This window comes from Amycolatopsis sp. NPDC021455, assembly GCF_040640995.1.
Taxonomy (GTDB): domain Bacteria; phylum Actinomycetota; class Actinomycetes; order Mycobacteriales; family Pseudonocardiaceae; genus Amycolatopsis.
This window is the reverse complement of the sequence record NZ_JBFACT010000054.1, coordinates 1-55758: the sequence shown is the minus strand read 5'-3', so window position 1 is coordinate 55758 and position 55758 is coordinate 1. Positions and strand designations below refer to the sequence as shown.

The window sequence follows — 55758 nt, the reverse complement described above, 5'->3', positions numbered from 1 at the left end:
GGCGGCTCCGCCGGCGGGCCGCGGCTGGTCACCGACGGCCTGCGCCGGGCCGAGCGGAACGTCGGCGGCGTGCGCGACAACCTCAGCCAGACGCTGACCGCCGGCGAGGCCTACCGCCAGCAACGGGCCGCGGGCGACCTGCTGCCGTTCCCCGGGCAGGAGCACCAGACCGTGGCCGCCTACCGGGGCATCCGCGCGGTGACGGCGTCGACGGCGGCGTCCTTCGCCGACGCTTTCGGCGGCTCCGACCCCAGCTACCAGCCGTTCGCCGCGATCGACGGCGACCCGCGCACGGCGTGGCACTCGTCGTCGTTCACCGGGCCGATCGGCCAGTGGCTCGAGGTGGAGCTGGACACGCCGCGGCTGGTGAACTCGGTGCAGCTGCAGATGGTCGACGACATCCGGGTCGGCTGGCCGCCCACCCGGATCCGGATCACCACCGACAACGGCTCGGTCGACCAGCAGGTGATCCGCGGCGCCGGCCCGCACGAGTACTCCGTCGCCGCCGGGGTCACGCGCAAGGTGCGGATCACGTTGCTGTCGCTGGTGGTCGGGCGGCAGGACGGGAACGTCGGCATCGCGGAGCTGAAGATCCCCGGCACCGAGCCGCAGCGGGCCCTGGAAGTGCCCGCGGACCTGCCCGCCGGCCCGGCACCCGGGTTCGCGTTCACCCGCGGCGCGCAACCGCGTTACGCGTGCCAGCCGACCGGCGACGCCGTGCGTTGTGACGCCGCGGCCGCCCGCGACGGCGAGGAACCCGACGGGATCCGGCGGCTGTTCAGCACGCCCGCCGACGAGACGTTCCTGGTCGGCGGCACGGTGCTGCCGGCGAACGGCGGCCGCAACCCGGTCTCGCTGCCGGGGGTCACGGTGGCGTCGACGTCGCAGCTCGGCGGCGACCCGGCGGCGGGCGGGTTCGCGGCCGTGGACGGCGACCCGGGCACGACGTGGCGTCCCGACGTCACCGACCTGCGGCCGGCGCTGACGCTGAAGTGGGCGAGCCCGCAGCGGATCGCGGGGCTGCACATCGGGGTGGCGCCGGCCAGTGGGGCGCGCGTGCCGCGGCAGGTGCAGCTGATCGGCGGGCCGGCGATGCGGACGGTGCAGCTCGACGCGAGCGGGTCCGCGTCCTTCGAGCCCCTGGACACCGACCAGCTGCAGATCGTGCTGCCGGGCGACGACGACGATCCCGCGGCCCGCGCGGTGGTGGGCATCGGCAACCTTTCGCTGTCCGGCAGCCCGGACCTGCTGCCGGGACCGGACCCGGCGTTCACGGTGCCGTGCGGGTCGGGGCCGAACGTCCACCTCGACGGCCTCGACTACCGGACGTCGGTGCAGGGCACGCTGTCCGACATCACCCACCACCGGACGCTGGCGCTGCGGATGTGCCGTGACTCCGAAGGCGGCATCGCGCTCCCGTCGGGCGGGCACGAGCTGCGGACGGACCGGTCGGAGTCGTTCGTGGTCCAGGATCTCTGGCTGCGCCCGGTCGGTCCTTCTTCGCCGCCGGTGCGCCGCGCGGTGAAGGTGGGCGAGTGGGACGCGGCGTCACGGTCGGTGACGGTGGCGGCCGGTCCGGAGGCGGTGCTGGCGGTCCCGGAGAACGCGAACGCGGGCTGGGTGGCCACTTTGGACGGTCAGCAGCTGACGCGCACCCGGGTGGACGGCTGGCAGCAGGCGTGGATCGTCCCGGCCGGCGCGGGCGGGGTGGTGTCGCTGGAGTTCGAGCCGGACGCGCACTACCGCCTGAGCCTCCTGATCGGCGCGGCGGCGGTGCTGGCGCTGCTGATCGGGGTGGCGTGGCCGGCACGCCGGCGCCGTTTCACGGTTTCGGCGGGCGGTGCCTGGGTCCCGGTGGTGCTGATCGGCCTGCTGGTGGCGCTGGGCGGGATGCTGCCGGTGGTGCTGCTGATCGCGTGCCTGCTGGCCCGCCAGTTCTCGGAGCGCGCCCCCCGGTACCTGGCGTTCGGCGGCATGGTGCTGGCGGCGGGGGTATCGGTGACGGGCCGCGTCCTGGGCCACGGCCAGGAGTGGGCCTACGGCCCGGTGACCCAGGCGGCCCTCCTGCTGGCCGCGGCGGCGATGGTGGCAACGTGCGTGGAGTGGTTCACCCGCAAGGAGAACCCCACCGAACCGTCCCCCTAGTGTCGCGCGCCCGCGCCCGGCCCAAACGCCCCAATGTGGCGTTGGGTGCGTTGGACGCACCGAACGCCACATTGGGTGCGTTGGACGCAACCAACGCCACATTGGGGCGCATTGGACGGGGGCTGCTCAGGCCGGTTTGCGGGGCCGGAGCTCCAGGATCGCGCCGGCCAGGGCCAACGCTCCCGCGGTGCAGGCGGCCGCGGTGACCACCTGGGTCGCCGAGCCGTGCAGCCACGTCGTGATCAGCAGGGTCTCGACGCCGACCGCCGTCCACATCAGGACCGTCACGCGGCGGTCGCCGTCCGCCAGGCGGGCGTACAGGAGGATCTGGACCAGCGCCAGCATCGAGCCCGCCAGCGCGAACGGCCACACCGGCATCGTGCTCCCGGCATAACGCGCGCCGCCGATCAGGGCCAGCAGCGACGGCCCCAGCGCCAGCGAGACCAGCAGTACGAAGGCGTCCAGGAACGCGCACACCGCCAAGGCGAGCGGCAGCACCCGGCGGCGGCCGGCGGAAGCGGCGAACCGGGGGAGGACCAGCACCCCGACCGCCTGCGGCAGCCAGTACGCGATCTTCGTGACGATCGCCCCCAGCGCGTACTCGCCCGCGGACCCGGCGGGCAGCGTGTGGCGCGCCAGCACCAGGTCCAGGTTCACCAGCAGCACCAGCGCCAACATCGCTTGGGCCGTATGGAGTACTTCGCCGCCGTGGCGGTCGGCCCAGCGGGGACGCGGGCGGCCGCAGATCCGCCAGCCCGCCACGACCACCGCCAGCGAACCGATCGCCGTCCCGGCCAGCGCCCCGGCCGTGGAGTGCGAGACGACCAGGCCCACCAGGGAACCGCCGACCTTGCCCGCGCCCTCCAGGGCGATCAGGCCGGCCAGCGTCGCGAACCGGTGGCTGCCCTGCAGCAGCCCGTGGAACAGCCCCAGCAGCGTCAACGGCCCGAGCGCGGCCGTCACCAGCAGGGCCGGCGTCAGCGAGCCCAGGTGCAGCAGGAGGACCAGCAACGGGCTGAGCGTCAACGCCGCCGTCGCGACGATCCCGCTCGTCATCAGGCCGAGCGCGAACAGCGAACCCCGCGAAAGCGACGGCGACCGCGCCACCCGCAGCGCCACGACCGTCTGCAGGCCCATCGCCGGGACGACGCCGATGACCAGCACCGCGAGCAGCGAGCTGAGCTCCCCGAACGCGCCGGGCGCGAGGATCCGCGCGGCCACCAGGCTCAGCACGTAACTGGCCGCGTTGTTGCCCGCGAGCGCGAGGGAGACGAGGATCGCCGCGACCCGGTTGCCTGTCCGGGCCGGGGCTTCGGTGTCTACGCTCAACGGGGAACTCCCATTACCGGCGAGTAATGACCAGCGACCTTAACCGCGCGGGCAACGGAAAGGAAGGGCCGTGGACGCACCGGGCAGGCGGTTCGCGCTCCCCGTGCTGTCCGCCGTACTGGCTTTCGCCGTCTGCGCGCCGTTGCTGGGCCGCGGGTTCGTCCTGAGCTACGACATGGTTTTCGCGCCGCGCCAGTACTTCGTGCCGGACGCCTTCGGGCTCGGCAGCGCCCTGCCGCGGTCCGTCCCCGCCGACGCCGCCGTCGCGCTCGCCACCACCGTGCTGCCCGGCGACATCGTCCAGAAAATCGTCCTGCTCCTGGCCGTCTTCTTCGCCGCACTGGGCGCCGGGCGGCTCGTCCCCACCGAGCACACCGGCACCCGGCTCGTCGCCGCGACGGCCTACGCCTGGACGCCGTACGTCGCGGAGCGGCTGTTCATCGGCCACTGGCCGTTGCTGCTGACGTACGCGTGCCTCCCGTGGATCGCCGGGGCCGGGCTCGCGGTGCGCCGGCACGAACCGAACGCCCTGCCGAAGCTGGTGATCGCGTGCGCCCCGGCGGTGCTGACCCCGCCGAGCGGGGTGCTGGCCGCCGCCGTCATGGTCGTCGCCGCCGGGTCGCGGCGGCTCTGGCAGACGCTCGCCATCGCCGTCGCCCTGAACCTGCCGTGGCTGCTGCCGACGCTGCTGGACGCCGGCGGCACGTACTCCGACCCGGCCGGCGTCGCGGCGTTCAGCGCGCGCACCGAAAGCTGGGGACCGGCGCTGCTGAGCGTGCTCGGGCTGGGTGGCATCTGGAACGCCGAAACGGTACCCGGCAGCCGGGCCATGCCGCTGATCCCGGTGCTGACGCTCGTCGTCGCCGCCATGGCGATCGCCGGGCTTTTCCCGCTCGCGAAGCGGTGGGGAAAGGCCCCCGCGTGGTCCCTGTCCGCCCTCGGCCTCGCCGGCGTCCTCCTGGCGTCGCTGGCGACCCTGCCGGGCGGGGACGCGCTGCTGACCGCGGCGACGCGGCACGTGCCCGGCGCCGGCCTGCTGCGGGACGCCCAGAAGTGGGTGGCCTGGTGGGCGTTGCCGCTCGCGCTGGGGTTCGCGCTCGCCGTCGAAGCCGCGGCGGCGAAACTGCGGACCTCCGGCGGCCGCGTCGCCCTGGTGGCCGCGGCGGCCGCGTTCCCGTTGCTCACCATGCCGGACCTGGCGTGGGCCGGCTGGGGACGGCTCGGCACCGCGCAGTACCCGGACGACTGGCGGGCGGTGTCCGAAGTGCTCGGTGCCGACGACCGGCCCGGTGACGTGCTGACGTTGCCGCTCTCGGCGTTCCGCGGGTTCGCCTGGAACGCCGACCGCACGCAGCTCGACCCGGCACCGCGCGCCCTGCCGAAACCCGTGCTGATGGACGACACCCTGATCGTCGGCACCGAGCGCGTCGCCGGGGAAGACCCGCGGATCGGGGACGTCCGCGCCGCGACGTCGGCGCGGGAGCTCACCGCCGAAGGGATCGGCTGGATCCTCGTCGAACACCGGACACCCGGCGACGTCGACTCCCGCTTGCTCGCCGACGCGACGCCGGTGTGGTCCGGTCCCTGGCTGACGCTCTACCGGACGCCCGGTGTGCCCGTGGTGAAAGGGATTTCGTGGGCGCCCGCCCTGGTGGCGAACGGAGTAGCGCTGACGTTGCTGTGCGTCGCACTGTTGTGCCGCATGTTACCGATGCGTACATTGGGCCGCGGCAGGAACTCCCCGCCGCGGAAGGAGTGACAGTGGGCACGGTCATCGGCGTCATCGCCGCCATCGTCATCGGGGGCGGCGCGGCGACCGGAGCGGGGTTCGCGCTCATCAAGAGCGCCGACCCGGACAGCTCCGCGCAGGTGCAGCAGCAGCTGAACGCGCAGGTCAAGTACAACCCCGCCGATCACCCGAACAAGTTCTACGGGAACCGCTGACGCGTGCCCCGGCTCGCCTCCGACCACGCCCACCGCGTCGTCGGGCTCTACGGCGACCCCACCGTTTCCTGGAGCATCCTCCTCGAAGCGGAACTCGCCGCGGCCCCGCCCGAACCGGAAAAGCTCCGCGCCCGGCTGGCCGCCGCGATCCAGCAGTACCCGCATCTCGGCGTGCTGCCCGAAATCGAGGTGACGGCCGACCTGCCCGCGGTCCGCGACCGCTTCGCTTCGCTGCCCTACGAACGCACCGCGCCGCTCGTCCGCGTGGCCGTCGGCGAATCCACTTTGCTCGTCGCCGCCCACCACGGCGCGCTTGACGGCCTCGGTCTCCTGTCCCTGCTGGGCATCCTCCTCGACGTCCCGGTTTCCTCGGCGGCGCGCGGGATCGGCGAACGCCCCGGTGGCAGGTCCTTTGCGGTTTCGGCCCTCCAGCGGCTCGCCGAGGCGCTTTTCCTGCCCCCGGGCCGGATCACCCCCGAACGTGGTGAAGCGGCCGCTGGAGACGTCTTCGCCGTCCGCCGCGAGCCGCGGCTGCGCTTGGGCGCGGCGGGGTTCGTGACGGCCGCCGTCCGCGCCACCGAACGCTGGAACCGCGCGCACGGCGCCCGGACCGCCCGCGTCGTGGCGGCGGTCGGTGCGTCGCGCAGGTCGGGTGCGGCACCGGAACCGGTGCACGACAGCGCTTTCTTCCGGCTGCGGCTGCACCGCGGCGCGGACGCCGCCGCGGTCCTGGCCGCGCAGGCGCCCGAGCCGGACTTCCCCGCCCGCAGCAGCAAGCTCGCCCGGCTGGGCACCCGGCTGCTGGCGAGCAGGCTGGGGTCGACGTTCCTCGTGTCGAACCTCGGCGTGGTGTCCACCGGGGACACCGTGCGGTCGCTGGCGTTCTACCCGGCGGCCAGCGGCCGGTCAGGCGTGGCGTTCGGCGCGGCGACCACCGGCGAGACCACGACCGTGACCGTTCGCGCCCGCCGCAAGGACTTCGACGCGCCCGCCGCCGCGCGGTTGCTCGGCGAGTTCCGGGACGCGGTGCGGGGTCAGGACCCGGGCCCGGGGCGCGGGCCGTCCGGAGACGTCGCGGACCAGTGACTCGAACTGCCCGGCACTCGAGTCCCAGCTGTACCGGCCGGCCCGCTCGGCACCGGCCACGCCCATCTGCGCGCGCCGTGGCCCGTCGGCGAGCAGGCCGTCGATCCGGGCGGTGAAATCCTCGAAATCGTCCGCCAGCAAGCCGGTGCGACCCTCCACGATGGACTCGGCGACACCGCCGGCCGCGCGGTAGGCGACCGACGGCACGCCGTGCGCGGCGGCCTCCATGATGACGATGCCCCAGCCCTCCTTGACCGACGGGCACAGGTGCACCCACGACCGCGCGAGGATCTCGTGCTTGGCCTGTTCGTCGACCCAGCCGTGCAGGACGACCCGGTCCGCGACACCGCGCTCGGCGGCGTGCGCGCGCAGGACTTCGTCCCACGGGCCCTGGCCGACGACCTCCAGCCGCAGCGACGGCCAGCGCCCCGCCAGCCGCGCGACGACGTCGATGGCGTGCTCGATCCGCTTGTGCGGCACCAGCCTGCTCACCGCGACCAGCGTCGGCTCGGGGTCTCTTGTGGACGTGCACGGCGGCGGCGTGTCGAGGCCGTTCGGCACCACGGTGACGCGCTCGCGGCCGATGCCGAGCCCGGCCAGCTCGGCCTTGGTGACCTCGGAAACCGTGACGTAGCGGCACTTGCGGAACAGCCGCGGCGCCAGCCACGACTCGATCCACCAGCCGACCCGGCCCAGCGTCTCGCCGAGCGCGCTGATCCACTGTTCCTTGTGGACGTGGTGCACGAGCACCAGCACCGGGCAGCCGGCGACCAGCCGGGCGAAGAACGGCATGCCGTTCTGCACGTCCACGACGAGGTCCGCGCGGGCCCGGCGGATCGCGCGCAGCGCGTGCGCGTAGACGCCGAACTTGTTGCCCCGCCGCCGGTAGCGGACGCCGTCACGCCATTCGCCCGCGGTCGCGCCGGGGTAGGCGGCGCACTGGATCTCGACCCGGTACCCCGCTCTCGCGAGCCCTTCGGCCATCCGCTCGACGTACCGCTCCGACCCGCCGCCTTCGGGGTGGCCGGTGTCGCGCCAGTTGACGAGGAGCACACGAGGACGTTCCATCGGGTTATCCAAACTCCTGCGACGATGCTAGGTTACTGGTGCGTACACCCTAGATGAACGTATTCGGGAAAGCGACGGTTCAATGGTAGGTAATCCTGTTCTCGTCGCGACGGCGCAGCCGCATCGAGCCACGCTCCGCCGTTCCGTGACGCTGTTCCGGACGTTCCTCACCGAACAGACGGATCCGGACGGCTTCTATTCCGCGCTGGCCGCCGACTCCGTCCGGCAATTGGCGTCGCACGCTCCGTTGCCGGGGCGTACAGTGCTCGACGTCGGCGGCGGTCCCGGCTATTTCTCGGACGCCTTCCGCGCGGCCGGCGCGGTCTATCTCGGCCTCGACCCGGACGTCGGCGAGCTGTCCGCGCGGGGCGAGCCCGGCGAGAACATGATCCGCGCCAGCGGCACGGAACTGCCGGTGCGCAGCGGTTCCGTGGACATCTGCTACTCGTCGAACGTGCTCGAACACGTGTCGGAGCCGTGGGTCATGCTCGACGAGATGTGCCGGGTGACCAAACCCGGCGGCACGATCTTCGCCTCCTTCACGCCGTGGTATTCGCCGTGGGGCGGCCACGAGACGGCGCCGTGGCACTTCCTCGGCGGCGACTACGCCCGGCAGCGCTATCTCCGCAAGCTCGGAAAGCAGCCGAAGAACAAATTCGGGGAAAGCCTGTTCCCGGTTTCGGTCGGCGCCGCGCTTCGCTGGGCGAAGGCGACGCCGCTCGCCGATCTGGTGGCCGGTTATCCGCGGTACCACCCGAGCTGGGCGATGTGGATCGTGCGGATTCCCGGCCTCCGGGAAATAGCGTCCTGGAATCTGGTCCTGGTTCTGCGGAAGCGCTGATTCAGGTGCGGGCGAAAACCACCTGACGGCGCTGCCGCGGTGCCGGCGGCGGGGTGGGACGGCGGCGGACGAGCAGGTAGACCGCCACCAGGATCAGCACGCCGCCGCCGATGCCGAGCCACAGCGGGCCGGTGCTCGACAGGAACTCCAGCTTGCCCTTGTTCTCGTCGACCTGGTCGACCATCTGCGAGATCGTCTTGCCGTTGTAGGCGAGCGTCCCGTCGAACACGACGGTCGTGCTCGTGCCCGCCCGCAGTTCCTGGTGCTGCTGTTGCTGCTGCTTCACCTCGATCCCGGTGACCGGCTCCACCCACATCGTGTTGACGCCGCGGTAGTAGAGGTCGGCCGTGACGGACGCCTCGGCCGAACCGATGAGCGAGCCGGGGACCTTCTTCGAGTCGAGCTTCGTGTCGGGGATGTTCTGGACGAACTTGTAGGTCTCGATCCCGTTGACCGTCTCGGTGCCGGTGTACTTGGCGGTGACGGCCGCGCCGGTGTTGTCGTCGTAGACCTTGTAGTCCTTCTGCTCGGTGCCGAACGGGAACTTGAAGTTCAAGCCGGGCTGGGCCTTGTCGGTGTTCGTCCCGTCCGGTTCGGTGACGTAGCTGCTCTTGGCGTCGCACTTCGGGTCCGTCGCGCCGTTCGGCTCGTAGCCCTCGGCGGTCCGCCGGTCGAAGCAGACCTGCCGCTTGCTCGCGGTGACCAGAGCGCCGTCGGCGTCGTCCTTGACCTGCACGGCGAGCAGCCAGACCGCGTAGTCGGTGTCCTTCTGCATCTCCGGCGCGGCGAAGTTCGCCTGCACGTGGCCGGTGGCGGTCAGTTTCGCGTTCTCGCGGATCTTCGCGACCGGGCCGGACCCGTCGTCGGTCACGACGAGGACCTTGCTCGCGGTGCCTTCGAGCACCGAGGTCGAATCCTGGTCGAGCGGCACCTTGGCGAGCTTCGGGTAGACGTAGGTCGGCAGCACCACCGCCCCGGCCACCGCGAAAACCCCCAGCGCCAGCAAGATCAGGCCGAAAGCTCGTCGCAACGGTCCTCCTGGGTCGTACTCCGGACACACGCAAATTACCCGGCGGTAATCAGTGCGCAGATAGTGGCCTGCGCCACGTCGCGCGTCAAAGTGTGACCCGCGGTCACAGACACCCGGTGCGACCGGAAGGCCGCATGGGCACGGCCGTTCGGACCAAGTGACCAAACATGTTTGTTCCCGGGCACAACGGGCACGGGCCCACCATCGGACGATCCGCACCCGCCGCGCCGGAGGAGAAAAGGAGAAACTCCCTGTTGTCGCAGGACCCTTCCCTGGTCGCCATCGCGGCGACCGCGCGCTGGCGGGCCCGGATCGTGGCGGCCGCCGCGAGCGCGGGCATCACCCTGGCCGACCCCCTCGCGGGCGTCCCGGGCATCCGGGTGCTCACCTGCGCCCGGGGTGACCTCGCAGCGATCGTCCCGCGGCTCGCCCGCGACGGCGAGCCGTCCCGCCCGGCGATCGGTGCCCACTCCGACTCCATCGCCGACCGCGAGCTGCGCGACGCCGTCGCGGACGTGGCGGCGCTGCTTTCCTTGCACGGCAACGTGGTGCTCGACCTCGACGCGGGCGGCCGCCGTCGCCCGCCGGCGCGGCCGGACGTCGTCGTCTCGGCCGGACCGAGCCGTCCTCAGTGGACGGAACCGGCGGTGACGCTCCCGGTGGGCACGGACCGGCGCGGGGGTCCGCTCACGGTGGCGCTCACCGCCGGCCCCGGCTTCGAAGGCGCCCTGCTGGAACTGGCCCGGCTCGTCGAAGCGGACGCCGCCTAGCTCGGACGCCGGCGACCTCCCGCCGGACCCGCGTTTCTGGCAAGGTCCGCCTCATGACCCGCCCCGAAACCGCCGCCGAGGTCTTCGACGCGCTCGGCACCGACTACGAACACGCTTTCCGGACCGCGACCGCGCAGCGGGCGGCGATCACCGACCTGCTGGCGGCGCTGCCCCCGGCGGCGAAGGTGCTCGACCTCGGCTCGGGCACCGGGCGGCCCACCGCGGAGCTCCTGGCCGCGGCCGGCCACGACGTCACCGGCTACGACGTCGCGCCCCGGATGGTCGAGATCGCGCGGGACCGGGTGCCCGCCGCCCGGTTCGTGCTCGGCGACATGCGCGAACTGTCCTTCGAGGACGGCAGCTGGGACGCCGTCACGACGTTCTTCTCCATGCTGCAGCTCCCGCGGGCCGAGCAGGAAACCATGATCGGCCGCCTGGCCGCCTGGCTCAAACCCGGCGGCCTGCTGCTGTTCGCCACGGTGCCCGCGGACGTCGACGGCGTCGACATCGTCTTCATGGGACACCCGGTCCGCGCCAGCAGCTTCCCCGCTGAGACACTCGTCGAACGGCTGCGGAAGGCCGGCCTGGACGTCATCCGCCAGGACCGGGCCGACTTCGTCCCCGATCACCCGGGTGCCGGGCCCGAGCCCCACGTCTACCTGACCGCCCGCAAACCGGCCTGACCGCCGCCGGATGTGAATTTTGCTCAAGTTCGTGCGTGTTCCCGGCCGGGGACCCGAGTTATTGTGAGGAATGGGCATCGAAGCTCTGGCCACGCCGGTACCTCGCGAGCACCGCGAGCTGGTGCGCGAGATGCTGGCCAGGCTGCCGGAGTTCGCCGACCGCCTCGCCCGGCTGCTCGGCGAGCAGGACGAGTTCTACCGCCAGGTGGAGCACGTCGCGCCCGGTGAGCTGCGTCAGGTCTGCCGGGCCAACCTCGAACGCGCGCTGACCGCGGTCGCCGAAGGCCACGGCCTCGCCATCGACGCCGCCCGCAAGACCGGGCTGGTCCAGGCACGCCAGGGCATCCCGCTGCCCGCCGTGCTGCGCGCGTTCCGCATCGGCGGCACCTTCGTCTACGAAGCCCTCCTCGAGCTCGCCGGCCCGGAGTTCCTCAACCCGACCCGGACGATCGAGATCAACTCCTACGTCTGGAAGGCGATCGACCTCTATTCGGACGCGCTGACCACCGCGTACGAGGAGGTCGCGGCCGAGCCGTCGCACGCGAACGCGCGGCTGCTGGACGACCTGCTGCGCGGCCGGCTCGCCGGCCAGGCGGACATGGAGACCGCCGCGCGCGAGCTGGGCCTGCCGACGGCGGGCATGTTCGTCGCCGTGGTCACCGAGCGTGTCGAGCCGGACGAGCACGACTCCGTCGAGGCGCTGCTGCGGGCGCGCCGCTGGCGGTCGGCGTGGCGGCCCGGCGGCGAGGCGGGGCTGGTCGCGATCGACCGGGTCGAGGACGTCCGGCGGTTGCGCGAAGTGCTCGGTTCCCTGCCGGTCGCGGCCGGGATGAGCAGGCCGTTCACCGGCTTCCCCGACGTCCCGGACGCCCTGCACCGCGCCCGGATCGCCCGCCGCTCGCTGCCGTCGGGGACGGCCGGTGTCGTGGTGTTCGGCGACTCGCCGGTGACGACGCTGGTCGCCGCGGCGCCGGGGATGGCCCGCGACGTCGTGCGCTCCGCGCTGGCCGGCGTGCTCGCGCTGCCGGGCGCCGAACGCAAGGTCCTGCTGGACACGCTGCTCGCGTGGTTCGCCGGCCACGGTTCGGCGAAGGAGGCGGCGGACCGCCTGTTCGTGCACCCCAACACCGTCCGCTACCGGCTGCGCCGCGTGCAGGAGCTGACCAAACGGGACCTCACCGACCCGGTCGACATCGGCGAGCTGTACGTGGCGCTCGAATCGGTTCGACTCGACCCGGAGCCATCGTAGATCGACAACTACCTATTGACTTTCGATAGATCGGCGACGATAGTCGACGCATGGTTACCGAGAAGTGGGCCGTTGCCGCGCTCAGAATCTTCCTCGTCGTGCTCTTCGGCGTTCTCCTCGTCTTCCAGACGCTGTCCCTGCCGGGCGGGATCGCCTACCACACGCAGCAGAACCCGCACGACGCGCCGCTGCGCTGGCCGTTGACCTTCATCGCGGTGTTCCTCGTGCTGTGCGTGCAGGTGGTCCTCGTCGCGACCTGGAAGCTGCTGACGCTGGTCAAGAAGGACCGGATCTTCACCCCCGCGTCCCTGAAGTGGGTCGACGCGATCGTCTGGGCGGTGGCCGCCGCGTGGCTGGTCTTCGTCGGAATGCTGATCTTCGTCGGCTTCAACGCGGACGACCCCGGGATGCCGATGGTGCTGTTCCTGGTGACCGTCGGGATTACCGTGATCGGCCTGCTGATGGTGGTCATGCGCGCCCTGCTGCGGCAGGCCACCGCGCTGCGCACCGACATGGAAACGGTCATCTGATGCCGATCGTCGTGCGCATCGACGTCGAACTGGCCAAGCGCAAGATGAGCGTCGGGGAGTTCGCCGAGAAGGTCGGGCTCACGCCCGCCAACGTCGCCGTGCTGAAGAACGGGCGCGCCAAGGCCGTGCGCTTCAGCACCCTGGAAGCCATGTGCCGGGTGCTCGGCTGCCAGCCCGGTGACCTGCTCGAATGGGTCGAGATGGAAGAAGACGAAGGTTAGGCCAGGTCGGCGGGCCGCACGCGCAGCTTGGCGGCGATGCGGGCCAGGGCCTGCTGGTCGGCCGCGGTGAGCGGGTCGAGCACGGCCAGGACGCTGCGCACGTGCGTGGGCGCGGCCTCGACGACCTTCTCGAAACCGGCGTCGGTGAGGGCGACCAGGGTGTATCGGCCGTCTTCGGGGTCGGGCGAGCGCTCCACCCAGCCGCGCTGCTCGAACCGCTTGACCACATTGGACAGCCGGGACAGGGACCCGTTGGCCAGGTAGGCCAGCTCGCTCATGCGCAGGCGGCGCTCCGGCGCTTCCGAGACGTGACTGAGGGTGAGGTACTCGAAGAGCGTCAGCCCGGCTTCGCGGTGCAGCGGCGTCTCGAGCCGGCCCGGGAGCAGCAGGATGAGCGAGACCAGGCCGGTCCAGGCGTCCTTCTCGGCCGGGCTGAGCCAGCGCGGCTCGTCCGAGGGTTCCGGGGTGGTGGCCATGGACGAACTTTACCCACGGGCAGATCACTTCACGCTTGAAGTGAAACCGTGCTACGTTGACTTCAAGCGTGAAGTCAATCGAAGGGATTCCCCATGAGCGCGCCGCAGTTCTCGGTCACCCCCGGCTACGGCCCCCGGCACCTCGCCGCCCTGCACTACACCCAGGCGGTCCGGATCGGTGACCGCGTCGAAATCTCGGGCCAGGGCGGCTGGGACGACGACACCGTCTTCCCCGAGTCGCTCGAGGACGAAATCGTCCAGGCCTTCGACAACGTCGAGCGCACGCTCGCCACCGCCGGCGCCACGTGGGCCGACGTCGTCGCGATGGACTCGTTCCACGTCCCCACCGCGGCCGACACCATCGGCGACGACCACACCCGGGTCATGGTCGAGCAGCTCCGCAAGCGGATGGGCGACCGCGCGCCCATCTGGACCCAGCTCGGCGTCGCCGCGCTGGGCGCGCCGGGGATGCGGGTCGAGATCCGCGTCACCGCCGTCACCGGGCAGGACTAAAGGGCGCGACCGGAGGCCCGGCCGCCCGCCTCAAGCGCCCCAATGTGGCGTTGGGTGCGCTGGACGCACCGAACGCCACATTGGGTGCGCTGGACGCACCCAACGCCACATTGGGGGCATCGGGTGGGGCAACCGGCTGCCGGCGAGGTTAGGGTTCCGGCGTGGCTGGTTTGCGGGGTGTCTTCGCCGGGTTCGGCAAGAGCAGGGCGTTCGCCGTGCTGGGGCGGGCGCTGGTGCCCGCCGACCGGGTGCTGCTGCGGGTCAGCGGCGGCCGGGTCGGCGTCGGCGCCGCCGTCGGGTTGCGGACGCTGCTGCTCACCACCATCGGACGGCGCAGCGGCGAACCCCGGCAGGTGCCGCTGCTGTACGTCGAACGCGGTGGCGGGTACGTCGTGATCGGCTCCAACTGGGGCGGGGAGGCGCACCCGGCCTGGTCGGCGAACCTCCTGGCCCACCCGGCGGCGACCGTCGCGATCGGCGGCCGGACCGTCGAGGTCACCGGGCGGCTGCTGACCGGGGACGAGCGGCAGGAGATGTGGGACGCCGTCGCCGCCTACTGGCCCGCTTACGACCGCTACGCCGTGCGGGCCGAGCACCGCGAAATCCGCGTCTTCCTGCTGGAGCCCGTCAGTCGATGAGGTCGGTGTGCCGGATCCGGTACACCTGCAGCCGCAGGTTGTAGTACTTGTCCGTCTCGCCGACCCAGCGCATGCCGAGCCGCTTGGCCACGGCGATCGCGCGCGTGTTGTTCGGCCGCGCCACCGCGAACAGCTCCTCGGTGTCCTGCGTGAACGCCCACTCGATCAGCGCCGTCGCCGCTTCCGACGCGTAGCCCTTGCCCCAGACGCCGGGCGCGAGCTGCCAGCTCAGCTCGAGGTCCTCCTCGAACGGCGGCAGCAGCCGGATGCCGAGGCCGCCGATCACGGCGCCGTCCTCCTTGCGCTGCACGGCCCACCGGCCGCGCGGCGGCGGCAGGTTCGGCTGCGCTTCCTGCCAGGCGTGCAGCACCGCGCGCATCGCGCCGACGTCGCCGACGCGGTCCATCGCCGGGGTCAGCCAGTGCGTGACGTCCTCCGCGCCGTAGATCGCGAACGCGGCTTCGGCGTCGGCAGGCGTCCAGTCCCGGATCACGAGCCGGTCGGTGCCCAACGGAGTCTCCATATCAGACGCTACGTCCGGGAGTCCTTGATTGTTCCCGGGACGCACCTAGAGTCGGTCCGTGGACGAGATGCGCGCGCTGCTGGCCCGCGCCGCCGAGCTGGCGGCGGATCACCGCGAGAGCCTGGCGGACCGGCCGGTCGCCCGTGCCGTCGACCCGGACGCCCTGCGCGCCGGCTTCGGCGGCCCGCTCCCGGAAACGCCGAGCCCACCGTCCGAAGTGCTCGAAGAGCTCGCCCGCGCCGCCGAGCCGGGACTGGTCGCCACGGCCGGGCCGCGGTTCTTCGGTTTCGTCGTCGGCGGCGCGTTGCCGGCGGCCACCGCGGCCGACGTGCTCGCCGCGGGCTGGGACCAGAACGGGTTCAACGCCGTCCTCTCACCCGCCGCGGCCGCCGCCGAAGACGTCGCCGGTGGCTGGCTGAAGGAGCTGCTGGGCCTGCCCGCCACGGCGTCCGCCGGGTTCGTCACCGGCGGCCAGGCGGCGAACACCACCGGGCTCGCCGCGGCCCGGCACCACGTGCTGGCCGAAGCCGGCTGGGACGTCGAACGCGACGGGCTCGTCGGCGCCCCGCGCGTCCGCGTCATCGCGAGCGAAGAACGGCACGCCACCATCGACCGCGCGTTGCGCCTGCTGGGCTTCGGCACCCGGGCCGTCGAGCCGGTCGCCGCCGGGCCGCAGGGCGCGATCGACGTCGCCGACCTCGAACGCGTGCTCGCCGCCGGAAACGGACCGGCGATCGTCTGCCTGCAGGCGGGGAACGTGAACACCGGAGCGTGCGACGACCTGCGTGCCGCCCGCGAAGCCGCGGGCGACGCCTGGATCCACGTCGACGGCGCCTTCGGGTTGTGGGCCGCGGCCAACCCGGCCACCGCGGCGCTGCTCGACGGCGCCGAGCTGGCCGACTCCTGGGCCTGCGACGGGCACAAGTGGCTGAACGTCCCGTACGACTCGGGGTTCGTCTTCTGCGCCCGCCCGGACGTCCACGCCGCGGCGATCTCCTACCGCGCGGCCTACCTGACCGGGGCCGGCGAGGTCTCCGGCATGGGTGACCTGACGCTGGAGTCGTCGCGCCGCGCCCGCGGTTTCGCGGTCTGGGCGGCGTTGCGCGAGCTGGGCCGCGACGGAGTCGCCGAGCTCGTCGACCGCTGCTGCCGGCTGGCGCGGCGCTTCGCGAAGGCCCTCGCCGACGGCGGCGCCGAGATCGGCAACGACGTCGTCCTCAACCAGGTCCTCGTCTCCTTCGGCGACGCCACCGACGCGATCATCCGGAAGGTCCAGGACGACGGCACGTGCTGGCTCGGCGGCACCACCTGGCGCGGCCGCCGCTACCTGCGGATCTCGGTGTCCGGCTGGACGACGACGGAGGCCGACGTCGACCGCTCGGCCGCGGCGATCCTCCGCCTGGCCGGTCAGTGACCTTCGCGCACCGAGAGGGAATCCGTCCGCCAGGCGATTTCCTTCTCGCCGCCGGTCGGCCAGCTCGACGACAGCCGCCGCCGGACGCTGCCCAGCGCGCCCAGCTCGGCGAGGTCGACGCGGGAACCCTGCGCGGCCAGCGACGAAACCTCGGCGGTGGTGAGCGGGACGAAGTCGAAGTACTGCGCGTCTTCGCCGCCGTTCCAGTCGACGAATTCGGTGAAGATCGCGGCGAACGACTGGCCGCATTCGGGGCACCGGCGCAGCGACACGCTGAAATGCGAACGCTCGACCAGGCGATGCGTCTTGTTCAGCCGGGTCGTGCAGAAGGCCAGTGCGGTCAGGGCGTCTTCGCCGGAGCAGCGGGCGCAGCCGAACTCGGTCATCGGCCGATCATCGCACGTCCGTGAATCCGCGTCCGGCTGGGGGCGCATCGGGAAATCCGTTGACCGTACCGATTTGACCCTGGTTCGAAATGGTCTGGACCTGTTAGTCTCGGCTGGTCCGTCCGGCTGGTGAGGAGAATCCCGTGCTCCGCATGAGAAAACGCGTCGCCGTCATCGCACTCGCGCTCGCCGGTGCCTCCGTCGCGGCGCCACCCGCGGATGCCGGGAAGGCCCAGGGCAAGGTGATGGCCTACTTCGCCGATTGGGACGTCTACGCCCGCAATTACCACGTAAAGGACATCGAGACGTCCGGTTCGGCCGCGAAACTGACGCACGTCAACTACGCGTTCGGCAACGTCACGGGCGGCGGCTGCGTGGTCGGCGACCCGTGGGCCGACCACGACATGCCCTACGACGCCGCCACGAGCGTCAGCGGTCAGGCCGACAGCGCCGAACCCGGCGCCCTGCACGGCAGTTTCAGCCAGCTGCTTGAACTGAAGAAGCTGCATCCGAAGCTGAAGGTGCTGTGGTCCTTCGGCGGCTGGACCTGGTCGGCGGGGTTCACCGAGGCGGCGAAGAACCCGGCCGCCTTCGCCGAATCCTGCTACAACCTCGTCAACGACCCGCGCTGGGCGGGCGTGTTCGACGGCATCGACATCGACTGGGAATACCCGAACGCCTGCGGCAACACCTGTGACACCAGCGGGCCGAAGGCGTTCACGGGACTGGTCAAGGCGCTGCGCGCGAAGTTCGGGCACCAGCTCGTCACCGCCGCGATCACCGCGGACGGCTCGAACGGCGGCAAGATCGACGCCGCCGACTACGCCGGGGCGAGCCGGTACCTCGACTGGTACAACGTGATGACCTATGACTACTTCATCCCCGGGGCGAGCCCGGCCGGGCCCACCGCGCCGCACTCGCCGCTGCGGGCCTACCCGGGCCTCCCGACGGCCGGCTACTACGCCGACGCGGCGATCCAGAAGCTGCGCCGCCAGGGCGTGCCGTCGGCGAAGATGTTGCTGGGCCTCGGGTTCTACGGCCGCGGCTGGGACGGCGTGACGCAGAAGCAGCCCGGCGGCACGGCGACCGGCCCGGCGCCCGGCACGTACGAAGCGGGCGTCGAGGACTACAAGGTCCTCAAGACCAAGTGCCCCGCCAACGGCCGGGTCGCGGGCACGGCGTACGCGAAGTGCGGCTCGCAGTGGTGGAGCTACGACACGCCCGAGACGGCGTCGGCCAAGGCCGGGTACGCGAAGTCGCAGGGGCTCGGCGGGGTGTTCGCCTGGGAGCTGTCCGGCGACACCGCGAACGCGGAACTGCTGAAGGCCGTCGCGGGCCGCTGCTGAAACCGAGCTGGAGGGCCCGGACGCGAGCGCGTCCGGGCCCTTCGTCCACTTAGGAGCGAGCGGGGAAGCCGGGCCGCCGCGCGCCGGGCACCGGCAGGAGGAGCACCAGCAGCGTCCGCGGGAAGGACGCCGGCCCGGCGGCGTGGACCAGCGCCGGGCTGCCCGCGAACGCCGCCGGCGGCAAACGCTTGCGGCGCCAGGTCGCGGTGGGCGGGATCGCTCATCCCGGGCAGCACGCCGGCGGGCAGGGCGAGTACCTCGACGCGGTCCGCGAGTACAACGGCGTGCGGCCGGCGGCTCGCCGAACGTCCTGAACGAGTCGTTCAGGACCTCCGGTGTCTTGAACGAGTCGTTCAAGACACCGGCAGCGTCACCTCACCAGCGCCGTGACGGGTCGATCACGTGGACCGCCGCTTCCTCCGCCGAAGCCGCGCCGCCGTCGATGCCCGAGTCGGACGCGTACAGCTCTTCGTCGGTGTCCTCGCCGTAGCCCTCGTTCGAAGCGACCAGACGGCCCGCGCGGACGTCGCCGACCTCGTCGTCGATCAGCTCGCCGTCGGAGTCTTCGCTGTCGCCGAGGCCGTCGCCGTCCTCGGCAGCCACGTCCGGGACCTCGCGGGCGAGCCGGCGCTCCCAGCTTTCGCCCTCCGCCGTCTCGCGCGCGGTGGTGCCCCAGCCCTCGGTCGCCTGGGCGCGTTCCGGCGGTGAATAACCCTCCGCCAGCTCGTCGCGGTCGTCCAAAGTGTCCTCGGGGTCGAGGATGCCGTCGTCGGCGCTGTCTTCGATGTCGTTGCCCACGACCTCCATCTTCGCGCAACTCCTTGGCCGCGCCGAGTCCGGGTGATATCACCGTGTCAGTGCCGGGTGGACCGGAGCTGGGTGGAAAGGTGATCCCTCATGCCGATGAGACGCAAGGTGCTGGCCGCGGGGCTGGCCGGGGTGTTCGGCGCCGCGCTGTCCGGGCGGACGGCCCAGGCCGCGACGGCGACCCCGCCGGTGCGGCTGGACCAGCTGAACCTGGTCAACCTCTCGCACGTCAACGACCCCGCCACGACGAACGTCTTCCCCGGGGACCCGGCCTTCGAGCTGGAAACCATCGCGACCATCCCCCAGGACGGCTACTACCTGCAGTTCGTCCGCGAAGGGGAGCACACCGGGACGCACTGGGGCGCGCCCGGGCACTTCAACACCGGCGAGCCGCTCGCCGACGACATGGACCCCGGGGACCTGTTCCGGCCCGCCGTGAAGATCGACGTGCGGGCGAAGGCCGCGGCGAACCCGGACTACGCCGTCACGGTCGACGACCTCAAGGCGTGGGAGAAGTGCTACGGCCGGATCCCGAACGAGTCCGTCGTCGTGCTGTGGACCGGCTGGGACGCCAAGTGGGGCACGCCCGCGTACCCGAACACCGACGCCGACGGCGTGCTGCACCAGCCCGGCTTCTCCATCCCCGCCGTGCAGTGGCTGATCGACACCGGACGGCTGGGGCGCCGCGGCGGCACCGGCACCGACACGTTCAGCCCCGACGTCGGCACCGACGAGACCTACACCGTGTCGAAGCTGGTCTACCGGCGGCACCGGATCAGCCTGGAGATCCTGGCGAACCTCAAGGCACTGCCGACGACCGGCGCGTGGGTGCTCGCGGGCGGCCCGATCAACCGCAGGGGCGCCGGCTCGACCGCGACGATCTTCGGCGTGCTGCCGCCGGGCGTGAACGCCGGTTAACCGCGGCGTGAACGCTCGTTAACCGGCGGAAAGCGTCGACAGGCGCAGCTGGGACAGCGGGGCCGGGTAGCCGAACCGGTAGCCCTGGGCGGTCGTGCAGCCCGCCCGGACGACCAGTTCGGCCTGCTCGGCCGTCTCGATGCCTTCGGCGACCACGGCCACGTCGAGGTCGGCGCACAGCCCGACCAGCGACCGGCACAGCGCCGCGTCGCGGTCCGGCTGGACGCCGGTGGTCAGCGCCCGGTCCAGCTTGATCAGGTCGACCGGCAGCGCGTGCAGGACGGTCAGCGAGCTGTACCCGGCGCCGAAGTCGTCGAGCGCCACCCGGACGCCGAGGGCCTGCAGGCGGCGGATCGCGGCGGCACCCGCGGCCAGGTCCGGCACCGGCACGGTCTCGGTGATCTCGACGATCAGCCGGTCCGCGGGCAGCCGGTACCGGTCGAGGCTCGCGCCGACGCTCTCCTCGAGCGACGCGGCGCCGAGCCGGCTCGCGCAGACGTTGACGTGCACGGTGAGGTCCAGCCCGGCCGCGGTGATCTCGCGGCAGGCGAGGTCCAGCACCAGCGCGTCCAGTTCGGCACCGAGGCCGGCGCCTTCGGCGGCGCGGACGAACGTCTCGGGCGACACCGCGGTGCCGTCCCGCGTGGTCCACCGGGCCAGTGCCTCCACGGCCACCGGCGTCTCGTCGGCCAGCCGGACGATCGGCTGGAACACCAGGGCGAAGCCTTCGGGGAGGCCGCCGTCCGCGCGGCGCAGCGCCGACGGGAAGTCGGGCGGCCCGTCCGGCGACGGGTGGTACACGACCGTGGTGTCCTTGCCCAGCCGCTTGCCCGCGTACATCGACGAGTCCGCACGGCCCAGCAGCACGTCCGAGGTCACCGACGGCTCGGCCGGGTCCGGCACCACCAGGCCCATGCTCGCGCGGACCGGGACCAGCGTGCCCTGCACCGCGAACGGCCGCCGCAGCGCGCTCTGGATCCGGTCGGCGACGGCCTGCGGCGCGTCGAGCTCGCCCTCGAGGAGGATCGCGAACTCGTCGCCGCCCAGCCGCGCGACGGTGTCGCCCGCGCGCACGCAGCTCAGCAGCCGCTGGGCGACCGCGTGCAGCAGGGCGTCGCCGCCCGCGTGCCCGAACCGGTCGTTGACCTCCTTGAAGTCGTCGAGGTCGACGAAGATCAGCACGAGCGGCCGGTGCCCGCCGTCCGCGGCCTGCTCGACGGCGCGATCCAGCCGGTCGGCGAACAGCGCCCGGTTGGCCAGCCCGGTCAGCGGGTCGTGGTAGGCCTGGTGGGTCAGCTGCAGCTGACCCTCGTACACCCGGCGCAGCAGCAACCTGTTGTCCAGCAAGGAAAGCAGCTGCCGCGCGAGCACCAGGAACACGATGAGCACGCCGATGGACACCTCGACGCCGTCCGGCCCGGCCCCGGCCAGCAGCTGCACGGTGATCAGCAGCGCGACCGCGGTGACCGGCACGTACGGCAGCGCGACCTGCCACCAGTCGACGCCGACCGGCTGGCCCGCTTCGTCGTGCCGCCGGGCGCGGGGCGTGAAGAGCAAGGCGAAGGCGATGAACAGCGGGCCGAGCACGAACCCCGTGTCCGCCCACGGCTTCATGCTCTCCGCGCCGATGCTGACCAGGTAGGCGAACACGCTGTCCGAGCAGGCCAGCGCGACGATCCCGACGGCGGCCAGCAGCAGGTTCGCGCGGTAGGGGCGGTCCACCCGGTCGAACACGACCAGCAGCACCGCGACGACCACGACCACCAGGTCCGACAGCGGGTAGGCGATGGCGACGGCCCAGGTCAGCGCGTCCGGGCCGGTGGCGCGGACGACCTGACCGAGCGCCGCGGTCCAGGTGAGGATGAACAGCGAGCCGGTGACCACCAGCCCGTCGAGCACCACTGCGACGCCGAACCACTGGGCCGGCTGCCAGCGTTCGCGTTCCGGCCGGGCCCGCGCGTGCGCGAGGACGAACAGGGCGGCGAGCGCGAACACCGGGAAGCTCAGGTACCCGACGTCGGCCAGCGACGGCGACGGCAGCCCCCGGCCGTCGATCAGCTGGTACCAGGACCAGACGCACTGGCCGAGCGACCAGCCCGTCATGCCGGTCGCGACCAGGATCCGCCACCAGCGCTGGTGCCCCCGGACGCGGCGGGCCACGAGGACTCCGCACACGACCCCGGTGAGCCCGGCGCTCAGCTGCATGGCGTCGTCGATCCACAGCGCGACGGTGTCGCCCCAGAACGCGAATCCGTTGACGAAGATCATCGCCGCCGTGACGAGGACGAGCACGATCGCCACTGGGTACCGCCGCAGTGTCATGGCACCTCACGCGGTCACGCATGCCGGTCGGACCGGCAAACAGTACACCGCGCGTGATCGACTACGCGCTCACCGCACCGATACCGCCTCTCGCCGGACGCGGCCCCACGGCTTGAACACCGAGAGGACGTTCGAAAGCAGCAGCAGGCTGGGGGCGACGACCACGGGAGGGAGCAGGCCGCCGGGGTCGCCCTCCGGTGTCCCGCCGGCGGCGAGCTGCCTGCCGAACTCGGCGACGTCGTCGATCCCCGGCCGCAGCGAGAAGAAGATCAGCAGCACCATCAGCACGTTGGCGGCCAGCTTCACCGCCACCCACCAGTAGCGGACCAGGCCGTACCTGCTGCCGAGACCGAGCACGACGCCGGTGGCGAGGGTGAGGACGGCGGTGGTCAGCATCGGCCAGACCACGAACAACCCGACCGCGCGCAGGCTCGTGGCGACCACGGCGGGGTCGCCGGAAAGCAGCGCGGTGCAGATCAGGATGCCGAACGCCGCGTCGATCCCGAACCACAGGCCGGCCGACACGATGTGTGCCAGCAGGTACGCCTTGCGGGCCCGGGTGCTCAGCCTGGTCATGGTGGCCGCCCTCCTCGTCGATGCCCCCATCGTCCGAGGCGGGGGTGCCGCGGTCGTCCGTCCGCGGACGGCACTTGCGGCTACGCCCCGGTGCGTACCGCGCCGGCTGGCCCGGGTTCTCGTGACAGAGCCGGGGGACGCACCCAATGAGGTTTTCTCAGTAGCGGCCGTGGTGTTCGTGGTGGGTGAGGACGAGGGCGGCTTGGACGATGGTGCCGATGCGGTGGGGGCAGAGGGTGACTCGTCGTAGGGCTGACCAGCGGGTTTTGAGGATGGCCATGGCGCGTTCGCCGAGGGCTCGGGCTCGGGATTGGAGCAGGTTGTAGACCCGTTGGCGGGCCGGAAGTGTGGGCTGAGCTGCGGTTTTCTTGAATGGGGTGTGGATGCCGATGCCGGCGGCGTGGTAGGCCTTGTCGGCCAGGGTTTTCAGGCCTTTGGCTGCGGCGGCGGTCAGGGCGCCGACGATCTCGTGGTCGCGGGCGGCGGAGAGGTCGTTGCGGGAGCCGGGCAGCACCTCGGAGGTCCACAACGGGAACCCGTCGGGGGGCAGGAACTGGATGTTGCCGCCGAAGGTGCGGTGTTTGCCGGAGTACCACAGGTGCACGGTCTGGCCGCGGTTTTTGCCTTTGGTTTTGGTCGTGGTCGCCGCGACCCGGTCACAGGGGATGAGGGTGCCGTCCAGGATCACGTGGGTGTCGCCCTGGGCGCGCCGGTCGGTCAGTACCTCGTGCAGGTCCGGCGCTTGGGCGGCGAGGGCGGTGAGGGCCTCGTGCAGGTAGCGGTAGGCAGTAGCCACACTGATCCGGTGGTCGGCGGCCAGCCGGTGGACGGGGGTGGCGTCGCGGAACCAGCGCAGCACCAGCACTGCCTGCCAGTAGACAGTCAGGGCGCGCCGGCTGCGGCGGGTGCCGCGCCGGCGCCGTTCCGCGCGGAGAACACGGGCGACGAACCAGACCAGCTCGTGCGCGACGTCGAGGGTGGCAGCATAATTGATCACGTGGGGCCTCTGGACTCTCGGACTTGATCTTCGCAAATCCAGTCCTACCAGGGGCCCCACGCCCACCTGAGCACAACACGCCCACCAGCCACCGCTACTGAGAAAACCTCAATGTGGCGTTCGGTGCGTCCAACGCACCCAATGTGGCGTTCGGTGCGTCAGACGCACCCAACGCCACATTGGGGCGCATCCGGGCCGGCTGTCACGGATTGCCGCTCGGGCTCGTCAGAGCGGTGTGAACGATCTTCTGTGCGAGCGGCCGCGGCTGATCGGCCTCGCCTATCGGCTCCTGGGGTCCCTGAGCGACGCCGAAGACGCCGTCCAAGAGGCCTACGGCCGGTGGTACGCCCTGTCGGGGCCGCAGCGGGCCGCGATCGAGCGGCCGGGCGCGTGGCTGACGACGGTCGCGAGCCGGATCTGCCTGGACGTCCTCGGCTCGGCGCGGGTCCGTCGCGAACGCTACGTCGGCGAGTGGATTCCCGAGCCGCTGCCGGAAGAGGCGGGGTGGCCCGGCGACCCGGCCGACCGCGTCACGCTCGACGAGTCGGTCACCATGGCGTTCCTCGTCGTGCTCGAGGCCATGACGCCGGCCGAACGCGTGGCGTTCGTCCTGCACGACGTGTTCGGCTACCCGTTCGCGGAGGTGGCCGCGGTCCTCGGCCGCTCGGCGGCGGCGTGCCGCCAGCTCGCCACCTCCGCGCGCCGCCGGGTCCGGGCGGCACGGGGACCGGCGCCGCGGGGGAGCGCGGACGTCGTCCGGGCCTTCAAGCTGGCCTGGGAGGCGAAGGACATCGAAGGCCTGATCGGCCTCCTCGACCCCGAGGCCCAGGCCACCGCCGACGGCGGCGGCCTGGTCAGCACGGTTCTCCACCCGATCACCGGAAGCGAGCGGATCGCGCGCTACGCCGTGGACATCACCGGCCGGATCCCGGCGTTGACGCTGGTGGAGACCGTCGTCAACGGACGGCCGGGCCTGCTCGCCCGGCGCGGCGACGCCGTCGTGATGGTCATGGCGTTCGACGTGGCCGGGGAGTCGATCAGGCGGATCTGGGCGGTGCGGAACCCGGAGAAGCTCCGGCCGTGGCAGGCGGCGTGAGCAGCCGGGCCTTGACCTCGCCCTTCAGCACCTTGCCCACTTTGGAGCGGGGCAGGTCCGTCCAGACCAGGACCTCCTTGGGGGCCTTGACGCTCCCGAGCAGGCCCTTCGCGAACTCCCGCAGCTCCGCGGCCGGTACCCCGCGCCCGGAGTGGAACTGCACCACGGCCGTCACCTGCTCGCCCCACTTCTCGTGCGGCAGCCCGACGACCGCGCAGTCCCGCACCGCGGGATGGCTCAGCAGCGCCTGTTCGACTTCGGCGGAGTACACGTTGAACCCGCCGCTGATGATCATGTCCTTGAGACGGTCCACAATGTACAGATAGTTGTCTTCGTCGAGGTAGCCGACGTCGCCGGTGTGGTGCCACCCGTTCCGGGAGACGGCGGCCGTGGCGGCCGGGTCACCGTAATACCCGGCCATCACCAGCGGGCCGCGCACCACGATCTCCCCGCGGGCTCCCCGGTCCAGGAGCGCGCCATCGGCGTCCATGATGGCCACCTGCGTCAGCGGCGTCGGCTTGCCCGCCGAGGCGAACCGCTCGACGGCGAGCGTGCCGTCGGCGTGGAAGTGGTCCGCCGGGGCGAGCGTGGAGATCATCATCGGCGCCTCCGACTGCCCGAACAGCTGGCCCAGCACCGGCCCGATCCGTTCGATCGCCTCCCGCAGCCGCGCGGTGGACATCGGCGCCGCGCCGTACCAGAGGCACTGCAGCGACGACAGATCCGCGGCGTCCAGCGTGATGTCGTCCAGCAGCAGGTAGATCAGCGTCGGCGGCAGGAACGCGTGCGTGATCCGGTTCCGCTCGACCAGGGCGATGAACTCCGTCAGGTCCGGTGAGGGCATCACGACGATCTCGCCGCCGAGCGCCATGACGGGGAAGCACAACACCCCCGCCGCGTGCGTGAGCGGCGCCAGCGCCAGGTACCGCGGGCGCCCCTCGAAGGGGTAGCTCATCAGCGTCAGCGCGGTCATCGTCTCGATGTTGTGCCCGGTCAGCACCACGCCCTTGGGCCGGCCGGTCGTCCCGCCGGTGCCGGCGAGCAGCACCACGTCGTCCACCGGCGGGGCTTCCCAGGGCACGGCGTCGCCGAGCCACGGCTCGAACGAGCCGTCGTCGAGGCAGACGACCGTTTTCAGCTTCGGCAGGTCCGGCCGGATCCGCTCGACCAGCGGCGCGAACGACGACTGGAAGATCAGGCACGTGCAGTCGAAGAGGTCGAGCTGGTCGCGGTTTTCGGCGGCGGCGTTGCGCGGGTTGACCGGGCACCACACCGCGCCCGCCCGCGAAATGCCGAAGACGCAGGAAAACGCGAGCGGGTCGTTGCCGGAAAGGATCGCGACCTTCTCGCCCGGGCGGATGCCGGAGCGGTCCAGCGCCTGGGCGATCCGCCAGGACAGCTCCTGCACGGACGCGTAGCTCAGCGAGACGCCCGCCGTGGTCAGGCAGGGCGCCGAGTGGCCGAGCGAGGCTCCCTTGTCGAGGTAGTCGGCCAGGCGCATGGCGGTCAGACCTGCACGGTCAGGACCGGCGCCTGCACCAGGCCGAAGTTCCGCAGCACGCCCAGCAGCTCGCGGTGCCCGAACGCCTGGCACGCCGACGCGAACCCGGCCCGCCGCGGCGGTTGCTGCAGCAGCGAATACGCCGCATAGGCCTGCAACAGGCCGGTCTGCTTGTAGTTGCAGGTGCCGTGGATGACGCAGTGCGCGCGTCCGGCCGGGCCGGAGGCGTGCACCGAATCCAGCGACGTGTTGATCCGCTGGTTCTCCCGCGGCGGCATCTCGTCGCGCACGGCGGCGGCCTGCTCGTGCAGCACCTTGAGCTTCTCCGCCTCCGGCAGGCCGTCGACCTGCTCCAGGACCGCCTTCACGATCAGCGGCACACCCTGCATCAGGGCCCGGTCGAAGACGCCGCCGAGGGCCTTGACGTTCGCCACGCGCGGGTCGCGCTTGAACCACACCGGGTGCGACGTCCCGCCCCACGGCAGGGCCAGGCCGATCTCGTGCTGCCCGGGCACGGCGACGTCGTGCAGGCCGCCGTCGGCCGGCCATTCGACGTAGGTGTCCTGTTCGAGGTGGTAGGCCTTCGACAGCGCGGCGTTGACCAGGATCGTCTGCGTCGAGGCGACGGTGGGGTAGCCCTTCCAGAACACCAGGATGTCGAGGGTGTCCAGGCCGGGCGTTTCGAGGCAGAGGTTCGCGGCGATCTCGCCGGTGGTGTACATCTGCGCGATGCCGGGCGAGAGCAGCAGGCCCTGCTCGGCCATCCGCGCGCCGTACGTTTCGTCGCAGGTGATCAGCCAGTCCTGTTCCCCGGTCGTGTCGAGGTAGTGCGTGCCGCTGCGGATGCAGGCCTCGACGACTTCGTGGCCGTATTCGGCGAACGGCCCGACGGTGTTGCAGACGACGGACGCGCCGTCGAACAGCTCGGCCAGCGACTCTGCCTCGTGGCCGACTTCGACGACTTCGTGGTCGACCGTGTCGAGGCCGGGCACGTGGTCGAGGGCGGCCTGGATGCGGGCCTTGTCGCGGCCGGCCGCGGTGAACGGGATGTGGTATTCGCGCAGGTATTCGCAGATCAGGCGGCCGGTGTAGCCGGAGGCGCCGTAGACGACGACGGGCTTGGTCATGGCTCGTGCCTTTCGGGAAGAGGGGGTCACATGCCCATGCCGCCGTCGACCGGCAGGCCGGCGCCGGTGACGAAACGGGCGGCGTCGGAAGCCAGGAACACGACGGCGTCGGCCATGTCGGCGACTTCGCCGAGGCGGCCGGCCGGGGTCTGCCCGACGACGGCGCCGATGGCGTCCTCGACGCTGGGGAAGAGGCCCAGCCGGACGACGTCGGTGGCGAGCTGGTTGCCCATTTCGGTGGGGACCAGGCCGGGGTAGACGCAGTTGACGCGCACGCCGTAGCCGAGCTTCCCGGCCTCCATGGCGGCGACGCGGGTCAGCCGGTCGACGGCCGACTTCGTCGCGGAGTAGCCGGCGATGCCGGGGAAGGCGATGGTCGCGGCGACCGACGCGATGTTGACGACGGCGCCGCCGTTCCCGGCCGGGCCGCCGGGGCGCATCGCGCGGAAGGCGTGCTTGATGCCGAGCGCGGTGCCCACGACGTTGACCTCGAGCATCCGCCGGAGGTCGCTCGCGTCGAGGTCGGCGACCAGGCCGGAGATCTCGATCCCGGCGTTGTTGACCACGATGTCCAGGCCGCCGAGCTCGGCGATCGTGGCCGTGACCGCCTGCTCCCACGAGTCGTCGTCGGTGACGTCGAGCGGGACGAACGCGGCGGTGGCGCCGGTCTGCTTGAGCGCGTCGGCGGTGGCGCGGCCGAGGTCCTCGCGGATGTCGGCGATCACCACCGACGCGCCCGCTTCGGCCAGCGCCTGGGCCATTCCGGCGCCGAGGCCGCGGGCTCCTCCGGTGACGAGCGCGGCGCGCCCGGACAGGTCGTGACCAGCCATGACATCTCCTCCTTGAGACGGCTGGGGCACAGCATCGGCCGAAGACTGGACAGTCGTCAAGAGTTTCTTGGACACTCGTCAAGAAAAAGTTGGCCAAGTGCCCGATAGACTGGGGCCCGTCCCCGGTGAAGTGACGGATGGTGCAGGTGACAGAGGCGAAGGAGCGGACCCGCGAGCGGATCTCGCGCCGCCAGGTCGACAAGTTCGAGCAGCGGCGCGCCCAGCTGGCCGAGTCCGCGCTGCAGACGCTGGCCGAGCTCGGGTACGCCCGCACCAGCCTGCGGGAGATCGCCCAGAACTCGGAGTTCTCGCACGGCGTGCTGCACTACTACTTCGCCGACAAGGTCGACCTGCTGACCCACTGCGTCCGGCGGTTCGAGGAAGTCTGCGTCACCCGGTACGACGAAATCGTCGCCCGTGCGCAGACGGCGTTCGAGCTGCAACGCGACTTCGCGACGGCGATGGCCGCGACGCTGCGCGCGGACGCGAAGATGCACCGGCTCTGGTACGACCTGCGCAACCAGAGCCTGTTCGAGGAGTCGTTCCGCGCCGACGTGCTGGAGATCGACCGGCGCCGCGAAGAGATGATCCGGCAGGTGGTGACGCGCTACGCGGATCTGGTGTCCGCGCCGCTGGACGTGCCGGCGCCGCTCGCCTACGCGCTGCTCGACGGCCTGTTCCAGCAGGCGCTGCTCCGGCACCTGGCCGGAGCGGAGGAGGCCGCGGCGCAGCTCGAACGGGACGTGCCGTCCGTGCTGGCCCGCCTCGTGGCCGGCTAGGGGTCGCCGGGTTCGCGGCGGCCCCGCGGCGCGGGCACGACGAACGCGATGACCGTCGCCGCCAGGCCGGCGAGCACGGACAGGTGCACGGCGGCCGGTACGGCGCTGAGCAGGAACAGCCGCAGCGACCCCGAGATCAGCAGGCGCCACATCTTCGGGCTCATGATCAACAAGTACCCGCGGCGGCACGCCCTCAACCGGGCGGTGAGGCCACAGCCGGGTCACGATCACCCGGCCGGGGCGCGCGTGATCGCCATTCCGGCTCCCGTACGCCGAGGAGTCGCACGGCCGGGGTCGATCCGGAGATTTCCGCCCGGAATCGGTGTGCCACGCCAAGAATGCGACCTCCGGGAACCGGACATCGAGGGCTTTCCCCTTTCCCTGGGTACCAGGAACGGAAACCGCGGGATAACGATCCGTTTGCCGCACCTTGATCGACTGGACATCGGCGATGGCGCTGACGAACATTGATGCCCGCGGGAGGGAAGGGGCACAACAGTGGACGTCAGTGCGGCGGACGTGGTCGGCGAGCTCAAGGCCCTGCGCAAAGGGAGGGCAATTTTCACGACACCGCTCGCGGACCGGGTCGGCCCGGCATTGCGCACCACTTGTGGCATTGCCGAAGAGGACGGCACGGTGGAGATGCGGCGCAAGCTCTTCGACCGATTGCGGCCGCTGGTCGAATCGTTGCCGGAGGATCTGAAGATCGCTTTGATCGCCGCGTTCGCGCTGGACGAGCGGGCGCGGAAGCCGTTCTACCAGGAACGGGTGCACTGGGCGGCGATCACGCTCGACCGCGACGACCGGACGGTGCGGCGGCGGATCGACGAGGGAATCCAGCAGATCGCCGCGCTGGCCGTCGCGGACGCGGCGGACGCGGGATCGCGCTATCCGAGCGGCAGCTGGCACACCGAAGAACTGCGCGTCACGCTGGCGCTCGACCGGCCGGTGGCGGAGGCGTTCGAATTCCGCCGGGTGATCGCCGACGCCGACGAAATCGCCGTGCTGGACCTGGCGCTCACGCTGCCCGCGCCCGGGGAATCCGCGGAATCGGTGCGCGAATCCGATCTCGAGGTCGACGTGTTCCACGGCGGGGTGCTCGACCGCCTGGTGCGGGAATCGGGGGACCGGTTCGGGCTTCGGCTGCGGCTCCCGGAGCCGTTACGGCGCGGTGCGCGGCGCGAGATCGGCTTGCGATTCCGGGCGAACCTGCGGGAACCGCGGTATCTCTGCGTGCCGCGGCACCCGTGCGATCTTTTCGATCTGCACGTCCGGTTCGGTGAAACCGTGCCGGAGCGGATCGTGCGGCTCGACGGCGTCGATCGCGGCGAAACGAAGCACCTGACCACACGCGGCCCCGAGCTGGAACCCGACGAAGCCGGCGAGGTGCACGTGCGGTTCCGGCGCCTCGCGCCCGGGTTGGGCTACGGGATTCGCTGGTGGTGAATTGTCCAGGATCTGTCCGGTAATGCGCGGGTGCCCGCCGCCCGGCCCGGGCGGGCGGTGAACGGTTAACGGACAATAGCTGGACAACCACCGCGATATTGCAACGTTGCTGGTCAGCGCCTCGATAACCGATATGTCGGGCCGGGAACCGTCGAAGCACCCATGTGCTCCATTGTGGACGGACGGACGGGAATCCCGGTGGCGGACGCGAGGAGGGACCCGTGGAAACCATGATCTGCCAGGCGGCGCAGGAGGCGCCGGTCGACGGCTACACCGTGCTGAAGAACTCGCCGCGGCCCGAGGGCGCGCTGGCGAAGGAGCGGCTCGACCCGGTGGTGGCGGCCGCGCGCGACGGCGACCCGCACGCGGTGCAGGCGCTGCTGCGGCTGATCAAGCCGGCGATCGTGCGTTACTGCCGGGCGCGGATCGGCGGCCGCGACCTCTCGTACCTCTCGGCCGACGACGTCGCGCAGGAGGTGTGCCTGGCCGTGCTGAAGGTGCTGCCGACCTACCAGGACCGCGGCGGTTCGTTCCTGTACCTCGTGCGGGCCATCGCGGCGAACAAGGTCGCCGACGCCTTCCGCTCGGTGGCGCGCGACCGGGCGAAGCCGGTCCCGGAGCTGCCCGACCGGCCGCTGGGCGGGAACGAGCCGGAGAACCACGTGCTCGAGCTGGACCTGGGCGCCCGGCTGGGCCGGCTGGTGGCGTCGCTGCCGCGGCTGCAGCAGGAGATCCTCGCGCTGCGGATCGTGGTCGGCCTGTCGGCGACGGAGACGGCGGAGGCGCTGGGCATCTCCGCCGGCAACGTCCGCATCACGCAGTACCGCGCCCTGGGCAAGCTGCGCGGCATGATCGGCGACGGCTGGCTGTGAGCGTCACTCCAGCCATTCGGTGATGAAGTGGTCGCTTTCGTGGATGTGCACGGCTTCGTAGACGCCGGGGCCGAGCACCGCGAACTTGTGCGGCGTGCCGGCCGGGACGACGAGCACGTCCCCGGCGCCGCCGTCACGCTGCTCGTCGCCGACGGTGAACCGGGCCCGCCCGCGGATGATGACGAACGTCTCGGTGTAGGGGTGCCGGTGCAGCCGCGGCCCCGAGCCGACGACGTCGGTGCTTTCGCGGATGACCGAGATCCCGGACCCGACATCGCGTCCTTCGAAGTTCTCGCTGTCGCTCATCAGCCGAGGGTAGCCAGTTTCACAGCCGGGTTCCGTGCTCCGCCGTCATGACCTTGCGCAGCTGGCCGAGTGCCCGGTGCTGGGCGACGCGGACGGCGCCCGGCGTCGAGCCGACCGCCGCCGCGGTCTCCTCCGCCGACAGGCCGACCACCACCCTCAGCACCACGATCTCCCGCTGCTTCTCCGGCAGCACCCGCAGCAGCTTCGCCATGCGTTCGCCGAGCTCGCGCCGGAGGGCGTGGTGCTCGGGGTCCATCGAGGAGTCGACCTCGTCCGGCAGCTCCGCGACCGGTTCGTCCTGCTGCCGGGCCGCCGCCTTGCGGGCGGCCGCGACCTTGTGCCGGGCGATGCCGCACACGAAACTCGGGAACGGCCGCTCCGGTGGCCACCCCGGCAGCGCCTTGAGCACCGCGAGGCAGACGTCCTGCGCGACGTCGTCCGCCGAGCGCCAGGTGTCCTGTCCCGCCCCGAGGCGGGCGCGGCAGTAGCGCACCACCAGCGGCCGCGCCGCGGCCAGCAGGCGGTCCTGGGCTGGGCTGGTCGTCATGACTTTCCTCCCCGAGCTCCCGCGGCGGACGCCGATCGGCAGGGGGGACTACCCGTTTTGCCCGGGAACCGACCCGTACCGCGGGGATTCCCGGCTATTTCCGGAAAACCCGCCGCCGGGTCGGCGATTCCTAGATCGAAGACGGGGATGATCTCGAAAACCGCGTCACTGCTGCTGCCGGAACGCGTCCAGCACGCGACGCTCCCGTTTGGTCGGCCGGCCCGCACCGCGGTCGCGGCGGGCGACCGGGATGGCCGCGTCCGGGGGCGGCTTCGGCGTCCGGTCCACGAAGCACGTCGCCGCGTCCGCCGCGCCCACGCGTTTCTGGATCACCCGGACGACGTCGAGGACCTTGGTCGTCCCGCCGACGCGCAGGCGCACCTCGTCGCCCGGCACGACGGTCGTCGCCGGCTTCGCGGGCTTGTCGTTGACGCGCACGTGCCCGCCGCGGCACGCCGCCGCGGCGTCCGGGCGGGTCTTCGTCAGCCGGACCGCCCAGAGCCAGCGGTCCACTCGGGTGGACTCCACAGCTGTCCATCATGGCCCATTCAGCGGCACAGCCTCGCCGGGCCGCCAGGTTACTCGTGGGTATATGTCGACTTGTCAGGAGGTTAGGAGTTATAACTTGTTCTAAATACCTCAACGGTGAGGAACACACATGAGTGACGAACCCGTGTGGAGAACAACTTCTGGCTCAGTTTCCCGTCGCCTCTTCATCACTGGAACTGGTTCTATCTTGGCCGGTGCTGCCTTAGCCGGCCGGGCCGCCGCCGCCCCCCTCCGGCCCGCCGCGGCTTCCTCGCAAAGCGTGGCCGACGGCGCCCGCGTGCCCGCGCTGGTGATCGGCTCCGGCTACGGCGGCTCGGTCGCCGCCCTGCGCCTGGCGCAGGCCGGTGTCGACGTGCAGATGATCGAAATGGGGATGGCCTGGGACACCCCCGGCCCGGACGGCAAGATCTTCTGCACCACGCCCAATCCGGACCAGCGGTCGTTCTGGTTGCGCACGAGGACGAAGCAGCCGTTCTCCAACTTCCTCGGGTTCCCGATCGACAAGGACATCCCGCGCTACACCGGCGTCCTCGACGCCGAGGAGTTCGGCGGGATCATCGTGTACCAGGGCCGCGGCGTCGGCGGCGGCTCGCTCGTCAACGGCGGCATGGCCGTCACGCCGAAGCGGGAGAACTTCGGCGCGATCCTCCCGACGGTCGACGCCGACGAGATGTACAACGTCTACTACCCGCGCGCCAACGCCGGGCTGGGGGTCGCCAGCATCCGCCCGGCCTGGTTCGAGAGCACCGACTGGTACCAGTTCGCCCGTGTCGGCCGGAAACAGGCCCAGCGGTCCGGGTTCCCGTTCGTGTTCGTGCCGGACGTGTACGACTGGGACTACATGGAACAGGAGGCGGCGGGCACCGTCACGAAGTCGGCGCTGGCCGGGGAAATCCTGTTCGGCAACAACTACGGCAAGAAGTCGCTGCAGAAGACTTACCTGCCGAAGATCGCCGCGACCGGCCGGGTCACCATCTCGCCGCTGCACCGCGTGACGCAGGTGGTGCCGGCCTCCGGCGGCGGCTACACCGTGACCATCGAGCAGCTCACCACCGCGGGCGCGGTGTCCACGATCAAGACCGTGACGGCGGACAAGGTGTTCTTCGCCGCGGGCAGCGTCGGCACGAGCAAGCTGCTGGTGAAGCTGAAGGCGACCGGCGCGCTGCCGAACCTCAACGGCGAAGTCGGGAAGGGCTGGGGCGACAACGGGAACGTGATGGTCGGGCGGGCCAACCAGATCTGGGACCCGACCGGGGCCTCCCAGTCGACCATCCCGTGCGGCGGCATCGACAACTGGGCCGCGGGCGGCGCGTTCGCCGAAGTGGCGCCGCTGCCGACCGGGATCGAGACGTGGGCGTCGTTCTACCTCTCGATCACGAAGAACCCGAACCGCGCGCAGTTCACCTGGAACCCCACGACCCGCGCGGTGGAGCTGAACTGGCAGACGGCGTGGAAACAGCCGGGCATCGACATGGCGAAGACCATCTTCGACAAGATCAACTCGACCGAGGGCACGATCTACCGGACCGACCTCTTCGGCACCTACAAGATCTGGGGCGACCATCTCACCTACCACCCGCTCGGCGGCGCGGTGCTGGGGAAAGCGACCGACAACTACGGCAGGCTCGCCGGCTACCAGGGCCTGTACGCGATCGACGGTTCGCTGATCCCGGGCAACACCAGCGTCAACCCGTTCGTCACCATCACGGCGCTGGCGGAACGCAACATCGAGAAGATCATCGCGCAGGACTTCTGACCCCGCAGCTCGTGAGGGGCGCCGCCCCCGCCCCTCACGACCGGTGGGACGGGAGGACGCAGACAGTGTCGAGGCCCAGGACGTGGTTCAGCCGCCCGAAGGCGAGCCACGCGCCGAGGCTCATGCTCAGCTCGACGATCTCCTGCTGCGTGTAGTGCGCGGACATCCGCTTCCAGAACTCGTCGTCCAGGTTGTGGTGATCCAGGGAGTACCGCTCGGCGTACTCCGCGGCGAGCCGCGTGCGGTCGTCGAAGCGGTCGGTGGTGCGCCAGTCGAGCACCGCGTCCGCGAACTCCTCCTCGACCTTCTGCCCGTCGCGCTCGGTGCGCCAGTCGAGGCAGAAGACGCAGCCGTTGATCTGCGCGATCCGCAGCCGCGCGGCTTCGAACTCCCGCAGGCCCAGCGTGGTGTGCTCGTACACCGCCAGTGAGAACTTCGACGCGGCGACCCCGATGCCGGGCACCATTTCGCCCCAGACGTACCCGATCGGGTCCTTGCCCGCGGGAATGTCGATGTTCACGGACGGCTCCTTCCGAGCTTGCCCGCCGCCGGGCGCAGCGGGACGTCGAGTGCGTCGTAGAGGCCGGGTTCGGCCGCGGCCAGCCAGTCGATGGCGCCCACCAGCCGTCCGACGGCGGTCGCGTTGCCGCCCGCCGACCGGTTTTCGCCTTCGTCGGTCGCCTCGACCGTGACCTCGATGCGCGGCCGGCCTTCGATGATCACGCGGTGCGCGCCGTCGCCGCTGGGCGGGGTCGGCCAGTCGGGCGCGCACGACGGGTGGATGCGCGTCACGTGCTCGATGACGATCCTGGGCTCGCCGCCGACGATGCCCTGCACCTCGAACCGCACCGCGCCCTGCGTGCCCTTTTCGAACTCGCCCATGGTCCGCGTGGTGACGGTTTCGTCCAGGGGCCGCCGGTCGAGGGTTTCGCGGATCTCGTCGAGCTCCGCGCCGAGGGCCCGTGCGATCAGCCGGACCTGGCCGCCCCACACCATCGTCGGCACGCCGGTCATCAGCATCGGCGGGTCGTAGTCCATCGGCTGGCCCATCCCGACCAGGTACCGGACGGAGTCGGGCTGCTCGTAGGTCGAGTAGTCGAAGATCTCCTGGCAGCGGATGACGTCGACGTCCGTGCCGAGGCCACTGATCAGCATCGGCAGCACGTCGTTGCCCCAGCCGGGGTCGACGCCGGAGACGAACAGCGAGCCGCCGCCGTCCGCGATCGAGGCCAGCACCGGCTCGCGCAGCTCCGGCGGCGCGTTCCGCTGGTCGTAGAGGGGGTAGAGCGCCGGCGTCACGACGACCGCGCCCGCCCGGATCGCGCGCACGATGTCGGCGAGCGCGTCGTCGAACCGGACGTCGCCCGAGGCGGCGTACACGATCGCGCGCGGGCTCGTGGCCAGGACGGCGTCGATGTCGTCCGTCGCGGCGACCCCCAGCGCGCCGGTGCCGGCCAGCTCGCCCGCGTCCCTGCCGACCTTCGCCGGGTCGTGGACGAGCACCGCGGTGAGCTTCAGCGCCGGGTGGGCGTCGACGGCCCGGATTGCCGCCCGGCCGACGTTGCCCGTGCCCCACACCACTGTGGCGATCATGGCCCGAGTTTTCGCCGGTCCGCGCCGGAGCGGGTAGGAATTCGTTCCGGCCAGCGGACCGCGTCGTCGTTGGTAGCATGCTTCAGCGTCCGAACGCCGCACCGGAGGTCCGTCATGACGATCGACCCGAAGCCCCGCAGCCGCACGGTGACCGACGGGATCGAGGCCGCGCCCGCCAGAGGCATGCTGCGCGCGGTCGGGATGGGCGACGGCGACTGGACGAAACCGATCATCGGCGTCGCCAGCTCGTGGAACGAGATCACGCCGTGCAACCTGTCGCTGGACCGGCTGGCCCAGGCGGCCAAGGAGGGCGTGCACGCCGGCGGTGGCTACCCGCTGCAGTTCGGCACGATCTCGGTGTCCGACGGCATCTCCATGGGCCACGACGGCATGCACTTCTCGCTGGTGTCCCGCGAGGTCATCGCCGACTCGGTCGAGACGGTCATGCAGGCCGAGCGGCTCGACGGCTCGATCCTGCTGGCCGGCTGTGACAAGTCACTGCCGGGCATGCTGATGGCCGCCGCGCGGCTGGACCTCGCGTCGGTGTTCCTCTACGCGGGCACGATCGCCCCCGGCTGGGTGAAGCTCACCGACGGCACCGAGAAGGACGTCAGCATCATCGACGCCTTCGAGGCGGTCGGCGCGTGCCGGGCGGGACGGCTCAAGCGCGACGACCTCGACCGCATCGAGCGCGCGATCTGCCCCGGCGAAGGCGCCTGCGGCGGGATGTACACGGCGAACACGATGGCGTCGGCCGCGGAAGCCATGGGGATGAGCATGCCGGGATCGGCGGCGCCGCCGTCCGCGGACCGCCGTCGCGACCACTACGCGCACCTGTCGGGTGAAGCCGTGATCGGGCTGCTCGAACGCGGTATCACTGCGCGCGACATTCTCACCAGGGAGGCGTTCGAGAACGCCATCACCGTCGTCATGGCCCTCGGCGGTTCGACCAATGCCGTGCTGCACCTGCTGGCCATCGCGCACGAGGCGAAGGTCCCGCTGACGCTGGACGACTTCAACCGGATCGGCGACCGCGTCCCGCACCTGGGCGACCTCAAGCCGTTCGGCAAGTACGTCATGCAGGACATCGACCGCCACGGCGGCATCCCGGTGCTGATGAAGGCCCTGCTGGACGAGGGGCTGATCCACGGCGACGCCTTGACGGTCACCGGCCGGACGGTGGCGGAGAACCTCGCCGAGCTGGACCCCGACCCCATCGACGGCGAAGTCCTGCGCCCGCTGGACAATCCGCTGCACCCGACCGGCGGCATCACGATCCTGCGCGGCTCGCTCGCGCCCGAAGGCGCGGTCGTGAAGTCCGCGGGCTTCGACACGGCCAGCTTCGAGGGCCCGGCCCGCGTGTTCGAACGCGAGCAGGAGGCGATGGCGGCGCTGAACGAGGGCCGGATCGAGCCCGGCGACGTCGTCGTCATCCGCTACGAAGGCCCGAAGGGCGGCCCGGGCATGCGGGAGATGCTGGCGATCACCGCCGCGATCAAGGGTGCCGGGCTGGGCCGCGATGTCCTGCTGCTGACCGACGGCCGGTTCTCCGGCGGCACCACCGGCCTGTGCATCGGCCACGTCGCCCCCGAGGCGGTGGACGGCGGGCCGATCGCGTTCGTCCGCACCGGCGACCGGATCGCCGTCGACATCAAGGCCCGCAGCATCGACCTGCTGGTCGACGCGGCCGAGCTGGCGCGACGCCGCGAAGGCTGGGAGCCGCTGCCGAACAAGTTCCCGGAAGGCGTGCTCGGCAAGTACGTGAAGCTGGTCCGGTCGTCGTCCTACGGCGCCGTCACGAGCTGAGCGAGGGCCCGCTTGTCCACTTTGCCCACTTCGGTGAGCGGGAGGGCGTCGACGAAGTCCACGGCCGCCGGGACGTAGTGCTCCTGGCCGAAGGCTTCCCGGGCGTGGGCCTTCAGGTCGTCCGCCGTGACTTCGCTCGTCGCGACGACGACAGCGTGCAGCAGCCGGCCGTCTCCGGTGTCCCGGCCGAAGACGGCCGCGCTCCGCACAGCCGGGTGCGTCGCGAGGGCGTGTTCGACGACGGTGGTCGGGACCTTGGTGCCGTGCTCGCCGACCACGACGACGTCGTCCGCGCGGTCGAGCAGGTAGAGGTAGCCCTCGTCGTCGAACCGGCCGAGGTCGCCGGTGCGCAGCCAGCCGGCGCCGATCTCCGGGCCGCCGAGGTAACCGTCCATCATGGACAGTCCGCGGACCTCGACTTCGCCGTCGGTGATGCGGGCTTCCATGCCGGGCACGATCCGGCCGACCGACCCCAGCCGTTCCGGCCGGTCGATCAGCTCGGCGGCGGAGATGCTCGCGATCATCGGGGCTTCGGTGAGGCCGTAGCCCTGGCCGACGACCGGACCGAAGACGTCGAGGGCCTGGGCGAGCCGGTGCGGCGGCAGGGGCGCGGCGCCGAGGGAAAGCGAGCGGACGCTGCTGAGGTCGGTTTTCTTCAGCGCCGGGTGGTCGAGGAGCGCGGCCAGCCGGGGCGGGGTCAGCGAGAGGGTGTCGATCCGGTGCTCCTGGATCGCTTCGAGCACCGCTCCCGCGTCGAAGCCGTCGTGCAGGACCACGGTGTCGTGCCGCAGCAGCGCACCGAGCACGGTGGCGTTGCCGGTCATGTGCGTCATCGGCGCGACGAGCAGCGTCCGTCCCGGGCCGTCCGGCGACGGCGTGAAGAGGTACGCCATGCCGTCGTAGATGCCGCTGTGGCGGATGAGCTTCGGGGTGCCGGTGGTGCCGCCGGTGGGGAAGAGCAGGCGGACCGTGTCCGGTGGGTCCAGTGGCTGGGGTTCGCCGTCGAGGTCGTCGAGGGTGCGGACGTCACCCGCGGGCCAGTCGTGCGGGCGATCGGTGACCACGGCGCCTTCGGCCACGGCGAGGCGATCCTGGCGCGGTGCCGAGGCCGGGACCAGGAGGACGGTCGCGCCGCGCAGGAGGGCCGCGAGCTGGACAAGGATCGTCTCGGGCCGGTTGCGCAGGTCGACGGCGAGCGTGGCGACGTCGCCCAGGCCGCCGTGGAGGCGGCGCAGCCGGTCGCGGGCCTGGTGGTAGGTGGTGACGCCGCCGTGGTGGTGGAACAGGACGCGGTCACCGCCGTCGTCGAGCGCGGCGAGGACCTTCGTCAGGAAGAAGCTCACCCGCGGGACGGTACTCAGTCCTGGTAGGAAAGCTTCTGCATTTCCTCGTCGAAGTCGAACCAGTCGGTCTCGCTGCCGGCCGGGACGACGTCGTAGGTGCGGTCGAGGAAGGCCGCGATCTCCTTCGCCGGGGCTTCGAGCACGGCGGCGCCCTCGGGCGAGCTCAGCTCCACGACGACCAGCGCGGGGTCGGCGGCGGGACCGATCCGCACGTCGCCGTCGCCGCAGCGGGTGAGCAGGCCGTCGGCGAGCAGGTCGCGGCCGAAGAGCCACCGGACCGCGCTCGAACCGGCGTGCAGCACCACGGCGACCGCGTACGGGTCGCGGGTGTCGTACTCCAGCTCCGCCGGCACCGGCCGCGGCCCGGCGCCGAAGGTGCGCAGGGCGAAGTCGAGGCTGGCACTGGTCACGGTGTGCGGGTCGGCCATGGTGGCCCCTTTGCTACTCGTCGGTCGGGTCGATCTTGTTCCAGGGATAACCCATGGTGAGTGCAACGCCCAGCGATCCGAAAAACTTTCACACGCAGGGGTGATCAAGAAGTGTCCGAGGTCACCTTCGGCATGGCCGAAAGGGCAACTTCCTCACCGTCGGTGAGCGGCGGTGACTGAGGTTCGGAGCCGCGCCGCCGCCGGATGGGTCCCGGCGCCGGAGTTGCGCCGTCCGGGTGGGAAGGGCAGTCCGGCCCGCCGTCCGGCTGCGAACCCCGGGCATGGGTGAGCGTGGGCGGCTGCGGCTGAGATCGGACGAGGACTCGGCGCTCGCACCGAGCGCGGAGGAGTTGCTGCGACGGGTGGCGGCCGGCGACGAAGCGGCGTTCGAGGGGCTGTACGACCTCGTCGCCGGTCCGGTGCTCGGCCTGGCGACGCGCGTGCTGCGCGACCGCGCCCAGGCCGAGGAGGTGGCCCAGGAGGTGCTCGTGGAGGTGTGGCGCAAGGCGGCGCGGTACGTCCCGGAGCGCGGGAGCGCGCTGTCGTGGGTGCTGACGGTCGCCCACCGCCGGGCCGTGGACCGCGTCCGCGCGCACCAGGCCGGCCTCGAGCGCGAGGAGCGAGCGGGCCGGATGGACGTGCGGCGCCCGTTCGACGAGGTGACCGAGTCCACTTTGGCCGGTCTGGACCGCCGGCGGGTCCGGCAGTGCCTGGCGGAGCTGACGGATCTCCAGCGCGAGTCGATCGTGCTGGCCTACTACAACGGTTACACCTACCCGGAGGTCGCGGAGGTGCTGAAGGTGGCGCCGGGCACGGTGAAGACCCGCATCCGCGACGGCCTGATCCGCCTGCGCGACTGCCTGGGGGTGGACCGATGACCGCCGAGCGGCACACGCTGACGGGGGCGTACGCACTGGACGCGGTGTCCGAAGTGGACCGTGCGGAGTTCGAGCGGCACCTCGGGGAGTGCGCCGCGTGCCGTCAGGAGGTGGCGGAGCTGCGGGCCACGGGCGGCCTGCTCGGCGCGGCTGCCGCGGTGGAGCCACCGCCGGGGCTGAAGCTCGTCGTGCTCGCCGATGTGGCGCGGACCCGCCAGCTGCCGCCCAAGCTGCCGGGCTCGCACGGGCTCGCCGGGCGATGGCCGGGTGGCCGAGCCGCAGCTGGGCCGCATGCCGTCCCGGAACCCAGCCGCGCCAAGGCTTTGCACCTGCGCGCCGCCCTGCTCGGCGCCGCCGCGGCCGCCGTCGTCGCCGTTGTCGTCGGCGTCGTCACCGCTCCGGCTCCCGTCGACTCGGTGCTGGCCGCGCCGGATGCCTCCGCGATCCAGGGCGTCGGCCAGGGGCACGCCACCCTCGTCGTCTCGCGCAGCCGGCACCAGGCCGTCCTGCTCGCTTCCGGCCTGCCCGCACTCGATGCCGGCCACGTCTACCAGGTGTGGCTCATCGGCTCCGGGGGCGCGCGGTCGGCCGGGCTGATGGCGCCCGAGGCGCCGCAGCGGATGCTGGTCGCCGATCTTCCGCCCGATGTCGACCGGATCGGAATCACCGTCGAACCCTCCGGCGGTTCTCCCGGCCCGACGACCCCGGCCGTCACGCGGATTTCTCTCTCCTAGCAATCCGTTTCCGCCGCAGTTCCGAATCAAGAACAAGAAGCAGTTCTCAGCCGCAAATGGGAGTGATTTTCGTGACCAAGCTCCGTGTCGCCGGAATCGGCGCCGCCGCCGTCGCCGCGCTTTCGCTGACCGCGTGCAGCAGCAGCGACACCGGCTCCAGCACCTCGATGACCCCCTCGTCGCCGATGGCCGCGCCGGCCGCCGACGGCGTGACCACCAACGCCGACGTCTTCGGTCCCGCCTGTTCCCGGCTGCCGCAGGGCTCCGCGCCCGGTTCGCTGGACTCGATGGGCCCGCAGCCGGTCGCGTCGGCCGCGTCGACCAACCCGTTGCTGACCAAGCTGGTCGCGGCCGTCAAGGCCACCAACCTGGTCGACACGCTGAACAGCCAGGAGGCCGTCACGGTGTTCGCGCCGGCCGACCCGGCGTTCGCCGCGCTGGGTGACGCCAAGTTCGCCGAGCTCGCGAGCAAGCCCGCCGAACTGGCGCCGATCCTGCAGTACCACGTCGTCGGGAAGCGTTACGACGCCGCCGGTCTCGCCGCCGCGGGCTCGGTCGACACGCTCAACTCCGCCGGCGGCCCGGTGAAGATCGAAGGTTCCGGCGAAAACCTGACGGTCAACGGAGCGAAGGTCCTGTGCGGCAACATTCCCACGAAGAACGCCACCGTTTTCGTGATCGACAAGGTGCTGACGCCGGGCACGAACAAATAGTCAGCGTCCCAGCAGGGGGCCAAGGCGTTCCGCGATGTCGGTGAGGATCTGTACGTAATCTTCGTGTTCGAAGGTGAACGGCAGGGCGAAAGCCACCTCGTCGACTTCGCGGAACGCCGCGTGCTCGTGCAATTTTTCGGCGATTTCCGCGGACGTGCCGACGAAATCGGGCGAGAACAGCATGCGCGCGGGGCCCTGCGGTTCCGCGGTGCGCGGCAGCCGTTTCTCGGCGAAGGCTTCGTACTTCGCCCGCTGCTCCGGCGTCGCGCTGTCGGTGGGGATCACGACCAAGCCCTGCGAGATGCGCCCGGTGGGGTGGTGCTCGCGGAACGTCCGGATGTGCGAGAGCTGGATCTCGGCGAAGTCCGTGCTCTCGCCTTCGGCCTTGACCACGCTGCTGGTCAGGAAGTTCATCGCGTGCTTGCCCGCCCACTCGGCCGACCGCAGGCTCGCGCCGCCGTACCAGAGCCGCTCGCCGAGCCCGGGGGACTGCGGCTGGACGCGGTCGGAGAACACCTCGAACCCCTCCGTGCCGCTGAACCCGGTGGCCGGTTCGCCGCGCACGAAGTCCAGCAGCCGCTGCACGCGGTCGTAGGAGAAGTTCTCGGCGTCGGCGGTGTCCGGGTAGAGGGCGTGCTTGACCTCGTCCCAGCGCATCGGCGGCCCGACGCTCAGGCCCGGGTTGAGCCGTCCGCCCGAAAGCAGGTCGACGGTGGCGAGGTCTTCGGCCAGCCGCAACGGGTTCTCCCAGCCGAGCGGGATCACGGCCGTGCCGAGCTCGATCCGGCTGGTCCGCTGCGACGCCGCGGCCAGCACCGCGACCGGCGACGAGATGCCGTACTGCAGGTGCCGGTGCCGCACCCAGGCGCTGTCGAAGCCGAGCCGCTCGCCGAGTTCGATGATCTCCAGCGTCGACTCGTGACCCCGGCGGGGGTCGTCCGCGTCGAACAGGCCGATGGTCAGGAAGCCGAGCTTCCGCAGAGGTCGTGACACAGTGCCGATTCTGCCCTCGTGAGCAGGGGTGTCCCAGCGGGTGGACTCACCGCTCCCGCAGCCGGTCCAGCCCGTCGAGGATGACGTCGAGGCCGAACTCGAACTCGGCCTGGTCGTCGCACCAGCCCAGGGTCGAGTCCGGGTCGTCGTGGGCGATCTCGCCGAGCATGCCCACCAGGTTCGGCAGCTCGGCGGCCAGCTCCGGAGGGACGTCGGCCCGCTGGTTCGCGCTGGGGTCGAACAGTTCCTGCGTGAAGCCGAGCGCGCGGCTGCCGAGCGCGTGCAGCGCGTGGTGGACGAGGTCGTAGGAGAACCCGCCGTCCCGCATCAGCCCGACCAGGGTGTCGTAGTGGCGCAGGACCGCGAGGCTCGTCGACGACCTGGTCTCGAACAGCTCCGGCGCCCAGCGGTGCCGGAGGAACACCTCGCGCGCGGCGAGGATCCGCCGTCGCACGGCCTGCTTCCAGTCCGCGTCGGGGGCCAGGCGGGCGACGGCGTCGTTGATCTCCTGGGCGACGACGTCGACGATGCCGTCGAGCACGTCTTCCTTCTTGGCCACGTGGTAGTAGAGCGACATCGCTTCGGCGCCGAGCTCCTCGGCGAGACGGCGCATCGTGAGGGCGCGCAGCCCGTGCTCGTCGGCGAGGCCGACCGCCGCGCGCAGCACGCGCTCGCGGCTCAGCGGAATCCGCGCTTCCGTGGTCACGTCCGGATCGTACAACGTAAGACGTCCTTGACCGGCTCGCGGTCCGGAGCTACCTTACGACGTAAGACTTACGTTGTAAGAATCGAGGATTCGCTATGAAAGCCCTGGTCCAGCGCGTGTACGGCCCGCCGGAGAGCCTCAGCTTCGAGGACCTGCCCGACCCCGTGCCCGCCGACGGCGAGGTGCTCGTCCGGGTGCGGGCCACCTCCGTCAACCCGTACGACTGGCACTTCATGAGAGGCGAGCCGTACGTCGCGCGGCTGATGCCCGGCGGCTTCGGCCTCCGCGTGAAGCCCGGCATCCTCGGCTGCGACCTGGCCGGCCGCGTCGAGACGGCCGGGACGCGTTTCCGGCCCGGCGACGACGTCTACGCGTTGCTGCCGAACGGCGCCTACGCGGAATACGTCTGCGTGCGCGAGGACCTCCTGGCGCCCATGCCGGCGAACCTCACCCACGAGCAGGCGGCGGCGATGCCGATGGCGGCCGTCACCGCGCTGCTCGCCTTGCGCGGGGTGGAAGCGGGGCAGCGGGTCCTGGTCAACGGCGCTTCCGGCGGCGTCGGCACCTTCGCCGTCCAGCTGGCCGCGGCGCTCGGGGCACGGGTCGGCGCCGTCTGCGGCGCGGCCGGTGACCTCGCCCGCTCGCTCGGCGCGGAGGACGTCGTCGACTACCGCTCGGCGGATTTCACGCGTGGCGACCGGCGCTACGACTTCGTCCTGGACATCGCGGGCAGCCGGACGCTCCCGGCCTGCCGCCGGGTGCTGGCCCGGACGGGCACGTTCGTCGTGGTCGGCGGCCCGGCCGGACGCTGGGTGCAGCCGGCCGGGCACGCGTTCGCCGCGCTGGCGGTCGCGCCGTTCGCGCGGCGGCGGGCCGTGCTCGCGGACGCGGTGGGCTGCCGCGACAAGAAGGCGGTGCTCGGCGAGCTGACCGCGTTCGCCGAGCGTGGCGCGCTCACGCCGGTCATCGACCGGAGCTACCCGTTCGACGACCTGCGTGCCGCGATCGCGTACCAGGAAGCCGGGCACGCCAAGGGAAAAGTCGTCGTGACGCTGTGATCCCGCAGGTTGCCGCCGGTTACCTTGAAGTGCGTACCGCCCCTTCGGTTAGCTTGGTTCGGTGCGTATCGATATCTGGTCCGATCTGGTCTGTCCGTGGTGCTATCTCGGCAAACGCCGCTTCGAGCGGGCGGTGGCGGAGGTGGGCGTCGAGGTGGAGGTCGTGCACCACTCGTTCCAGCTCGACCCGTCGTTCCCGCGCGGGACGTCGCAGCCGACGCGTGAAATGCTGGCCGAGAAGTACGGCCGGACGCTGGAAGAAGCCGACGCGATGCAGGCGCAGATGGAGGAGCGCGCCGCCGCCGACGGTCTCGAGTACCACCTCGACCGCGCCCACGTGGGCAACACCGTCGACGGCCACCGCCTCGTCCACCTCGCCGCCGGCCGCGGGCTCGCCGACGCCGTCGTCGAGCGGTTCTACCGCGCCTACTTCACCGAACGGCGGTCGCTGTTCGACCGCGACTCGCTCGTGGAGCTGGCCGCCGAGGCGGGACTCGACGCGGCGGAGGCCCGGGCGGTGCTGGAGTCGGACAAGTACGAAGCCGAAGTCGCGGCCGACGGCGAGCAGGCTCGCGCGCTCGGCGCGACCGGCGTGCCGTTCTTCGTGATCGACCAGCGGTTCGGCGTGGCGGGTGCCCAGTCGTCCGAAGTGTTCACGCAGGTGCTGCGACGCGCGCTGGAGCCCGCGGCGAGCTGAGCGGTCAGCGCCGGCGCCGCCGGGTGAACCGCGACCGGTCGGTGGCGACACCGGCCAGGTGCAGGGCGACGCACAGCAGCCCGGCGGTGGTCAGCGTCCCGGTCGTGACGACCGGGCCGAGCCCGAACCCGGCCAGCTCCATCAGCAGAGCGAGCCCGAAGAGCACGGCGGCGAGAATGGCGAGCATGACGGCCTCGTTTCCGTGGCAGGGGCCGAACGGTCCCTGCCACTGCGACGTTCGCGGTACCGGACGTCCCGGCTTGGTGGCCGGTAATTCCCCCGCTTCCGCGCGGTGAAACGAAAAGCCCCGTGAACGAAGGGTCATCACCCGTGATTGAAGGGCCGGCAAGCGTGATTGGAGGGTCGACACGCGGCGAGGGGCACCACGACACGTGTCGACCCTCCAATCACGTGAGTCGACTCCTCGATCACGCGTGATGACCCTTCAATCACGGGTCGGGGGTGGGGCCGTGCTCGAACGGATCACCAGTTCCGTCGGGAGGATCACCGGCTCGCCCGCTTCGGCTCCGGTTTCGATCTCCGCCAGGAGGGCCTCCACCGCGTGGCGGCCCACCGCTTCGAACGACTGGCGGATCGTCGTGAGCGGGGGCCAGAAGTGGGCCGACTCCTCCATGTCGTCGAAGCCGACCACGCTCACCTCCGCCGGGACGCGGCGGCCCGTCTCGTGCAACGCGCGCAGCAGGCCCAGTGCCATCTGGTCGTTCGCCGCGAACACCGCCGTCACCGAGGGGTCCGCCGCCAGCCGGAGACCGGCCTCGTAGCCGGACTCCGGTGACCAGTCCCCGGCCAGCACCGGCGGTACTGGGCGGCCCGCACCCTCCAAAGTGGCCTGCCACGACTTCCGGCGCCGCTCGGCCGAATACGACTGCGGCGGGCCCGCGATGTGCCACACCGTCGAGTGCCCGAGGTCGAGCAGGTGCCGGGTCGCCCGGGCCGCGCCGTCGGCCTGGTCGTTGTCCACCACCGGGTACGAGTACCGGGCGCTGGAGTCGATCACCACCACCGGGAGCCCGTGTGGCAGTTCGATCTCGCTTTGGTCAAGCTGGTGTTGCTCGATGAGGATGATGACGCCGTCGACGGCCTGCTCGTTCAACGTGCTGAACGCGCCCGTCACCTCGCCCTGGGTCGGCCGCGTCACCGGCATCAGGATGATCGAAAACCCTTCGGTGACGACCGCGGCCGCGATGGCGTCGAGGGTGCGGCTGTTCCCGAACGTCGGCAGCGCCGAAATGATCACGCCGATGCTGCGGAACTGGCCGTTACGCAGGGCGCGGGCGGCGCTGTTGGGCCGGTAACCGACCCGGCGCATCGCTTCCAGGACCCGTTCGCGGGTGGCGTCGTCGACGTTCGTCTTGCCGTTCGCCACGCGCGAGACAGTCTGGCCCGACACCCCCGCCTCGCGGGCCACGTCCGCCATCGACGGCCCGCGTCTCCGGGAGGCGCGGCCGGATGCGGACGACGTCGCTGTCTGGCGCGGCACGGTCACTCCTTGGTGTCCTGGACATGTTTACGTCAACAAGTTACTCTGCGGCCGTCCATGTTGACGTAAACATCTCGCCGGGTCCAGTACCCGGCTCACGCGACCACTCGGAGAGACGATGACGTCCACAGCGGCTCCGCCCGCCCCGGTGCCTTCGCGCCGGGCGCCCGCGGCCCGCCGGCCCCGGCGGAAATGGCGGGGCTGGCTCTTCGTCGCCCCGTTCATGGTGGTGTTCGCGCTGGCCTTCATCGCGCCAGTCGTGTACGCGTTCGTGCTCAGCCTCTACCGCGACCAGGCCTTCTTCGGCGGCACCGTCTTCGTCGGCGCCGACAACTACGTGCAGGTCTTCGGCGACCCGAAGTTCTGGGACGCCTTCCGCCGGGTGCTGGTGTTCCTCGCCGTGCAGGTGCCGATCATGCTGGTGCTCGCGCTGATCGCGGCCCTGGCCATCGACAGCGCCCGGCTGCACGCCGCCGGCTTCTTCCGGATCGTGATCTTCCTGCCGTACGCGGTCCCCGCCGTCGTCGCCGCGCTGATGTGGGGCTTCATCTACGGTGACCACTTCGGACTCGCGGCCGACCTGAACCACCTGTTCGGCACCGACGCGATCAAGCCGTTGTCGCAGAACTGGCTGCTGACGTCGATCGGGAACGTCGTCACGTGGGAGTTCGTGGGCTACAACATGCTCATCTTCTACTCCGCGCTGAAGGTGATCCCGAAGGAACTGTTCGAGGCGGCCGCGATCGACGGCGCCGGCGCGTTCCGCACGGTCGTTTCCGTCAAGCTCCCCGCGATCCGGGGCGCCATCGTGGTCGCGACGATCTTCTCGATCATCGGCAGCTTCCAGCTGTTCAACGAGCCGAACATCATGCGCAACCTCGTGCCGAACATGATCGTCACGAACTACACGCCGAACATGTACGCCTACAACCTTTCCTTCAACGGGCAGCAATACAACTACTCCGCCGCCGTCGCGATCGTGATGGGCGTGATCACCGCGGTCATCGCCTACGTCGTGCAGCTGCGCGGCTCCCGGAAGGAGATGTGACGTGGCTGTGCTGTCAAAGACACAGTTCTCGGTGACCAAGCCCCGCAAGTCGCGTGTCCTCACCGGCTTCATGGCGCTGTACCTGCTCTACACGCTGGTTCCCCTGGTCTGGCTGATCATCAACGCCACCAAGACCCAGCCCGAGCTGTTCTCGACGTCGGGGCTGTCCTTCGGCGACTCGTTCGCGCTGTTCGACAACATCGGCAAGACGTTCACCTACAACGACGGCATCTTCTTCCGCTGGCTCGGGAACACGCTGCTGTACGTCGTGGTCGGCGCCGGTGGCGCGACGATCCTCGCCACCGCCGCGGGCTACGGGCTGGCCAAGTACCGCTTCCCGGGCCGCCGCGCGGTGTTCGCCGTCGTCCTCGGGGCCGTGGCCGTGCCGCCGACCGCGCTGGCCGTGCCGACGTTCCTGATGTTCAGCAAGCTCGGGCTGACCAACACGCCGCTGGCGGTCATCATCCCGTCGCTGATCAGCCCGTTCGGCCTGTACCTGATCTGGGTCTACGCCGCCGACGCCATCCCCGACGAGCTGCTGGAAGCGGCGCGGATCGACGGCGCCGGCGAGATCCGGATCTTCCTCACCGTGACGCTGCGCCAGCTGGTCCCCGGGATCATCACGGTCACGCTGTTCACGATGGTCCAGACCTGGAACAACTACTTCCTGCCTCTGATCATGCTCAGCGAGCCCAAGTGGTACCCGCTGACCGTCGGGCTCAACCAGTGGAGCGCCCAGGCCAACGGCGCCGGCGCCCAGCCGATCTTCAACCTGGTCCTCACCGGGTCGCTGCTCACCATCATTCCCCTAGTCGTCGCTTTCCTGCTCATGCAACGGTTCTGGCAATCGGGCCTGAGCGCGGGCAGCGTCAAGCAGTAACACCGCCGTCACACCGCCGTGAAGGGACACTCGATGTCAAGAATCCGCACCCGCGCGAAGGCGGCCGCCGCCATCGCGCTGGCCGCCGCCCTGGCGGTCGGCTGCTCGTCCGGGGGCTCGTCCTCCGCCCCGGCCGCCGCCACCGGCAGCCAGGACTCCGTCGACGCCGCGCTGAAGGCCGGCGGCGAGATCACCTACTGGAGCTGGACGCCGTCGGCCAAGGACCAGGTGGCCGCGTTCCAGAAGGAATACCCGAACGTCAAGGTCAACTACGTCAACGCGGGCACCAACAAGGACGAGTACACCAAGCTGCAGAACGCGATCAAGGCCGGCTCGGGTGCCCCCGACGTCGCCCAGATCGAGTACTACGCCCTCCCGCAGTTCGCGCTGACCGATTCGCTCACCGACCTGAACCAGTACGGTTTCGGTGCGTTCGAAAAGGACTACAGCGCTTCGACGTGGGCGCAGGTGAAGAACGGCAACGGGCTCTACGGCCTCCCGCAGGACTCCGGTCCCATGGCGCTGTTCTACAACAAGGAAGTCTTCACCAAGTACAACATCGCCGTGCCGAAGACCTGGGCCGAGTACGTCGACGCGGCGAAGAAGCTGCACGCCGCCGACCCGACCAAGTACATCACCGCCGACACCGGTGACGCCGGCTTCACGCTCAGCATGATCTGGCAGGCAGGCGGGCACCCGTTCTCCGTCGACGGCCGGAACGTGAAGATCAACCTGGGCGACGCCGGCACCAAGAAGTGGACGTCGGTCTGGAACCAGCTGGTCGAGGGCAAGCTGCTCTCGCCGATCGCGGGCTGGTCCGACGACTGGTTCCGCGCCCTCGGCGACGGCACCATCGCCACCCTGCCCACCGGCGCCTGGATGCCCGGCAACTTCATCTCGTCGGTGGCCGCGGGCAGCGGCAAGTGGGCCGTGGCGCCGATGCCGACCTACGACGGCCAGAAGGCGGTCACCGCGGAGAACGGCGGCAGCACCCAGTCCGTCGTCAAGCAGAGCAAGAACCCGGCGCTCGCCGCGGCCTTCGTGCGCTGGCTCAACCACGGCGGCGGCGTCCAGCCGTTCATCAAGAGCGGCGGCTTCCCGTCCACCACGGCCGACCTGACCTCGCCCGCGTTCGTCGACGAGGCCATGCCGTACTTCGGTGGCCAGAAGGTCAACCAGGTGCTGACCCAGGCGTCGAAGGACGTCGCGCCGGGCTGGACGTACCTGCCGTTCCAGACCTACGCCAACAGCATCTACAGCGACACCGTCGGCAAGGCCTACCTCGCCAACACCGGGCTCGACGCGGGGCTGGCGGCCTGGCAGCAGGCGCTGATCGACTACGGCAACCAGCAGGGCTTCACGGTCAGCGCCGGATGACCGTCCACATCGAGGGCGACGCGGGCCAGGTCATCGGCCCGGTCCCGCGTCGCCTCTTCGGCTCCTTCGTGGAGCACATGGGCCGGTCCGTCTACACCGGACTGTACGAGCCCGGTCACTCCACTTCGGACGATCGCGGCTTCCGCGGCGACGTCCTGGAGCTGGTGCGGGAGCTCGGGCCGACCGTGGTCCGCTATCCCGGCGGGAACTTCGTCTCCGGCTACCGCTGGGAAGACGGAGTCGGGCCCGACCGGCCCGTCCGGCTCGATCCGGCGTGGCACAGCGTCGAGTCCAACCGCTTCGGCCTGCACGAGTTCGTCGCGTGGGCCGAAGCCGCGGGTGCCGAGGTGATGTACGCCGTCAACCTCGGCACCCGCGGCATCCAGGAAGCCGCCGACGTCCTGGAGTACTGCAACCACGCCGGCGGGACGGAACTGAGCGAGCGGCGGCGCGCGAACGGCGCCGACCGCCCGTTCGGCTTCAAGCTGTGGTGCCTGGGCAACGAGATGGACGGCCTGTGGCAGATCGGCCACAAGACGGCCGGGGAGTACGGCCGCCTGGCCGCGGAGACCGCGCGGCTCATGCGGATGATCGACCCGGACCTCGAGCTGGTCGTGGCGGGCAGTTCGCACGCGGACATGCCGACGTTCGGCTCGTGGGAACGCACGGTGCTGCGCCACACCGCCGAGCTGGTCGACCACATCTCGCTGCACGCCTACTACCAGGAGCTGCACGGCGACACCGACAGCTACCTCGCGAGCGGCGCGGCGCTGGACCGCTACATCCGCACGACGGCCGGGGTCATCGACGAAACCCTGGCGGAGCTGGGGCTCGACAAGAAGATCGGGATCAGCGTCGACGAGTGGAACGTCTGGGACCTGCGCCGCTGGAACGAGGTCGACCAGGCGAAGCTCGCCGAGGGCGGCTGGAAGCAGCACCCGCGGATCATCGAGGACACCTACACCGTCACCGACGCGGTCGTCGTCGGATCGCTGCTGAGTTCCTTGCTGCGCAACGTCGACCGCGTCACCATGGCGAACCAGGCCCAGCTGGTGAACGTCATCGCGCCGATCAAGACCGAGCCCGGGGGCCCGGCGTGGCGGCAGACGACGTTCCACCCGTTCCAGCGGGTCGCCGCGCTGGCCGCCGGATCGAGCCTGGACCTGGACGTCGAAGGAAAACAGCTTCGCACCGCCCAGCACGGCGAAGTCGACCTCGTCGACGTCGCCGCGACGGTCGGGGAGTCCGGGCGCGGCGCGGTGTTCCTGACCAACCGCGCCACGGCGTCGCCGACCGAAGTCCGGATCCGCCTGCGTGGCGCCCGCTTCGGCCTCTACGCCGCCGAAACCCTGACCACACCGGACGGCGAGACCCGCCACACCGTGAACACCGCCGACTCACAACCGGTCCGGATGGTGCCGCTACCCGGCGCCGCCGCGACGTCCGATCCCGGGGGGACCACCATCACCGCGACACTGCCACCCTTGTCCTGGACCGTGCTCCAGCTGACGCCGCAGGCGGGCCAGGATGCCTGAGTTCGCCATCGGGGAGACCGACTTCCTGCTCGACGGCCGCCCGTTCCGCATCCTTTCCGGTGCCCTGCACTACTTCCGGGTGCACCCGGACCTGTGGGCCGATCGGATCGACAAGGCCCGGCGGATGGGGCTCAACACGATCGAGACGTACGTGGCGTGGAACGCGCACGCTCCCGAGCCCGGCACGTTCGACCTGTCCGGCGGCCTCGACCTCGACCGCTTCCTGCGGCTCGTGGCCGACGCCGGGATGTACGCGATCGTGCGGCCCGGCCCGTACATCTGCGCCGAATGGGACAACGGCGGGCTGCCGGCGTGGCTGTTCCGCGACCCGTCGGTCGGGGTGCGCCGGTACGAGCCGAAGTACCTGGACGCCGTCCGCGAATACCTCACGAAGGTGTACGAGGTCGTCGTCCCGCACCAGATCGACCGCGGGGGACCAGTGCTGCTGGTCCAGGTCGAGAACGAGTACGGCGCGTTCGGCGACGACAAGCGCTACCTGAAAGCGCTTGCCGAGCACACGCGCGAATCGGGCATCACCGTGCCACTGACCACAGTGGACCAGCCGACGCCGGAAATGCTGGAAGCGGGCAGCCTCGACGGGCTGCATCGCACCGCGTCGTTCGGCTCCGGCGCCGAGGCGCGGCTGGCGATCCTGCGGGAGCACCAGCCGACCGGGCCGCTGATGTGCAGCGAGTTCTGGAACGGCTGGTTCGACCACTGGGGCGCCCACCACCACACCACCGCGGCCGCGGACTCGGCGGCGGAGCTCGACGTGCTGCTCGCCGCGGGCGCGTCGGTCAACCTGTACATGTTCCACGGGGGCACCAACTTCGGGCTCACCAACGGCGCCAACGACAAGGGCGTCTACCAGCCGCTGGTCACGTCCTACGACTACGACGCGCCGCTGGACGAAGCCGGCGACCCGACGCCGAAGTACCACGCGTTCCGGGACGTGATCGCCCGCTACCACAAGGTGCCGGACAGCGTCCCGCCGCCGGCTCGGCCGGCGCCTACGCCGAGCGGGGTGCTGCGCGACCCCGTCCGGCTGCTCGACGCCCCGGATCGTTGGGGCACCTGGGAGTTCCACGAGGAACTGCCCGCGTTCGACGACCTCACGCCGATGCCGCAGCTCGCTTTGCTGCGTACTTCGGTGGACGGCGACCGGCCCGGCGTGCTGACCTTCGGCGAGGTCCGCGACCTCGCGACGGTGTTCTTCGACGGCGCCCTGGTGGGCACGCTCACCCGGGAGCACCACGACCGCGCGATCCCGCTGCCGCGCGCCCGCGGTGAGCTGCTGGTGCTGGTCGAGGACCAGGGCCGTGTCGACTACGGCCCGCGCATCGGCGAGGCGAAGGGCATCATCGGCGGGGCGTCGCTGCACGGCGAGCCGCTGACCGGCTGGGACGTGCTGCCGTTCGAGCTCGCCGCGCTGCCTTCGCTGCGGCCCGCCGAGCCGGAATCCGTGACGGGGCCGGTGCCCGGGCCGGTGCTGCTGCGCGCCGAGATCGACGTCGACGAGCCCGCCGACCTCTTCCTCGACACGGGGGAGTGGGGCAAGGGCGTGGCGTGGCTCAACGGGTTCGCGCTCGGCCGCTACTGGCGGCGCGGTCCGCAACGGACGCTGTACGTGCCGCGCCCGGTGGTCCGGGCCGGCGCCAACGAACTCGTCGTGCTCGAACTCGGCACGATGCTCGACCCCGCGGCCCGGTTCGTGCCGCGGCCGCTGCTGGGCCACACCGAGGCCTGAGAAAGTCCCCACCGCACCGAAGGGCAGTTCGACGATGAACTTGCGGCGTTTGCTCACCGTCCTTTGTGTACCTCTGATAGGCGGCGCGGTCGTCGCCGCGCCCGCCGAGGCAGCCACTGCCGTGACGGTGAAGCCGGACCCGACCTACCGGCAGCAGCCGTTCGACGGCTGGGGCGCCAGCCTGGCGTGGATGGCCGAGGCGACCGGCGGCTACCCCGACGCGATCCGGAACAAGCTGGCGGACATGGTCTTCGGCCCCGACGGGCTGAACCTGAACATCGCCCGGTTCAACATCGGCGGCGGCAACGCCCCCGACGTCCCGGCGTACCTGCGTCCGGGCGCCGCGGTCCCGGGCTGGTGGAAGGCACCGGCCGGCACCACCCGCGCCGACAAGGACTGGTGGACTCCCGGCAACGCGGCCGAGTTCGACCCCAAGGCCGACCCGAACCAGCGCTGGTGGCTGGACAAGATCAAGAACCGCGTCACGAAGTGGGAGGCGTTCAGCAACTCGCCGCCGTACTTCCAGACCGTGTCCGGGTACGTCTCGGGCGGCTTCAACGCCACCGACGAACAGCTGCGCGCGGACAAGATCGGCGACTTCACCGCGTACCTGACGCAGGCCGTGCGGACCCTCGAACGCGCGCACGGCATCAAGTTCTCGTCGGTGAACCCGATGAACGAGCCGAACACGAACTACTGGAAGACGACCCTCGGCGCCGACGGCAACCCGACCGGCGGGCGGCAGGAAGGCGCGCACATCGGGCCGTCGGTCCAGGCGCAGCTGATCCCGGCGATGGCCGACGCGCTGAAGGCGGCCGGCTCGCGGGCGATCGTTTCGGCGCCCGACGAGACCAACCCGGACATCTTCGCCGCGGACTGGAGCGGCTGGTCGGCCGACGCGCGCGCGGCGGCGGGCCGGCTCAACGTGCACACCTACGGCACCGGCAACCGGCCGGTCCCGCGGGACCTGGCCAAGGGCGCGGCCAAGCCGTTGTGGATGAGCGAGGTCGGCGGCAGCTGGCTGGACCGCCAGGACTTCACGGACATGGACCCGGGCCTCGGGATGGCCAAGCAGATCACCGACGACCTGCGGCTGCTCGAGCCGAGCGCGTGGGTGAGCTGGCAGCCGATCGAGGACTACAACAACATGAAGCCGGGCGGGGAGTCCGCGGCCGGGATGAACTGGGGCGAGATCCAGGTCCCGTTCGACTGCCCGAAGAACGCCACGCTGCAGACGTGCCAGATCAAGACGAACACCAAGTTCAACACGATGCGCAACTTCACCCACTACATCAAGCCGGGTGACCGGCTGGTCGGGGTGAACGACACCGCGTCGACGGCCGCGATGCGCGGCGAAGACCTGGCGACGGTCGTGCACACCAACTCGGGCACCGACGCCCAGGACGTCACGCTGGACCTGTCGGGCTTCCGGAACGTCCGGCCGGGCGCCTCGGTGACCCCGGTCGTCACCGACGTCAACGGCGCGCTGCAGCGCGGCAAGCCGGTGAAGGTGACGTCTTCGCACGCCACCCTGCGGGTGCCGGCGCGTTCGGTGACGAGCTTCCTCGTCGACGGCGTCTCCGCGACGGCGACCGGCACGGGCATCGGCTCGGGCAAGCCGTTCGTCTTCACCGGCGTGCAGAGCGGCAAGTCGCTGTCGGCGGAGAACGGCTCGCTGGTGCAGCGCACGACGGACGCTTCGGCGCCCGCGCAGCGCTGGACGCTCACCGACCGCACGGGCCGTTACGGCAACCGCGACCGGTTCACCATCACCAACGTCGGCACGGGCCAGGTTCTGAGCACCGCTGGCGGCGCGGTGACACTGGCCGCGGCGGGCGCGTGCGACCCGGCGGCGGAGTGGACGCTGTCCACGACCGGTGACGGCACCTGGACGTTCGTGAACACGGCGAGCGGCCAGCTGCTCGACGTCACCAGCGAGTCCCGCGAGGACGGCGCGCGGATCGGCCTGTACAAGCCGACCAACGGGCCCAACCAGCGCTGGCAGGCCGTCGCCGGCTGACGTTCGTCCGTGAAGGCCTCCTTCCCGGCTCTTATGGCCGGGAAGGAGGCCTTCACGGCTTTCAGGCCGGCTTCAGCGGG

At 71.2% G+C, this 55758-nt stretch carries 57 protein-coding genes (1 of these 57 only partly in view); 32 read left to right on the top strand and 25 right to left on the bottom strand.

Features of this window, described 5'->3' with window-relative positions:
- A protein-coding gene (locus AB0G28_RS37340; RefSeq protein WP_361100578.1) for an alpha-(1->3)-arabinofuranosyltransferase crosses the window boundary here: on the top strand, positions 1–2145 show its 3' portion. 1854 nt of this gene lie to the left of the window's left edge; only the last 2145 of its 3999 coding nucleotides appear in the window; its start codon lies beyond the left edge, outside the window; its stop codon occupies positions 2143–2145.
- A 126-nt stretch (positions 2146–2271) separates the two neighbouring features.
- On the opposite strand, the gene AB0G28_RS37335 is transcribed toward AB0G28_RS37340, so the two are convergent.
- The gene (locus tag AB0G28_RS37335) at positions 2272–3474 is read right to left on the bottom strand and encodes a polysaccharide biosynthesis protein (protein ID WP_361100576.1); all 1203 of its coding nucleotides are present in this window, start codon (positions 3472–3474) and stop codon (positions 2272–2274) included.
- Between the two features lie 70 nt (positions 3475–3544).
- Between AB0G28_RS37335 and AB0G28_RS37330 the strand changes: the two genes are divergently transcribed.
- Together AB0G28_RS37330 and AB0G28_RS37325 are read left to right on the top strand one after the other, a co-directional pair.
- Positions 3545–5233 carry a hypothetical protein gene (locus AB0G28_RS37330; protein WP_361100573.1) on the top strand — a complete coding sequence of 563 codons (1689 nt, stop codon included), beginning with the start codon at positions 3545–3547 and terminating at the stop codon, positions 5231–5233.
- Between the two features lie 2 nt (positions 5234–5235).
- Positions 5236–5418 (top strand): hypothetical protein, encoded by a 183-nt coding sequence (locus AB0G28_RS37325; RefSeq protein ID WP_361100570.1) that lies wholly within the window; start codon positions 5236–5238, stop codon positions 5416–5418.
- A gap of 906 nt (positions 5419–6324) precedes the next feature.
- Here AB0G28_RS37325 and AB0G28_RS37320 read toward each other — a convergent pair.
- The gene (locus AB0G28_RS37320; protein WP_361100611.1) at positions 6325–7557 is read right to left on the bottom strand and encodes a glycosyltransferase family 4 protein; all 1233 of its coding nucleotides are present in this window, start codon (positions 7555–7557) and stop codon (positions 6325–6327) included.
- A 160-nt stretch (positions 7558–7717) separates the two neighbouring features.
- Here AB0G28_RS37320 and AB0G28_RS37315 point away from each other — a divergent pair, with 160 nt between their 5' ends.
- The gene (locus AB0G28_RS37315; protein ID WP_361100567.1) at positions 7718–8413 is read left to right on the top strand and encodes a class I SAM-dependent methyltransferase; all 696 of its coding nucleotides are present in this window, start codon (positions 7718–7720) and stop codon (positions 8411–8413) included.
- Position 8414: 1 nt separating this feature from the next.
- Here AB0G28_RS37315 and AB0G28_RS37310 read toward each other — a convergent pair whose 3' ends face one another.
- The gene (locus tag AB0G28_RS37310; RefSeq protein ID WP_361100564.1) at positions 8415–9443 is read right to left on the bottom strand and encodes a DUF3068 domain-containing protein; all 1029 of its coding nucleotides are present in this window, start codon (positions 9441–9443) and stop codon (positions 8415–8417) included.
- Between the two features lie 254 nt (positions 9444–9697).
- Here AB0G28_RS37310 and AB0G28_RS37305 point away from each other — a divergent pair, with 254 nt between their 5' ends.
- The 5 genes from AB0G28_RS37305 to AB0G28_RS37285 all read left to right on the top strand — a co-directional run bounded on the left by AB0G28_RS37305 (position 9698) and on the right by AB0G28_RS37285 (position 12896).
- Positions 9698–10213, top strand: coding sequence for a hypothetical protein (locus AB0G28_RS37305; RefSeq protein ID WP_361100561.1), 516 nt, complete (start codon positions 9698–9700; stop codon positions 10211–10213).
- Positions 10214–10266: 53 nt separating this feature from the next.
- Complete coding sequence (locus AB0G28_RS37300) at positions 10267–10896, top strand: methyltransferase domain-containing protein (RefSeq protein WP_361100558.1); 630 nt, start codon at positions 10267–10269, stop codon at positions 10894–10896.
- Positions 10897–10966: 70 nt separating this feature from the next.
- Positions 10967–12145 (top strand): helix-turn-helix domain-containing protein, encoded by a 1179-nt coding sequence (locus AB0G28_RS37295; RefSeq protein WP_361100555.1) that lies wholly within the window; start codon positions 10967–10969, stop codon positions 12143–12145.
- A 50-nt stretch (positions 12146–12195) separates the two neighbouring features.
- Positions 12196–12675: a DUF2975 domain-containing protein gene (locus tag AB0G28_RS37290; RefSeq protein WP_361100552.1), complete on the top strand. Its 480-nt coding sequence runs from the start codon at positions 12196–12198 to the stop codon at positions 12673–12675.
- Positions 12675–12896: a helix-turn-helix transcriptional regulator gene (locus AB0G28_RS37285; RefSeq protein WP_361100549.1), complete on the top strand. Its 222-nt coding sequence runs from the start codon at positions 12675–12677 to the stop codon at positions 12894–12896. Before AB0G28_RS37290 ends, AB0G28_RS37285 begins: the two co-directional genes overlap by 1 nt.
- Here the strand turns inward: AB0G28_RS37285 and AB0G28_RS37280 are convergent.
- Complete coding sequence (locus tag AB0G28_RS37280) at positions 12893–13372, bottom strand: MarR family transcriptional regulator (RefSeq protein WP_361100547.1); 480 nt, start codon at positions 13370–13372, stop codon at positions 12893–12895. The two genes, AB0G28_RS37285 and AB0G28_RS37280, sit on opposite strands and share 4 nt — an antisense overlap.
- Positions 13373–13465: 93 nt before the next feature.
- Between AB0G28_RS37280 and AB0G28_RS37275 the strand changes: the two genes are divergently transcribed.
- Positions 13466–13885 (top strand): RidA family protein, encoded by a 420-nt coding sequence (locus AB0G28_RS37275; protein ID WP_361100544.1) that lies wholly within the window; start codon positions 13466–13468, stop codon positions 13883–13885.
- 170 nt (positions 13886–14055) lie between these two features.
- A complete protein-coding gene (locus tag AB0G28_RS37270; protein WP_361100608.1) occupies positions 14056–14523 on the top strand; it encodes a nitroreductase family deazaflavin-dependent oxidoreductase in 468 nt (155 codons plus the stop codon).
- Here AB0G28_RS37270 and AB0G28_RS37265 read toward each other — a convergent pair.
- Complete coding sequence (locus AB0G28_RS37265) at positions 14513–15046, bottom strand: GNAT family N-acetyltransferase (RefSeq protein WP_361100541.1); 534 nt, start codon at positions 15044–15046, stop codon at positions 14513–14515. The two genes, AB0G28_RS37270 and AB0G28_RS37265, sit on opposite strands and share 11 nt — an antisense overlap.
- 67 nt (positions 15047–15113) lie before the next feature.
- Here AB0G28_RS37265 and AB0G28_RS37260 point away from each other — a divergent pair, with 67 nt between their 5' ends.
- A complete protein-coding gene (locus AB0G28_RS37260) occupies positions 15114–16460 on the top strand; it encodes a pyridoxal-dependent decarboxylase (RefSeq protein ID WP_361100605.1) in 1347 nt (448 codons plus the stop codon).
- Here AB0G28_RS37260 and AB0G28_RS37255 read toward each other — a convergent pair.
- Entirely contained in the window at positions 16454–16846 is a 393-nt protein-coding gene (locus tag AB0G28_RS37255; protein ID WP_361100538.1) for a hypothetical protein, read from the bottom strand. The two genes, AB0G28_RS37260 and AB0G28_RS37255, sit on opposite strands and share 7 nt — an antisense overlap.
- A 143-nt stretch (positions 16847–16989) precedes the next feature.
- On the opposite strand from AB0G28_RS37255, the gene AB0G28_RS37250 reads away from it, so the two are divergent.
- Positions 16990–18192: a glycoside hydrolase family 18 protein gene (locus AB0G28_RS37250; protein WP_361100535.1), complete on the top strand. Its 1203-nt coding sequence runs from the start codon at positions 16990–16992 to the stop codon at positions 18190–18192.
- A 188-nt stretch (positions 18193–18380) separates the two neighbouring features.
- A complete protein-coding gene (locus tag AB0G28_RS37245) occupies positions 18381–18506 on the top strand; it encodes a hypothetical protein (protein ID WP_361100532.1) in 126 nt (41 codons plus the stop codon).
- A gap of 61 nt (positions 18507–18567) precedes the next feature.
- Here the strand turns inward: AB0G28_RS37245 and AB0G28_RS37240 are convergent, their stop codons facing one another.
- Positions 18568–18990 (bottom strand): DUF5709 domain-containing protein, encoded by a 423-nt coding sequence (locus tag AB0G28_RS37240; RefSeq protein WP_361100602.1) that lies wholly within the window; start codon positions 18988–18990, stop codon positions 18568–18570.
- A 99-nt stretch (positions 18991–19089) separates the two neighbouring features.
- Here AB0G28_RS37240 and AB0G28_RS37235 point away from each other — a divergent pair, with 99 nt between their 5' ends.
- Positions 19090–19917: a cyclase family protein gene (locus AB0G28_RS37235; protein WP_361100529.1), complete on the top strand. Its 828-nt coding sequence runs from the start codon at positions 19090–19092 to the stop codon at positions 19915–19917.
- A gap of 18 nt (positions 19918–19935) precedes the next feature.
- On the opposite strand, the gene AB0G28_RS37230 is transcribed toward AB0G28_RS37235, so the two are convergent.
- The 3 genes from AB0G28_RS37230 to AB0G28_RS37220 form a co-directional block, all read right to left on the bottom strand.
- On the bottom strand, positions 19936–22239 hold the full coding sequence (locus AB0G28_RS37230; RefSeq protein ID WP_361100526.1) for an EAL domain-containing protein: 2304 nt from the start codon (positions 22237–22239) through the stop codon (positions 19936–19938).
- A 69-nt stretch (positions 22240–22308) separates the two neighbouring features.
- Entirely contained in the window at positions 22309–22815 is a 507-nt protein-coding gene (locus AB0G28_RS37225) for a hypothetical protein (RefSeq protein WP_361100523.1), read from the bottom strand.
- A gap of 157 nt (positions 22816–22972) precedes the next feature.
- Positions 22973–23812 (bottom strand): transposase family protein, encoded by an 840-nt coding sequence (locus AB0G28_RS37220; protein WP_361100520.1) that lies wholly within the window; start codon positions 23810–23812, stop codon positions 22973–22975.
- Positions 23813–24047: 235 nt separating this feature from the next.
- On the opposite strand from AB0G28_RS37220, the gene sigJ reads away from it, so the two are divergent.
- Positions 24048–24908: an RNA polymerase sigma factor SigJ gene (gene sigJ / locus AB0G28_RS37215; protein WP_361100517.1), complete on the top strand. Its 861-nt coding sequence runs from the start codon at positions 24048–24050 to the stop codon at positions 24906–24908.
- Here sigJ and AB0G28_RS37210 read toward each other — a convergent pair.
- From AB0G28_RS37210 to AB0G28_RS37200, 3 genes are read right to left on the bottom strand one after another with little or no spacing between them, the layout of a single operon-like run.
- On the bottom strand, positions 24850–26409 hold the full coding sequence (locus AB0G28_RS37210; protein WP_361100514.1) for an AMP-binding protein: 1560 nt from the start codon (positions 26407–26409) through the stop codon (positions 24850–24852). The two genes, sigJ and AB0G28_RS37210, sit on opposite strands and share 59 nt — an antisense overlap.
- Before the next feature lie 5 nt (positions 26410–26414).
- Positions 26415–27536 carry a DUF5938 domain-containing protein gene (locus AB0G28_RS37205; RefSeq protein WP_361100511.1) on the bottom strand — a complete coding sequence of 374 codons (1122 nt, stop codon included), beginning with the start codon at positions 27534–27536 and terminating at the stop codon, positions 26415–26417.
- Positions 27537–27562: 26 nt separating this feature from the next.
- Positions 27563–28366 carry an SDR family NAD(P)-dependent oxidoreductase gene (locus AB0G28_RS37200; RefSeq protein WP_361100508.1) on the bottom strand — a complete coding sequence of 268 codons (804 nt, stop codon included), beginning with the start codon at positions 28364–28366 and terminating at the stop codon, positions 27563–27565.
- A gap of 137 nt (positions 28367–28503) precedes the next feature.
- On the opposite strand from AB0G28_RS37200, the gene AB0G28_RS37195 reads away from it, so the two are divergent.
- Positions 28504–29145, top strand: coding sequence for a TetR/AcrR family transcriptional regulator (locus AB0G28_RS37195; protein ID WP_361100505.1), 642 nt, complete (start codon positions 28504–28506; stop codon positions 29143–29145).
- On the opposite strand, the gene AB0G28_RS37190 is transcribed toward AB0G28_RS37195, so the two are convergent.
- Positions 29142–29309 carry a hypothetical protein gene (locus AB0G28_RS37190; protein ID WP_361100502.1) on the bottom strand — a complete coding sequence of 56 codons (168 nt, stop codon included), beginning with the start codon at positions 29307–29309 and terminating at the stop codon, positions 29142–29144. The two genes, AB0G28_RS37195 and AB0G28_RS37190, sit on opposite strands and share 4 nt — an antisense overlap.
- A gap of 334 nt (positions 29310–29643) precedes the next feature.
- Here AB0G28_RS37190 and AB0G28_RS37185 point away from each other — a divergent pair, with 334 nt between their 5' ends.
- Together AB0G28_RS37185 and shbA (AB0G28_RS37180) are read left to right on the top strand one after the other, a co-directional pair.
- Entirely contained in the window at positions 29644–30591 is a 948-nt protein-coding gene (locus tag AB0G28_RS37185; RefSeq protein WP_361100499.1) for a hypothetical protein, read from the top strand.
- Positions 30592–30821: 230 nt separating this feature from the next.
- Positions 30822–31463, top strand: a complete 642-nt coding sequence (gene shbA / locus AB0G28_RS37180; RefSeq protein WP_361100599.1) for an RNA polymerase sigma factor ShbA — start codon at positions 30822–30824, stop codon at positions 31461–31463.
- Positions 31464–31466: 3 nt separating this feature from the next.
- Here shbA (AB0G28_RS37180) and AB0G28_RS37175 read toward each other — a convergent pair whose 3' ends face one another.
- The 3 genes from AB0G28_RS37175 to AB0G28_RS37165 form a co-directional block, all read right to left on the bottom strand.
- Positions 31467–31769, bottom strand: a complete 303-nt coding sequence (locus AB0G28_RS37175) for a cupin domain-containing protein (RefSeq protein ID WP_361100496.1) — start codon at positions 31767–31769, stop codon at positions 31467–31469.
- Between the two features lie 19 nt (positions 31770–31788).
- Complete coding sequence (gene shbA, locus AB0G28_RS37170; protein WP_361100493.1) at positions 31789–32316, bottom strand: RNA polymerase sigma factor ShbA; 528 nt, start codon at positions 32314–32316, stop codon at positions 31789–31791.
- A 165-nt stretch (positions 32317–32481) separates the two neighbouring features.
- A complete protein-coding gene (locus AB0G28_RS37165) occupies positions 32482–32844 on the bottom strand; it encodes an RNA-binding S4 domain-containing protein (protein ID WP_361100490.1) in 363 nt (120 codons plus the stop codon).
- A gap of 208 nt (positions 32845–33052) precedes the next feature.
- Between AB0G28_RS37165 and AB0G28_RS37160 the strand changes: the two genes are divergently transcribed.
- Positions 33053–34621 (top strand): GMC oxidoreductase, encoded by a 1569-nt coding sequence (locus tag AB0G28_RS37160; protein WP_361100487.1) that lies wholly within the window; start codon positions 33053–33055, stop codon positions 34619–34621.
- 34 nt (positions 34622–34655) lie between these two features.
- Here AB0G28_RS37160 and AB0G28_RS37155 read toward each other — a convergent pair whose 3' ends face one another.
- Positions 34656–35141, bottom strand: a complete 486-nt coding sequence (locus AB0G28_RS37155) for a carboxymuconolactone decarboxylase family protein (RefSeq protein ID WP_361100484.1) — start codon at positions 35139–35141, stop codon at positions 34656–34658.
- Complete coding sequence (locus AB0G28_RS37150) at positions 35138–36214, bottom strand: dihydrodipicolinate reductase (protein ID WP_361100481.1); 1077 nt, start codon at positions 36212–36214, stop codon at positions 35138–35140. Before AB0G28_RS37150 ends, AB0G28_RS37155 begins: the two co-directional genes overlap by 4 nt.
- Positions 36215–36328: 114 nt before the next feature.
- Here AB0G28_RS37150 and ilvD point away from each other — a divergent pair, with 114 nt between their 5' ends.
- Positions 36329–38020, top strand: a complete 1692-nt coding sequence (gene ilvD, locus AB0G28_RS37145) for a dihydroxy-acid dehydratase (RefSeq protein WP_361100478.1) — start codon at positions 36329–36331, stop codon at positions 38018–38020.
- Here ilvD and AB0G28_RS37140 read toward each other — a convergent pair.
- Both AB0G28_RS37140 and AB0G28_RS37135 read right to left on the bottom strand, forming a co-directional pair.
- The gene (locus tag AB0G28_RS37140) at positions 37999–39363 is read right to left on the bottom strand and encodes a fatty acid--CoA ligase family protein (protein WP_361100475.1); all 1365 of its coding nucleotides are present in this window, start codon (positions 39361–39363) and stop codon (positions 37999–38001) included. The genes ilvD and AB0G28_RS37140 overlap by 22 nt on opposite strands.
- Positions 39364–39377: 14 nt before the next feature.
- Positions 39378–39791 (bottom strand): SsgA family sporulation/cell division regulator, encoded by a 414-nt coding sequence (locus AB0G28_RS37135; RefSeq protein WP_361100472.1) that lies wholly within the window; start codon positions 39789–39791, stop codon positions 39378–39380.
- Between the two features lie 281 nt (positions 39792–40072).
- Here AB0G28_RS37135 and sigK point away from each other — a divergent pair, with 281 nt between their 5' ends.
- The 3 genes from sigK (at position 40073) to AB0G28_RS37120 (ending at position 42116) form a co-directional block, all read left to right on the top strand.
- Positions 40073–40669, top strand: a complete 597-nt coding sequence (gene sigK / locus AB0G28_RS37130) for an ECF RNA polymerase sigma factor SigK (protein WP_361100469.1) — start codon at positions 40073–40075, stop codon at positions 40667–40669.
- The gene (locus AB0G28_RS37125) at positions 40666–41403 is read left to right on the top strand and encodes an anti-sigma factor (protein ID WP_361100466.1); all 738 of its coding nucleotides are present in this window, start codon (positions 40666–40668) and stop codon (positions 41401–41403) included. The genes sigK and AB0G28_RS37125 overlap by 4 nt, the downstream gene beginning before the upstream one ends.
- A 71-nt stretch (positions 41404–41474) precedes the next feature.
- The gene (locus tag AB0G28_RS37120; RefSeq protein WP_361100463.1) at positions 41475–42116 is read left to right on the top strand and encodes a fasciclin domain-containing protein; all 642 of its coding nucleotides are present in this window, start codon (positions 41475–41477) and stop codon (positions 42114–42116) included.
- Here the strand turns inward: AB0G28_RS37120 and AB0G28_RS37115 are convergent, their stop codons facing one another.
- Complete coding sequence (locus tag AB0G28_RS37115) at positions 42117–43109, bottom strand: LLM class flavin-dependent oxidoreductase (RefSeq protein WP_361100460.1); 993 nt, start codon at positions 43107–43109, stop codon at positions 42117–42119.
- Positions 43110–43155: 46 nt separating this feature from the next.
- Positions 43156–43815, bottom strand: a complete 660-nt coding sequence (locus AB0G28_RS37110; RefSeq protein ID WP_361100458.1) for a TetR/AcrR family transcriptional regulator C-terminal domain-containing protein — start codon at positions 43813–43815, stop codon at positions 43156–43158.
- Between the two features lie 95 nt (positions 43816–43910).
- On the opposite strand from AB0G28_RS37110, the gene AB0G28_RS37105 reads away from it, so the two are divergent.
- Both AB0G28_RS37105 and AB0G28_RS37100 read left to right on the top strand, forming a co-directional pair.
- Complete coding sequence (locus AB0G28_RS37105) at positions 43911–44873, top strand: NAD(P)-dependent alcohol dehydrogenase (RefSeq protein WP_361100455.1); 963 nt, start codon at positions 43911–43913, stop codon at positions 44871–44873.
- 73 nt (positions 44874–44946) lie between these two features.
- Complete coding sequence (locus tag AB0G28_RS37100) at positions 44947–45570, top strand: DsbA family oxidoreductase (protein ID WP_361100596.1); 624 nt, start codon at positions 44947–44949, stop codon at positions 45568–45570.
- Positions 45571–45574: 4 nt separating this feature from the next.
- On the opposite strand, the gene AB0G28_RS37095 is transcribed toward AB0G28_RS37100, so the two are convergent.
- Positions 45575–45757, bottom strand: a complete 183-nt coding sequence (locus AB0G28_RS37095) for a hypothetical protein (RefSeq protein WP_086856983.1) — start codon at positions 45755–45757, stop codon at positions 45575–45577.
- Positions 45758–46015: 258 nt separating this feature from the next.
- Positions 46016–47077, bottom strand: coding sequence for a LacI family DNA-binding transcriptional regulator (locus AB0G28_RS37090; protein WP_361100451.1), 1062 nt, complete (start codon positions 47075–47077; stop codon positions 46016–46018).
- 112 nt (positions 47078–47189) lie between these two features.
- Here AB0G28_RS37090 and AB0G28_RS37085 point away from each other — a divergent pair, with 112 nt between their 5' ends.
- The 6 genes from AB0G28_RS37085 to AB0G28_RS37060 all read left to right on the top strand — a co-directional run bounded on the left by AB0G28_RS37085 (position 47190) and on the right by AB0G28_RS37060 (position 55678).
- Positions 47190–48119 carry a sugar ABC transporter permease gene (locus AB0G28_RS37085; RefSeq protein ID WP_361100448.1) on the top strand — a complete coding sequence of 310 codons (930 nt, stop codon included), beginning with the start codon at positions 47190–47192 and terminating at the stop codon, positions 48117–48119.
- Between the two features lie 70 nt (positions 48120–48189).
- Positions 48190–48999, top strand: a complete 810-nt coding sequence (locus tag AB0G28_RS37080; RefSeq protein WP_361100593.1) for a carbohydrate ABC transporter permease — start codon at positions 48190–48192, stop codon at positions 48997–48999.
- 33 nt (positions 49000–49032) lie between these two features.
- Positions 49033–50376 (top strand): sugar ABC transporter substrate-binding protein, encoded by a 1344-nt coding sequence (locus tag AB0G28_RS37075; protein WP_361100445.1) that lies wholly within the window; start codon positions 49033–49035, stop codon positions 50374–50376.
- Complete coding sequence (locus tag AB0G28_RS37070; RefSeq protein ID WP_361100442.1) at positions 50373–51911, top strand: alpha-L-arabinofuranosidase C-terminal domain-containing protein; 1539 nt, start codon at positions 50373–50375, stop codon at positions 51909–51911. Before AB0G28_RS37075 ends, AB0G28_RS37070 begins: the two co-directional genes overlap by 4 nt.
- Positions 51904–53658 (top strand): beta-galactosidase family protein, encoded by a 1755-nt coding sequence (locus tag AB0G28_RS37065; protein WP_361100439.1) that lies wholly within the window; start codon positions 51904–51906, stop codon positions 53656–53658. The genes AB0G28_RS37070 and AB0G28_RS37065 overlap by 8 nt, the downstream gene beginning before the upstream one ends.
- Positions 53659–53779: 121 nt before the next feature.
- Positions 53780–55678 (top strand): RICIN domain-containing protein, encoded by a 1899-nt coding sequence (locus tag AB0G28_RS37060; protein WP_361100436.1) that lies wholly within the window; start codon positions 53780–53782, stop codon positions 55676–55678.
- Positions 55679–55758: the final 80 nt, after the last annotated feature.

Bases quoted from the DNA above. Each gene is read 5' to 3' on its own strand.
- AB0G28_RS37225 (WP_361100523.1), bottom strand. From the start codon at position 22,815: ATGACCAGGCTGAGCACCCGGGCCCGCAAGGCGTACCTGCTGGCACAC.
- AB0G28_RS37260 (WP_361100605.1), top strand. From the start codon at position 15,114: ATGCGCGCGCTGCTGGCCCGCGCCGCCGAGCTGGCGGCGGATCACCGC.
- AB0G28_RS37125 (WP_361100466.1), top strand. From the start codon at position 40,666: ATGACCGCCGAGCGGCACACGCTGACGGGGGCGTACGCACTGGACGCG.
- AB0G28_RS37290 (WP_361100552.1), top strand. From the start codon at position 12,196: ATGGTTACCGAGAAGTGGGCCGTTGCCGCGCTCAGAATCTTCCTCGTC.
- AB0G28_RS37210 (WP_361100514.1), bottom strand. From the start codon at position 26,409: ATGCGCCTGGCCGACTACCTCGACAAGGGAGCCTCGCTCGGCCACTCG.
- AB0G28_RS37275 (WP_361100544.1), top strand. From the start codon at position 13,466: ATGAGCGCGCCGCAGTTCTCGGTCACCCCCGGCTACGGCCCCCGGCAC.
- sigK (WP_361100469.1), top strand. From the start codon at position 40,073: ATGGGTGAGCGTGGGCGGCTGCGGCTGAGATCGGACGAGGACTCGGCG.
- shbA (WP_361100493.1), bottom strand. From the start codon at position 32,316: ATGACGACCAGCCCAGCCCAGGACCGCCTGCTGGCCGCGGCGCGGCCG.
- AB0G28_RS37135 (WP_361100472.1), bottom strand. From the start codon at position 39,791: ATGGCCGACCCGCACACCGTGACCAGTGCCAGCCTCGACTTCGCCCTG.
- AB0G28_RS37200 (WP_361100508.1), bottom strand. From the start codon at position 28,366: ATGGCTGGTCACGACCTGTCCGGGCGCGCCGCGCTCGTCACCGGAGGA.
- AB0G28_RS37295 (WP_361100555.1), top strand. From the start codon at position 10,967: ATGGGCATCGAAGCTCTGGCCACGCCGGTACCTCGCGAGCACCGCGAG.
- AB0G28_RS37085 (WP_361100448.1), top strand. From the start codon at position 47,190: ATGACGTCCACAGCGGCTCCGCCCGCCCCGGTGCCTTCGCGCCGGGCG.
- AB0G28_RS37280 (WP_361100547.1), bottom strand. From the start codon at position 13,372: ATGGCCACCACCCCGGAACCCTCGGACGAGCCGCGCTGGCTCAGCCCG.
- AB0G28_RS37265 (WP_361100541.1), bottom strand. From the start codon at position 15,046: ATGGAGACTCCGTTGGGCACCGACCGGCTCGTGATCCGGGACTGGACG.
- AB0G28_RS37230 (WP_361100526.1), bottom strand. From the start codon at position 22,239: ATGACACTGCGGCGGTACCCAGTGGCGATCGTGCTCGTCCTCGTCACG.
- AB0G28_RS37175 (WP_361100496.1), bottom strand. From the start codon at position 31,769: ATGAGCGACAGCGAGAACTTCGAAGGACGCGATGTCGGGTCCGGGATC.
- AB0G28_RS37255 (WP_361100538.1), bottom strand. From the start codon at position 16,846: ATGACCGAGTTCGGCTGCGCCCGCTGCTCCGGCGAAGACGCCCTGACC.
- shbA (WP_361100599.1), top strand. From the start codon at position 30,822: ATGATCTGCCAGGCGGCGCAGGAGGCGCCGGTCGACGGCTACACCGTG.
- AB0G28_RS37105 (WP_361100455.1), top strand. From the start codon at position 43,911: ATGAAAGCCCTGGTCCAGCGCGTGTACGGCCCGCCGGAGAGCCTCAGC.
- AB0G28_RS37150 (WP_361100481.1), bottom strand. From the start codon at position 36,214: ATGATCGCCACAGTGGTGTGGGGCACGGGCAACGTCGGCCGGGCGGCA.
- AB0G28_RS37195 (WP_361100505.1), top strand. From the start codon at position 28,504: ATGGTGCAGGTGACAGAGGCGAAGGAGCGGACCCGCGAGCGGATCTCG.
- ilvD (WP_361100478.1), top strand. From the start codon at position 36,329: ATGACGATCGACCCGAAGCCCCGCAGCCGCACGGTGACCGACGGGATC.
- AB0G28_RS37235 (WP_361100529.1), top strand. From the start codon at position 19,090: ATGCCGATGAGACGCAAGGTGCTGGCCGCGGGGCTGGCCGGGGTGTTC.
- AB0G28_RS37300 (WP_361100558.1), top strand. From the start codon at position 10,267: ATGACCCGCCCCGAAACCGCCGCCGAGGTCTTCGACGCGCTCGGCACC.
- AB0G28_RS37205 (WP_361100511.1), bottom strand. From the start codon at position 27,536: ATGACCAAGCCCGTCGTCGTCTACGGCGCCTCCGGCTACACCGGCCGC.
- AB0G28_RS37075 (WP_361100445.1), top strand. From the start codon at position 49,033: ATGTCAAGAATCCGCACCCGCGCGAAGGCGGCCGCCGCCATCGCGCTG.
- AB0G28_RS37190 (WP_361100502.1), bottom strand. From the start codon at position 29,309: ATGAGCCCGAAGATGTGGCGCCTGCTGATCTCGGGGTCGCTGCGGCTG.
- AB0G28_RS37080 (WP_361100593.1), top strand. From the start codon at position 48,190: ATGGCGCTGTACCTGCTCTACACGCTGGTTCCCCTGGTCTGGCTGATC.
- AB0G28_RS37065 (WP_361100439.1), top strand. From the start codon at position 51,904: ATGCCTGAGTTCGCCATCGGGGAGACCGACTTCCTGCTCGACGGCCGC.
- AB0G28_RS37285 (WP_361100549.1), top strand. From the start codon at position 12,675: ATGCCGATCGTCGTGCGCATCGACGTCGAACTGGCCAAGCGCAAGATG.
- AB0G28_RS37070 (WP_361100442.1), top strand. From the start codon at position 50,373: ATGACCGTCCACATCGAGGGCGACGCGGGCCAGGTCATCGGCCCGGTC.
- AB0G28_RS37095 (WP_086856983.1), bottom strand. From the start codon at position 45,757: ATGCTCGCCATTCTCGCCGCCGTGCTCTTCGGGCTCGCTCTGCTGATG.